This is a genomic window from Acinetobacter sp. YH01004, from assembly GCF_013420455.1.
In the GTDB taxonomy this organism is placed as follows: Bacteria; Pseudomonadota; Gammaproteobacteria; order Pseudomonadales; family Moraxellaceae; genus Acinetobacter; species Acinetobacter towneri.
The window spans coordinates 1-43,468 of sequence record NZ_VOXZ01000020.1 but is presented as its reverse complement, the minus strand read 5'-3'; the positions used below and the strand labels follow the sequence as shown (position 1 = coordinate 43,468).

35 protein-coding genes, 1 tRNA gene and 2 pseudogenes are annotated in these 43,468 nt (G+C 41.5%); 19 read left to right on the top strand and 19 right to left on the bottom strand.

Going from position 1 to position 43,468, the window contains the following annotated elements; translation table 11 throughout:
- From FTT71_RS12045 to FTT71_RS12020, 6 genes are all read left to right on the top strand, one after another.
- Nucleotides 1-250 (top strand): zinc ribbon domain-containing protein (locus FTT71_RS12045; RefSeq protein WP_180160999.1); only part of this gene is annotated, 250 nt, incomplete at its 5' end.
- 272 nt (nt 251-522) lie between these two features.
- Nucleotides 523-1,455: a cysteine synthase CysM gene (gene cysM / locus FTT71_RS12040; RefSeq protein WP_179988696.1), complete on the top strand. Its 933-nt coding sequence runs from the start codon at nt 523-525 to the stop codon at nt 1,453-1,455.
- 35 nt (nt 1,456-1,490) lie between these two features.
- A complete protein-coding gene (locus FTT71_RS12035; protein WP_004974933.1) occupies nt 1,491-2,366 on the top strand; it encodes a 3'-5' exonuclease in 876 nt (291 codons plus the stop codon).
- A 6-nt stretch (nt 2,367-2,372) separates the two neighbouring features.
- Nucleotides 2,373-3,764, top strand: a complete 1,392-nt coding sequence (gene rlmD / locus FTT71_RS12030) for a 23S rRNA (uracil(1939)-C(5))-methyltransferase RlmD (protein WP_131261992.1) — start codon at nt 2,373-2,375, stop codon at nt 3,762-3,764.
- Nucleotides 3,765-3,793: 29 nt separating this feature from the next.
- Entirely contained in the window at nt 3,794-6,100 is a 2,307-nt protein-coding gene (locus FTT71_RS12025; RefSeq protein ID WP_004974935.1) for a bifunctional (p)ppGpp synthetase/guanosine-3',5'-bis(diphosphate) 3'-pyrophosphohydrolase, read from the top strand.
- A 75-nt stretch (nt 6,101-6,175) separates the two neighbouring features.
- Nucleotides 6,176-6,829, top strand: coding sequence for a 4'-phosphopantetheinyl transferase superfamily protein (locus tag FTT71_RS12020; protein WP_104852526.1), 654 nt, complete (start codon nt 6,176-6,178; stop codon nt 6,827-6,829).
- 90 nt (nt 6,830-6,919) lie between these two features.
- Here the strand turns inward: FTT71_RS12020 and secF are convergent, their stop codons facing one another.
- The 5 genes from secF to FTT71_RS11995 form a co-directional block, all read right to left on the bottom strand.
- The gene (gene secF / locus FTT71_RS12015; protein WP_179990724.1) at nt 6,920-7,897 is read right to left on the bottom strand and encodes a protein translocase subunit SecF; all 978 of its coding nucleotides are present in this window, start codon (nt 7,895-7,897) and stop codon (nt 6,920-6,922) included.
- An 8-nt stretch (nt 7,898-7,905) separates the two neighbouring features.
- Nucleotides 7,906-9,801 (bottom strand): protein translocase subunit SecD, encoded by a 1,896-nt coding sequence (gene secD / locus FTT71_RS12010; RefSeq protein WP_180043929.1) that lies wholly within the window; start codon nt 9,799-9,801, stop codon nt 7,906-7,908.
- A gap of 52 nt (nt 9,802-9,853) precedes the next feature.
- The gene (gene yajC, locus FTT71_RS12005; protein ID WP_070152813.1) at nt 9,854-10,183 is read right to left on the bottom strand and encodes a preprotein translocase subunit YajC; all 330 of its coding nucleotides are present in this window, start codon (nt 10,181-10,183) and stop codon (nt 9,854-9,856) included.
- A 103-nt stretch (nt 10,184-10,286) separates the two neighbouring features.
- A complete protein-coding gene (tgt, locus tag FTT71_RS12000; protein WP_168541466.1) occupies nt 10,287-11,417 on the bottom strand; it encodes a tRNA guanosine(34) transglycosylase Tgt in 1,131 nt (376 codons plus the stop codon).
- A 150-nt stretch (nt 11,418-11,567) separates the two neighbouring features.
- Nucleotides 11,568-12,398, bottom strand: a complete 831-nt coding sequence (locus FTT71_RS11995) for a DUF4303 domain-containing protein (RefSeq protein ID WP_180043931.1) — start codon at nt 12,396-12,398, stop codon at nt 11,568-11,570.
- A gap of 183 nt (nt 12,399-12,581) precedes the next feature.
- Between FTT71_RS11995 and FTT71_RS11990 the strand changes: the two genes are divergently transcribed.
- Nucleotides 12,582-13,532 carry a sensor domain-containing diguanylate cyclase gene (locus FTT71_RS11990; protein WP_180043933.1) on the top strand — a complete coding sequence of 317 codons (951 nt, stop codon included), beginning with the start codon at nt 12,582-12,584 and terminating at the stop codon, nt 13,530-13,532.
- A 92-nt stretch (nt 13,533-13,624) separates the two neighbouring features.
- Here FTT71_RS11990 and FTT71_RS11985 read toward each other — a convergent pair whose 3' ends face one another.
- Genes FTT71_RS11985 through queA form a run of 3 tightly spaced genes read right to left on the bottom strand, consistent with a single transcriptional unit; the run spans nt 13,625 to nt 16,305 of the window.
- On the bottom strand, nt 13,625-14,191 hold the full coding sequence (locus tag FTT71_RS11985; protein ID WP_154320335.1) for a LemA family protein: 567 nt from the start codon (nt 14,189-14,191) through the stop codon (nt 13,625-13,627).
- A 22-nt stretch (nt 14,192-14,213) separates the two neighbouring features.
- Nucleotides 14,214-15,242, bottom strand: coding sequence for a hypothetical protein (locus tag FTT71_RS11980; RefSeq protein ID WP_179988694.1), 1,029 nt, complete (start codon nt 15,240-15,242; stop codon nt 14,214-14,216).
- Between the two features lie 25 nt (nt 15,243-15,267).
- Nucleotides 15,268-16,305, bottom strand: coding sequence for a tRNA preQ1(34) S-adenosylmethionine ribosyltransferase-isomerase QueA (gene queA, locus FTT71_RS11975; RefSeq protein WP_179990699.1), 1,038 nt, complete (start codon nt 16,303-16,305; stop codon nt 15,268-15,270).
- Between the two features lie 177 nt (nt 16,306-16,482).
- Here queA and FTT71_RS11970 point away from each other — a divergent pair.
- Nucleotides 16,483-16,569 (top strand) — tRNA-Leu (locus FTT71_RS11970).
- Nucleotides 16,570-16,862: 293 nt separating this feature from the next.
- On the opposite strand, the gene FTT71_RS11965 is transcribed toward FTT71_RS11970, so the two are convergent.
- A complete protein-coding gene (locus tag FTT71_RS11965; protein ID WP_004974956.1) occupies nt 16,863-19,094 on the bottom strand; it encodes an NADP-dependent isocitrate dehydrogenase in 2,232 nt (743 codons plus the stop codon).
- A gap of 810 nt (nt 19,095-19,904) precedes the next feature.
- Between FTT71_RS11965 and FTT71_RS11960 the strand changes: the two genes are divergently transcribed.
- The gene (locus FTT71_RS11960; protein WP_180160998.1) at nt 19,905-21,173 is read left to right on the top strand and encodes a sensor histidine kinase KdpD; all 1,269 of its coding nucleotides are present in this window, start codon (nt 19,905-19,907) and stop codon (nt 21,171-21,173) included.
- Nucleotides 21,174-21,269: 96 nt separating this feature from the next.
- Here the strand turns inward: FTT71_RS11960 and FTT71_RS11955 are convergent, their stop codons facing one another.
- Genes FTT71_RS11955 through FTT71_RS11945 form a run of 3 tightly spaced genes read right to left on the bottom strand, consistent with a single transcriptional unit; the run spans nt 21,270 to nt 26,038 of the window.
- Nucleotides 21,270-22,706 carry an efflux transporter outer membrane subunit gene (locus FTT71_RS11955; RefSeq protein WP_180160997.1) on the bottom strand — a complete coding sequence of 479 codons (1,437 nt, stop codon included), beginning with the start codon at nt 22,704-22,706 and terminating at the stop codon, nt 21,270-21,272.
- A gap of 22 nt (nt 22,707-22,728) precedes the next feature.
- Nucleotides 22,729-24,702 (bottom strand): MacB family efflux pump subunit, encoded by a 1,974-nt coding sequence (locus FTT71_RS11950; RefSeq protein WP_180080147.1) that lies wholly within the window; start codon nt 24,700-24,702, stop codon nt 22,729-22,731.
- Nucleotide 24,703: 1 nt separating this feature from the next.
- Complete coding sequence (locus FTT71_RS11945) at nt 24,704-26,038, bottom strand: efflux RND transporter periplasmic adaptor subunit (protein WP_179988690.1); 1,335 nt, start codon at nt 26,036-26,038, stop codon at nt 24,704-24,706.
- A 412-nt stretch (nt 26,039-26,450) separates the two neighbouring features.
- Here FTT71_RS11945 and FTT71_RS11940 point away from each other — a divergent pair, with 412 nt between their 5' ends.
- A complete protein-coding gene (locus FTT71_RS11940; RefSeq protein ID WP_004974971.1) occupies nt 26,451-26,900 on the top strand; it encodes a bacteriohemerythrin in 450 nt (149 codons plus the stop codon).
- A gap of 50 nt (nt 26,901-26,950) precedes the next feature.
- Here the strand turns inward: FTT71_RS11940 and holA are convergent, their stop codons facing one another.
- The 4 genes from holA to FTT71_RS11920 all read right to left on the bottom strand — a co-directional run bounded on the left by holA (nt 26,951) and on the right by FTT71_RS11920 (nt 31,821).
- Entirely contained in the window at nt 26,951-27,949 is a 999-nt protein-coding gene (gene holA / locus FTT71_RS11935) for a DNA polymerase III subunit delta (RefSeq protein WP_154320342.1), read from the bottom strand.
- A 21-nt stretch (nt 27,950-27,970) separates the two neighbouring features.
- Nucleotides 27,971-28,501, bottom strand: a complete 531-nt coding sequence (gene lptE, locus FTT71_RS11930; protein ID WP_180043942.1) for an LPS assembly lipoprotein LptE — start codon at nt 28,499-28,501, stop codon at nt 27,971-27,973.
- Between the two features lie 196 nt (nt 28,502-28,697).
- Nucleotides 28,698-31,319: a leucine--tRNA ligase gene (gene leuS, locus FTT71_RS11925; RefSeq protein WP_180009004.1), complete on the bottom strand. Its 2,622-nt coding sequence runs from the start codon at nt 31,317-31,319 to the stop codon at nt 28,698-28,700.
- Nucleotides 31,320-31,449: 130 nt separating this feature from the next.
- Complete coding sequence (locus FTT71_RS11920; RefSeq protein ID WP_373685905.1) at nt 31,450-31,821, bottom strand: DUF4124 domain-containing protein; 372 nt, start codon at nt 31,819-31,821, stop codon at nt 31,450-31,452.
- Between the two features lie 730 nt (nt 31,822-32,551).
- On the opposite strand from FTT71_RS11920, the gene FTT71_RS11915 reads away from it, so the two are divergent.
- From FTT71_RS11915 to ilvC, 3 genes are all read left to right on the top strand, one after another.
- Entirely contained in the window at nt 32,552-34,279 is a 1,728-nt protein-coding gene (locus tag FTT71_RS11915; protein WP_096902629.1) for an acetolactate synthase 3 large subunit, read from the top strand.
- Nucleotides 34,276-34,767 carry an acetolactate synthase small subunit gene (gene ilvN, locus FTT71_RS11910; RefSeq protein WP_004974986.1) on the top strand — a complete coding sequence of 164 codons (492 nt, stop codon included), beginning with the start codon at nt 34,276-34,278 and terminating at the stop codon, nt 34,765-34,767. The genes FTT71_RS11915 and ilvN overlap by 4 nt, the downstream gene beginning before the upstream one ends.
- Nucleotides 34,768-34,894: 127 nt before the next feature.
- On the top strand, nt 34,895-35,911 hold the full coding sequence (ilvC, locus tag FTT71_RS11905; protein WP_004974988.1) for a ketol-acid reductoisomerase: 1,017 nt from the start codon (nt 34,895-34,897) through the stop codon (nt 35,909-35,911).
- A gap of 147 nt (nt 35,912-36,058) precedes the next feature.
- Here ilvC and FTT71_RS11900 read toward each other — a convergent pair.
- Nucleotides 36,059-36,606: pseudogene (locus tag FTT71_RS11900) on the bottom strand (transposase); the annotation flags it as partial.
- Between the two features lie 400 nt (nt 36,607-37,006).
- Between FTT71_RS11900 and FTT71_RS11895 the strand changes: the two are divergent.
- From FTT71_RS11895 to FTT71_RS11875, 5 genes are all read left to right on the top strand, one after another.
- A complete protein-coding gene (locus FTT71_RS11895) occupies nt 37,007-37,897 on the top strand; it encodes a mitochondrial fission ELM1 family protein (protein ID WP_180051772.1) in 891 nt (296 codons plus the stop codon).
- Between the two features lie 116 nt (nt 37,898-38,013).
- Nucleotides 38,014-39,042, top strand: a complete 1,029-nt coding sequence (locus FTT71_RS11890) for a glycosyltransferase (protein WP_178318717.1) — start codon at nt 38,014-38,016, stop codon at nt 39,040-39,042.
- Entirely contained in the window at nt 39,042-39,794 is a 753-nt protein-coding gene (locus FTT71_RS11885; RefSeq protein WP_180160995.1) for a polysaccharide deacetylase family protein, read from the top strand. Before FTT71_RS11890 ends, FTT71_RS11885 begins: the two co-directional genes overlap by 1 nt.
- A complete protein-coding gene (locus tag FTT71_RS11880) occupies nt 39,791-40,561 on the top strand; it encodes a glycosyltransferase family 2 protein (RefSeq protein WP_180160994.1) in 771 nt (256 codons plus the stop codon). Before FTT71_RS11885 ends, FTT71_RS11880 begins: the two co-directional genes overlap by 4 nt.
- On the top strand, nt 40,558-41,589 hold the full coding sequence (locus FTT71_RS11875) for a glycosyltransferase (protein ID WP_180160993.1): 1,032 nt from the start codon (nt 40,558-40,560) through the stop codon (nt 41,587-41,589). Before FTT71_RS11880 ends, FTT71_RS11875 begins: the two co-directional genes overlap by 4 nt.
- 15 nt (nt 41,590-41,604) lie before the next feature.
- Here FTT71_RS11875 and FTT71_RS11870 read toward each other — a convergent pair whose 3' ends face one another.
- On the bottom strand, nt 41,605-42,489 hold the full coding sequence (locus FTT71_RS11870) for a hypothetical protein (protein WP_180160992.1): 885 nt from the start codon (nt 42,487-42,489) through the stop codon (nt 41,605-41,607).
- A gap of 78 nt (nt 42,490-42,567) precedes the next feature.
- On the opposite strand from FTT71_RS11870, the gene FTT71_RS11865 reads away from it, so the two are divergent.
- On the top strand, nt 42,568-43,329 hold the full coding sequence (locus FTT71_RS11865) for a glycosyltransferase family 25 protein (RefSeq protein WP_180160991.1): 762 nt from the start codon (nt 42,568-42,570) through the stop codon (nt 43,327-43,329).
- A gap of 21 nt (nt 43,330-43,350) precedes the next feature.
- Here FTT71_RS11865 and FTT71_RS11860 read toward each other — a convergent pair.
- Nucleotides 43,351-43,468, bottom strand: a pseudogene (locus FTT71_RS11860) (IS982 family transposase); the annotation flags it as partial.

The following is a 43,468-nucleotide window of genomic DNA, read 5'->3' as shown; positions in this document are numbered from 1 at the left end:
AACAATGCTCAAGTATAAATGCGAGAACGCAGGCGTATTGTTTGAAGAAGTCCAAGAAGCCTATACCACCCAAATCTGTTCGTGCTGCGGTGAGATCACCTCAAGTAGTCCCAAAGGTAGGACAGATCTTGGAATAAGAGAATGGGAGTGCATGAGCTGTGGTACAGTTCATGATCGAGATATAAACTCAGCTCTAAACATTCTTGCGCTTGGGCATAAGCGTCTAGCTGTAGGAATCACCCTCTTTTAAGGGGGGGAGGATGTCAATTCTCCTGACTGTGTTTTCATCTGTTTGGTGCGAGTGGTTCAGCTGCATCTCGCAATCAATCGGTGTGCATTTTTTTGCATCCATCCCGCAAAAGACAATCTGAAATTGTGTTCATCTTGCCTAGAATTGTGTAGGCAGTGAGTGATGCATAAATTGTCGGCAGAGTATTGCTGTTTTGATAAAAAGCCTGTGAAAAACGTGCAGGAAGGTGCAAATTTTCATACAATAAGCCCACCTTGATATTGGTGCAGACCATGCTTGATACCCAATCAGATTTCCAAAGTGATGAATTTTTGTTAGATCATTATGTGGGCAAAACCCCATTGGTGCGTTTGCAGCGTTTGGCAAGTCATACGCAGGCAACGGTTTTGGCAAAACTGGAAGGCAATAACCCTGCGGGTTCTGTTAAAGATCGTCCTGCCTACAACATGATTATGCAGGCAGAAAAACGCGGTGAAATTCAACCGGGCGATACTTTAATTGAGGCAACCAGTGGCAATACCGGCATTGCTTTGGCGATGGTTGCAGCTATGCGTGGCTATAAAATGCAGCTGATCATGCCTGACAATATGAGCCAAGAACGTAAAGATGCCATGCGTGCCTATGGTGCAGAATTGATTGAAGTGACTAAAGCACAAGGCATGGAAGGCGCGCGCGATTTGGCTTTGCAAATGCAACGCGAAGGCAAAGGCTTGGTGCTGAACCAATTTGGTAACCCAGATAATGTTGAAGCACATTACCTGACCACAGGGCCTGAAATTTGGCAGCAAACGGGCGGTAAAATTACCCACTTTGTCAGCTCTATGGGCACAACAGGCACCATTATGGGGGTGTCTAAATACTTAAAAGAACAAAATCCAGAGATTCAAATTATTGGTTTACAACCTTCAGATGGTTCAAGTATTGCAGGGATTCGCCGTTGGCCTGAAGCATATTTACCAACCATTTTTGACCGTAGTCGTGTTGATCGTATTATTGATATTCCGCAAATTGAAGCGGAAAAAACCATGCGTAAACTGGCGCAAAAAGAAGGCATCAGCGCAGGCACATCATCGGGCGGTGCGGTATGGGCAGCTTTAAAAATTGCCGAAGAAAATCCAGATGCAGTGATTGTTTGTATTGTTTGTGACCGTGGTGATCGTTATTTATCGACAGGTTTGTTCTCTGTTCAAGATACTGAATTGTGATATTCATTTTTCTATCACCCATTGAGTAAGATTTTATGCGTTTACCTGTGCTGATTTTCGATATAGAAACCGTTACCGATTTGAAGTCAGGCGCGCATTTATATCAACTCGATTTACCCGAAGCAGAGCTTGAACAAGCATTAATGAAGTTGCGTCGCCAAGAGGCAGGAACCGATTTTCAGCGTTTGCCTTTGCATGAAATTGTGTGTATTTCAGGCTTGTGGATTGATGAACACGGCATGAAGCTGTTTTCCTTTAGCCGTGAACATGACAGCGAAGCGACAATGCTGAAAAAGTTTTTGTCTATTTTTGATAAGCGTCATCCGACTTTGGTCAGTTGGAACGGTTCGCAGTTTGACTTGCCAGTGATTTTATTCCGCGCCATGTATCACGGGCTGTCTGCACCAAGTTTATTTGATCAGGGCGAGATTGATCAGCAAAAGCGCTATAACAATTATCAAAACCGTTACCATCAGCGTCATGTCGATTTAATGGATGTGATGGCAATGTTTAATGGTCGTCATTTTCAAAAGTTGGATGACATTGCGTATTTGCTAGGTTTTCCGGGTAAACGTGTAGATGCGGGCTATCATGTTCCTGCATTTATGCAAAGCGGCGAATGGTCAAGGCTGACGCGTTATTGTGAAGGCGATGTCTTAAATACTTGGTTGATTTATTTGCGTTGGCTGCTGCTCAAAGGGCAATTGCTGCTTGAAGAGCATACTTTATGGGTACAGCATACCATTCAATATTTGCATACTCAGCCGCAGCATGCAGACTTTTTAAGCGTGTGGCAGCACAGTTCGCAGCAAACTGAATTTACCCGTACAGATTTTCCTGAACAAAGTGTCACCACGCCTTCAAATGAATCCGTGATGCCTTTTCAATCTTCCCCATCTTCCGATATTTAGACTGATATGAAACATCGCAGTAAAAACCGTACCACGCAGCAGGCTGAATATTGCTTTCAGGTGGAATCGTTGTCACATGAAGGGCGCGGGATTGCACACTACACAGCTCAGTCGGGTCATCCAGCCGAGAAGCAGGGGAAAACAGTTTTTATAGAGGGCGCATTGCCTGGTGAAACAGTACGCGCCAAAATTACGCATAGTAACAAACGCTTAGAAGAAGCCGAGTGTCTAGAAGTGCTGGGTGAGCCTTCGACATTACGGGTTACGCCACAATGTCCACATTATCAGAGTTGCGGTGGTTGTAGCATGCAGCATATTCAGTTGGATGAGCAGATTCATCTCAAACAACAGGTGTTGCAGTCGCATCTGCAACATTTTGCGCAAATTCAGCCTGAAGAATGGTTAGCGCCTTTGCGTTCACAGCGTGAAGATTATCGCCGCAAAGCCCGTGTTGGGGTGCGTTATATTGCCAGTCAAGACAAATTGGTGGTCGGTTTTCGTGAGCGCAATAGCAATAAACTGACCTCAATTGACCGCTGTATGGTGTTGGATCAGGCATTTGGTTCGTTAACACGAATCAAGCAGCTACTCCAAAGTCTAACAGGCAAGGCCCATATTGGTCATATAGAATTGGCGATGGGAGATCAAGAGATTGCTTTGGTGGTGCGGCATACAGAACAACTATCTGCAGCCGATATCAACCAGTTACAGCAGTTTGCGTTACAGAAACACTGGCAATTGTATTTGCAGCCTGAAGGTCCAGACAGTTTGCATCGGGTTGATGATCCGCATGCAGCAATGCGTTTGCATTATCGTTTAGATGATTTTGATGTGAGTTTTGGCTTTCATCCCCAAGACTTTACCCAAGTCAATTCTACAATTAATCCACAAATGGTTAAGCTGGCATGTGATTTGCTTAACTTAAAATCAGGTGATCGGGTGCTTGATCTGTTTTGTGGATTAGGCAACTTTTCATTGCCGCTTGCACGTTGTGTAGGTGCAACAGGAAAGGTGGTTGCTGTAGAGGGTTCAGAGCAAATGGTGCAGCGTGGTGCAGAGAATGCACAACGTAATGATTTAGACAATGTTAAGTTTTATTCACAAGATTTAACAAAAGATTTTTCGCATCATTCTTGGGCAAATCAAGGATTTGAGGCATTATTAATTGACCCTCCGCGTTCAGGCGCAGAGGAAGTGATGTATTATGTGCCCAAATTTGGCGCAGATAGAATCGTTTATGTGTCTTGTAATCCAGCCACACTCGCAAGGGATGCAGGTGTATTGGTCAAGCAGGGCTATCAATTGAAAAAAGCAGGCGTGATGGATATGTTTCCGCATACGGGGCATGTCGAATCCATTGCCTTGTTTGAGAAAGAAAAGCAAATAAACGATTTATAATATGAAGTACATAGAGGTAGGAGAAGGGTATGGTCACAGTACGTGAACAACTTCCTGGACGTTTAAATGAACTGTCTGAGGAAACGACTGTAGAACATGCCGAGCAAGCCCGACAGGATTTAGCAGAATGGCTAGACCGAGTACGCGGGATTTACGATGGGGCGGCACTTGAACAATTAGAACGCGTTGCCAATTACACCCTGAAAAAAGAGCTGGAAACAGACGTCAGTCATCCATCGCATACCTTATATACAGGTATTGAGATGGCGAATATTTTAGCGCACTTGCATGTCGATGAAGACACTTTGTCTGCAGCCATGCTCTATCGTAGCGTGCGTGAAAATGTCATGCAGTTAGATGAAGTGCGTGAAGAATTTGGTGAAGCAGTTTATGGCTTGATCAAAGGCACCTTGTCGATGGGTAAGTTGTCTGAACTGATTGAGAAAAATAAGCGTTTAGAAGACCATTTTAATAATAACCAGCGTGAACATTTAACAGGCATTTATAAAATGCTGATTTCCATGACGGAAGATGTGCGCGTGGTGCTAATTAAACTGGCAGAACGTACCTATTCATTACGTGAGTTGGCAACCGCTTCCAAAGAACGTCAGGAGCGTGTGGCGCGAGAAATTTTAACCATTTACTCGCCATTGGCACACCGTTTAGGCATTGCCCAACTGAAATGGGAACTCGAAGATTTAGCCTTCCGTTATTTGGCGCCAGACCGTTATAAAGAAATTGCGACGTTACTGAATGAAAAGCGTTTGGAGCGTGAAAACTACATTCAAAACGTAATTGAGCAATTGCGTACAGAGCTGGGCAATAATGGTATTCATGCCGAAATTAGCGGGCGGGTGAAACACATTTATTCGATTTATCGAAAAATGAAGAGTAAAAACCTCAGCTTCGATCAGCTCTATGACATTCGTGCTGTACGTGTTTTGGTGAAAACCATTCCAGAGTGTTACCACTCTTTGGGCATCGTACATCAATTGTGGCGGCATATTCCGCACCAGTTTGATGATTACATTACCAATCCAAAAGCCAATGGTTATCGCTCATTGCATACTGCCGTAATTGCAGAAAACAAGTCGCTTGAAGTGCAAATTCGTACCCTAGATATGCACGAAGAAGCCGAGCTTGGGGTATGTTCACACTTTAATTATAAAGAAGGTTCTAAAGCCACAGACCATTCGTTTAATCATCGTTTACATTCTTTGCGTTCTGTTTTGGAGCATTATCAGGAACGTAACGATGCCAGCGCACATAAAGAAGATGATGATTCTGAAAACTTTGAACAAATCCAAGAGTTTGAAGATTTTGAGAAAATTTATGTGTTCAGCCGTGATGGTGATATTAAAGAATTGCCACGTGGCTCAACGGTGCTGGACTTTGCTTATCATGTGCATACCGAAGTCGGCAATAAATGCTATGCCGCACGGGTCAATCAGCGCTATGTGCCGCTCACCTATACTTTAAAAACAGGCGAGCAGGTCGAGATTTTGACCAAAAAAGACCGTGAACCGAACCGTGATTGGTTGGTGAATTCTTTAGGTTATATTAAGACAGCACGTGCGCGCGATAAGCTGCGTCATTGGTTTAGACAGCAAGACCGCAGTAAAAATCTGGAAGTTGGGCGTGAAGTGCTCAATAAAGAATTGTCACGTTTGGCGATTCATCCAAAAAGTATTGATTTAAATGATTATTGCAATCACTTTAACGTCAAAACAGGTGAAGACATTCTGATTGGTTTGGTGAATGGTGATATTAGCCTGCATGCCTTAATTAATCAGGTCAATCGTCACATGCACTTAGATCAGGATGAACCTGAACTGGTGTTGAAGCCAACCTTGAACCCACGTGCCAGCCATACCTTATCGGCACATGGCATTTTGATTGATGGTTTGGATAACGTTGAACTGCATATCGCACAATGCTGTCAGCCTGTGCATGGTGAAGCGATTGCGGGGTATATTACCCTGAACCGTGGTGTGAGTATTCACAAAGTGGCGTGTTCGGACTATGTGCGTATGATTGGCAACGAACCTGAACGTGCGGTAGAAGCCGATTGGGAAATGCAGCCAACCCGTGGTCAAAGCGTGCAAATTGTGGTGGAAGCCTATGACCGCCGTGGTTTGCTCAAAGACTTAACCCAAGTGATTTTTGCCGATCAAATTAACATTCGTCAGGTGAATACTATTTCTGAAAGTGATGGTATCGCCAATATGAAATTGTTAATTGAGGTTAAAGGCTTGGCGCAACTTTCTCGTTTGTTGGCACGTTTAGAGCAGCAACCAGGGATTATCAGCGCACGTCGTTTGGTGCAAGGCAGCTAAGCGAGCACGCTTTAAAAAACCAGCATGTTTGCTGGTTTTTTTCTATCGTATTTCAGCCAAAATGGAGAAGGGCGGATGAATAAAACACCTAAAAAAATTTGTGTGAATGTTAGCCGCATTCAGCAGATTTTTAGTCCCGATCCAAGTGCTGTACGCAGTGAACAGATTCAACAGCAAAAACAGGCTATTTATCGGCATCGGAATCAATTGCTTTCTGGATACTTAGAACACGATATTCAAAACAGCGATATTGAGCGTAACCCACATGGCAAGCCATTTTTGACAGCATTCCCTCAATTGCAGTTTAACCATAGTCATAGCCGTCAGCATTATGCTTTGGTAAGCAGTTTTGAATTGCTCGATGTTGGCGTAGATGTCGAGGACTTAGACCGTAAGGTGCGTTTCGATGCCTTGGCACAACATGCGTTTCATCCCAATGAACTCCAATACTGGCAAGATTTGGAACACGACGCTGATTATTGGTTTCGTGTCTGGACAACTAAAGAAGCAGTGCTGAAAGCATCAGGTTTAGGGATTCGTTTAAGCCTGAATGAGTTGGATACTCGTATGCATCCCAATGCACAGGGCGGCATTTGTCATCATCCACAGATTGGGCATTTTGCCTATCAAAACTTTCGTTTATCAGATTGTATGTTGACCGTAGCATGGCGAGCAGCACCATCTTGCGCAGGCTTTCAATTTCCACAGATTCATATTATTCAGCATTAACATCGCAACGTCAGCGCAAATACCGCAATGCTAAGGCGCAAAAAAGCCTATCCGAAGATAGGCTTGAATGTTGGTGTTAGCAGAAATGCATTATGGAATTTCTTGCTCTTCATCTTCAAATTCAGGTTTGACTTGAACAATGAAGTCCTGACGGTTCAAACCGCGCCATAAGGCAAAGGCTGTACCAATGTAAATAGATGAATATGTTCCGACAAAGACACCCACAAACATCGCAATCGAGAACCATTTCAGACCATCACCACCCATGAGCATCATCGCGACTACAACCAATAATAGGGTCATAGAGGTGTGAATGGTACGACGTAAAGTTTCTGTCAGCGCAATGTTTACCACTTCAAGTGGTGTTGCACCACGGATTTTACGGAAGTTTTCACGAATACGGTCAGATACAACAATGTTATCGTTGAGTGAGAAGCCAATAATCGCCAATAACGCTGCCAATACAGTCAGGTCAAATGGCCATTGCATCATGGCAAAAATACCCAGTGTCACCACAATATCGTGGAACAATGACAGTACCGCACCCATTGCCAGTTTGAATTCAAAGCGAATGGTGACGTATACCAACATCAATAACAGCGCTAAAGCTACAGCGCCCGCAGAACGTACGTACAGCTCATTACCGACTTGACCACCAACCACATCTACCTTTGGCACAGTTGCCGTGTTATTTGGTAGTTGTACCGCAGCAGTAATTGCTTTGGTTAAGTCTTCTGCTTCAACATCTTCTTGCACAGGCATACGTACCATTAGGTCGCGGTCTGAACCAAGCGTTTGTACCACAGGGTCGTTAAAGCCTGCTTTGACCAATGCGTTAGAAACATCGGTGGCTTTTACTGGATTGCTATAGTTGAGTTCTGCCGCAATACCCCCAGTAAAGTCCAAACCTAAGTTTAAACCTTTGGTGGCAATGAAGAAGATACTGGCAACCGTTAATAGAATAGAAAGCAATGCCGCAGGCAAAGCAATCTTCATAAACGGAATCACGCGCTCATCATCAGGGCGGCCATATTTTTTTGAAGGCAGTTGAGTATTCTCAGTCATCAGTGATCTCCTTAAATGCTCAACTTTTTCAAGTTACGTTTTTTGCCGTAGATGATTTGTACAATTGCACGGGTCACTGTAATTGCAGTAAACATCGAGCAGACAATACCAATCATGAGCGTCACAGCAAAGCCTTTGATTGGACCTGTACCAATCGCAAACAGAATGAATGCCACCAAGAATGTGGTTAAGTTCGAGTCGAAAATAGTGTTATACGCTCGGTCATAACCCGCCACAATGGCTTGTTTGGGCGAGGCCCCCCACTTAATTTCTTCTCGTATTCGCTCACAAATCAAGACGTTGGCATCTACCGCCATACCAATGGTAATTACGATACCCGCAATACCCGGCAAGGTGAGTGATGCACCAATCCAAGACATGACGGTTAAAATCATGGCTAAGTTAAACACTAAAGCGAAGTTGGCAATCAGACCAAACAGACGGAAGAACACCACCATCCAGATTGCAACCAAAATGAAGCCAATCTGAGTCGACAATACGCCTTTATCAATGTTTTCTTGACCCAAGCTTGGACCAATCACACGTTCTTCGACAAAGTACATTGGCGCTGCCAAGGCACCTGCACGAAGCATTAAGGCCAATTCAGAGGCTTCTTGTGGGGAATCTAGACCTGTAATACGGAACTGCGAACCCAATACCGCCTGAATGGTTGCAGCATTAATGACGACAGATTCGGTATATGGGGTGCGTACTTCAGTTTGTGTGCCAGTTTCATCGGTCACATAGCTAATACGTTGTTTGTTTTCAATAAACAATACCGCCATACGTTTACCCACAGCGTTACGTGTCGCATCTGCCATGAGTTTACCGCCCGCAGCATCAAGGGTAATGTTAACTTCTGCACCGCCTGTATCTTGGCTAAAACCACTCGACGCATTTTGAACACGCTCACCCGTTAAAATACGGCTGCGGTTCAATAATAATTGGCGACCACTGTCCAAAGATTCAAAGGCAAACGCTTCTGTGCCAGGTGGCACTGTACCTGTGGTTTGACCTGTATATGGGTCAATGTATTGATCATTCAGATCAGACACCAAGCGGAATTCGAGGTTTGCAGTACGACCAAGGACACGTTTTGCCTCGGCAGTATCTTGAACACCTGGCAATTCCACCACAATACGGTTGCTGCCTTGAGTTTGCACCAAGGCTTCGGCTACACCTAGTTCGTTAATACGGTTACGCAGTGTGGTCAAGTTTTGATTGACTGCATAAGACTGAATTTCCTGTTTGCGTACATCGGTATACGTTAGGCGTAAGCTCGAACCTTCTGCTGTCGCTACCGCTTGTTGAGTGTACTCATTGCCGTTACGGCGCAAGAAATCCATTACCGCATCACGGTCTGCATTGTTGGCAAACTGCAAGCTAATGGTGTTGTTGTTCAGTGACAGACTATTGAACTTCAGCTTGTTGTCACGTAACTGACGACGTAAATCTGTAGCTGAGGTTTCCATACGCTGGCTGATGGCCTTGTCCATATCCACTTCTAACAGGAAGTGAACACCGCCACGTAAGTCCAGACCTAACTTCATTGGTTTTGCACCAATTTTTTGTAGCCATTCTGGGGTGGTGGGTGCAAGGTTAAGTGCCACAACGTAGTCATCGCCCAAACCACGGCGCAAAGCTTCTTTGGCTTTGAGCTGTGCTTCTGAGGTGTCTAAACGCAACAATGCAGCATTGTTGGTAAAGCTGTTGTCATGACTGGCAATATTTTCTGATTGTAAAATTTGCTCTGCTTTTTGTACGATGCTTTGATCAATTTGGGTACCAGCTTTGGCACCTGAAATTTGAACAGCAGGTTCATCTGGATACAAGCTAGGCAGGGCATATAATGTACTCACCACAAGAACTACGAGGATGAGTAGATATTTCCATGCTGGGTAACGCATTTATTTTCTTCTTAAAATGAAAAAGTCGTGCGTGAGCACGACCCTTTTTTGATTAAAGATTGTTTAATGTGCCTTCAGGAAGAACTGAAATGACACTCGCGCGTTGAACTTTAACTTCTACACCACGGCTTAATTCAACTACTGCAAAATCACCTTCAATTTTCGTGATTTTACCCATCAAACCGCCTGCAAACACCACTTCACTACCAACGCCCAAGCTTTCAATCAGTGCACGGTGTTCTTTGGCACGTTTTGATTGTGGACGCCAAATCAAGAAGTAAAAGATTGCAATAAAAACAGCAATCATTAAAAGGTTGGCTACAAGGCTTGGTTGTTGTGCAGCTTCACCTGCTGCGTGAGCAGTCGAAATAAAAAGGCTCATTTCATTTTCCTAAACTAAAAACTGGCGATCAGTGATCTGATAATAAATTGGGTTTGTTCTGCAATTTACCTTGTCTTTTTACTCAGCGCAAATACTGAAAAGACTAATCTTCAGGACAAGGTGGAACTTCTAGACCACGGCGGGTATAAAAGTCCTGTACAAAATCATCAAAAGTACCGTTATCCAAGGCATTACGGATGTCTTGGGTGAAACGTTGGTAATAACGTAAATTGTGGATGGTACCCAACATAGAGCCGAGCATTTCGCCACATTTTTCTAAATGGAACAAATAGGCACGGGTAAAGTTTTTACAGGTATAACAATCGCAATGTGGATCGAGCGGGCTTTGATCATGGCGATATTTGCTATTGCGAATACGTACCAAGCCATCGGTCACAAAGTAATGTCCATTACGTGCATTACGGGTTGGCATCACACAGTCGAACATATCTACACCACGACGAATGGCTTCAACAATATCTTCTGGTTTGCCCACGCCCATCAAATAACGTGGTTTATCTTCTGGCATTTTCGCTGGCAAATAATCCAGCACTTTGATCATTTCTTCTTTCGGTTCACCTACCGAAAGACCACCAATGGCATAACCATCAAAACCGATATCAAGCAAGCCATTTAGAGATTCATCACGTAAATCTTCATACATGCCGCCCTGAATAATACCGAACAGGGCATTGCTGTTGTTGAGTTCATCGTGGTGATGGGTTTTACAGCGTTTGGCCCAACGTAAAGACAATTGCAGTGATTTTTGTGCTTCTTCATGTGTTGCAGGGTAAGGCGTACATTCATCAAAAATCATGACGATGTCTGAATTCAAGGTTTTCTGAATTTCCATTGAAATTTCAGGGGATAAAAATACCTTTGAGCCATCAATGGGGGAACGGAAGGTTACGCCTTCTTCTTTAATTTTACGCATAGCGCCTAGGCTGAATACCTGAAAACCGCCTGAGTCAGTTAAAATAGGCTTATCCCATTTAATAAACTCGTGTAGACCGCCGTGTTCCTGAATCACTTCCAGTCCTGGACGTAAATATAAATGGAAGGTGTTACCTAAAATAATTTGCGCCTGAATTTCTTCAATATCACGTGGCAACATGCCTTTGACCGTACCATAGGTCCCTACAGGCATAAACACAGGGGTTTCTACAACACCATGTGCAAGGGTTAAGCGGCCACGACGGGCACGTCCCGACTGACCTAATTTTTCAAACTTCATATAAGTTCCAAATCAAGGCGAAAAAACAGTTCGCTGATTGTTAGCGCTAAAAGTGCACTATTTTCCTAGATTCTGCAGGGAATTGCCAGTTGAGATACGTTTTCATTGTTAAAAATTACGTGCAAAAAAATTCAGTCACTTTATTGGAGACTACGTGGCGTAAAATTGCTGAATCCGTTGGGTAATTTCTTCTTTATGCAAGGCAAACTCACCTTGTTCATGGCTGTCCATCGCTGCAACATGCTGAATCAGGCGCTGAACATACAGATTGCTGTCAATAAAACTTGGCTCTAGCGTGAGCAAGTAGGCTTCATGTGCAATGCTTAAATAATCATAAGGCTCAATTTCTAAAAGCTGTGCCAAATCGGTAAGTAAATCTTTATCGACCTGTTGCAGTTTGAGTTTGTTGTGCTGTGTATTGGTGGTTTGCACAGTATGCTGCACATGATGAGCAAGTAAAAATTCATCCAGTAATGCGCTGGGTGCATTTAGAAATTGTGCAGAATAAATTTCAAAATCATGCTGTTTTGGAATATGAATCAAAAATACAATCTGACTCAAATCTAGGCCATAAGCATTGGAGAGTGCTTGTTTGGCTTGTTGGAAAATATCCAATAACAGTTCTAGATGGTTGTATTGTGGGGTGTCGGGGCTATTGAGTAGGGGGTTGCCATATATATACCGCTGTTTGAAATAATCTGCAAAAATATTTTTAAATTGATGCAACCCCTGAGCACTATGCGTTTGGGTGCGATAACGCCATTTTTCCACGTTCCATTTGTCTGCTTCAGATAAGTACTCAGCAGAATCTTCCTGTTTACTAAACAGACTGCGTGTGCTTGAAACTGCCAGATAATCGATGCCTAGATATTCATTTAAAACTAATGCGCAGGCATAGAGTTGATCGGGTTCATACTGCTCATAGAGTTGAAAAAACTCTTGAATTAGGCTGTCTTTTAAATTTTGGAGATGATTTAGCATGGTGATATCGCGACTTTTTTTATTGTAGGAATGCTCATTTTTATTGAACAGTAGTTGTTTGTATTTTGTTCAGGTTTTGATTGTCTCAAAGCTGAAAAAAATGTCAAGAATGCTCAATAATTTGTAGTCAAAGTGCAGCTAAGTTGTTAAATTGCCCTTAGAGCCAATTCATAGAGGTGGGCTATGAGTGAATTAAACAGTGCACTAAAAGAAGACCAATTCTATAAAACACTTTTGGAAACCACGAATGCAATTCCGTGGCAGATTAACTGGAAAACCAAAGCTTTTAGCTATATTGGCCCACAAATTGAGTCTTTACTGGGTTGGACGCAAGACAGCTGGAAAACTGCACAAGATTGGATTGATCGGATGCATCCTGAAGATCGGGACAAGACCGTGAATATGTGTGTGAGTCTGTCCGATCAAGGCACAGACCACGAAGCGGATTATCGTGCCTTAACCGCTACAGGAGATTATGTCTGGATTCGTGATGTGGTGCATGTGATTCGTGAAAATAACGAAACTGTGGCGATTATTGGGTTTATGTTTGATATTTCTGCGCGTAAACAAATGGAGTTGGAACTCGAAGCGTTGAGTCGCAAAAATCTGGCTTTGAGCTTACAAGACCCGCTGACCTTGGTTGCCAATCGAAAGGCGCTCAGTGAGCGTATAGAAAACGAATTTAAACGTGCTGTGCGTCATCAACATGCATTGTCTCTCTTGTTTATCGACATCGACCATTTCAAGCCTTATAACGACAATTATGGACATTTACAGGGTGATCATTGTTTGATTAGTGTGGCGCAGTTGCTTAAACAACACTTTGCGCGTGCATCTGACTTTGTGGCTCGCTTTGGTGGTGAAGAGTTTGTGGTGCTATTGCCTGAAACACCATTGGCAGATGCTGTACAACTTGCTGAAAACTTTAGGCAGGCAGTATATGCGCTGGAAATTCCACATACCAAGACAGGGGAGATTACCCAAGTCACTGTGAGTATTGGCGTAAATAGCTATCATCAAAATCAGCAATATCACAATGTGGTCGACTTTCTGCATTCAGCCGATGAGTTGTTGTATCTAGCAAAAAACAAGGGACGCAATCAGGTGCAGTATTTGACACAGTCTTTTGTTTAGTTGAAATCTAAAAAAACAGCAAGCTTCGTGCTTGCTGTTTTTATTCATGCGTTGAAAAATAATTTTAAATGAGCGGTTTAGAATTAAATGGCTTAAAAGTTTGGACGATAATCAAAACTTTGTGCTGCACCGTTGTCCCGAAAGGCGCGCACAGGTTTTTTCGCTGTGGTTGCAGTGTTAATCATGTTGTTAGGAAAGACCTGAATATAGTTATTAAATAACTCGACATTGCGGTTATAAATAGTAATCGCAGCACCGACATTTTCGTTCTGCTCATCAATTTCATGCATCATTTTTAAATACAGTTGGTCGGCTTTGAGTTCAGGGTAATTTTCGACCACCACATTTAAGCTGCGCATCAATTCTTTGCTCAAGGCTTCAACACGTTGTAATTGGCTGACATCGGCATTGTTGATGTTTAGGTTCATAATATTTTGGCGCAGTTCAGTCACTTTTTCTAAAGTGCCTTTTTCCATACCTGCATATTGTTCGACCACTGGCGCAAGTTCTTCAAGCGTTTTTAACTTCTGTCGTTCAAAACTGGTCACATCTGCCCAAGCGCGGATGGTGGCGTTGTGGTGGCGTACGATGTTGTTACGAATCATGATGCCCAGCATCACCAAGACGATGACAACCAAAAGAAAAATTGCGATACCCATGTTTTGCCCCAAGACGATTTTCTTAGTCCAGAAAATCAATCAAATCTGTCTGTAATTGTTCTAAATAAGGTAATTTAAAAGTGCGTAAGTGTCCACGCAATGCGGAAATATCTTGAATATTTTTTGCTTTACTGGAAATTTCAAACAAGTTGCGATTACCTAAAAAACAGAGCGTGTTCCGCTCAGGGTGAAATAACAAATCACCTTGCTGATGCTGAAAAAAATCATCCAGTTTTAACACCATTGCAGGGCTGAGCGTACGCGCCAGTTGAATTGCATCACTGCCAAAAAAGTTGAGTTTTTGATTCAGGCGAATGTCACTGGTATGCCACGGCACATGATAAGGCGCACCAAAGGTTTTATTGTTTGAGGTAACGGCTAAACCTTGTAGCTGCACATCAAAGACAAATACGCCCGATAAATGCCGCACCACTTCACGCACTTTATAGTCATTGCCATTTTGATCTTTAATGCGGGTTTCACTGACATAGCGATATTCAAAGACCAAAACCTGATGTTGCTTGCCTTGTTGATCTTGCCAAACAGTACTGGCGTAACGGCGAATTTCATTGGACAGATTCCCTAAATTAAACAAGGGAAACAGACTTTTTAAATGAGCAATCAAATAAACGGGTTGTAGGGTTCGGGCAAGATGTTGCGGTGGTTGCTGCCATGCCAGTTGATAGCGCTGTGCAATGCTTTCTTGTTCTAAAAAAGTGATGACTTCTTCAATGGGGTCGTCTTGTTCATAGGTAATAAATGCCCAGAAGATACAGCCTAACCCAATCAGCAAGCAGAATTGCAGCCAAATATTACTCGGTTGAATCAAGAGCAATAAACAGAACAACACACCTATAATGCCAAGCAGGACAGGCAAAACATTTTCAAACTTGAGGGTGATGTCATCTTGCCAAGGGTGTAAGCCATCTAAAATATCTTGATGGCTTTGTGCTTTTTTTCCAATATCCCATAACCGCGCGATATTACGAAATACCCGTTGATTCTTCTTGCGTCGAATATGAATGGAGTGTTGCACGGAATCGAGCGGCATGGCGGTTTCTTTTACAGTTTGAAAATTAAGTCTGAGCTTGATCAATCAGCATGGCATCGCCATAGCTAAAGAAACGATAGCGTTCCGCCACAGCATGTTGATACGCCTGCATGACATTTTCACGGCTTGAAAGCGCAGATACCAACATTAATAAGGTGGATTCAGGCAAGTGGAAATTGGTGATTAGACGATCCACCACTTTAAACTGATAACCTGGGTAAATAAAAATTTGCGTATCACCCGACCACGCTGCAAGTTTGCCTGCATGGGCTTGGGCAGCACTTTCCACGGCACGGGTGGCAGTTGTGCCCACTGAAATAACTTTGTTGCCTCGTGCTTTGGTTTCACGAATCAGCGCTACGGCAGCTTCAGAAACTTCACACCATTCACTGTGCATGATGTGATTGGCAATATCATCGGTACGTACAGGCAGGAATGTACCTGCGCCCACGTGCAAGGTCACAAAGGTTTTTTGAATGCCTTTATCTGCTAGCTGTTGCAGTAAGGCTTCATCAAAGTGCAAGCTGGCAGTGGGTGCGGCAACACTAGCAAGTTTTGTTGGGTCGTTAAATACGGTTTGATAACGCTCGGTATCAATCGCTTCTGCTTCGCGGTTAAAGTAGGGTGGAATCGGCAACTGACCGTAGGCATCCAATACGTCTAAAATAGGCTGCGAAAACTCGACAATAAATAAGTTTTCATGGCGACCTTGTACGGTCACTTTTACAGCATCAGGCCCAATAAACAGTTCTGCACCTGCTTTTGGTGAGTTGCTGGCTTTAATATGGCAATGGGCAATAAATTGATCTTGCAGACGTTCTACCAAGACTTCCACTGCACCGCCTGTGGCACGTTTACCTTTAAGACGCGCTTTCATGACTTTGGTATCGTTAAGTACCAGTAAATCGCCCGCTTCGAGTAAATTCAGTAAGTCGGTAAATTGATGGTCATGATACTGACCTTGAGCATCAAGATGCAGCAGACGAGAGGCGCTACGACTTGCTAGTGGGTAACGAGCAATGAGTTCATCGGGGAGATTAAAATTAAAGTCAGAAAGCTGCATGATAAAAACAAGTTAGAACACTGGGAAAACTGCGCCTAGTATATGCTTTTTTAGGTTTTATGGATGAAATTGGTCGATTATAAATCAAAAAAATGACAGCTGATTTAATTTTAAACAATTGCAAAAAACTTGCGTTGACAAGCTGTCAAAAAAGTTTATTATACCCATCAACACCTACCCGAGGTGGTGAAATTGGTAGACGCGGCGGACTCAAAATCCGCTGTCAGAGATGACGTGTCGGTTCGAGTCCGACCCTCGGGACCATATAAAGGAAAAGCCCTCAAGCATATTAAGACTTGGGGGCTTTTTTTATTGTCTGAACTTTATCCAATGATTTGAATATCCTTAAGTTTTTATATGAAGATTGTCGTTTGCTTCAATTTAACTTTTGGGACTCATGGATAAGAATGGGTATACAGAATAAGAAATAAAGATATATGTGAAGATATAGCTCACCTATTCAGTCTTTATCAATTTACTGCCAACAAAAAACCAGTGCTTTCACACTGGTTTTTTGTAGAACAGGCACTGAATCGTATCAGTGCGATGTCATCGCATTAAATAGTTTCAAGTGCAGCATTGAATGTTGCGCTTGGACGCATTACTGCATTCACTTTAGCTTGATCTACTGCGTAGTAACCACCGATATCAACCGATTTACCTTGTACTTCCGCAAGTTCAGCAACAATTTTGTCTTCGTTTGCAGCTAAAGCTTGTGCAAGTGGTGCAAACTTCGCTTTCAACTCAGCATCTTCGTCTTGAGCAGCAAGTGCTTCTGCCCAGAATTTTGCCAAGTAGAAGTGGCTGCCACGGTTGTCCAGTTCGCCAGTACGACGTGATGGAGACTTGTCGTTATCAAGTAATTTGCTGGTCGCTTGATCAAGAGTTGATGCAAGTAATTTCGCACGAGTATTATCTTCTTTAATACCCATTTCTTCTAAAGAAGCAGCAAGCGCAAGGAACTCACCTAATGAATCCCAACGTAAGTGGTTTTCTTCAACAAGTTGTTGTACGTGTTTAGGCGCAGAACCACCCGCACCAGTTTCGTACATACCACCACCCGCCATTAGCGGAACGATAGATAACATTTTCGCAGAAGTACCAAGCTCCATAATTGGGAACAAGTCAGTGAGGTAGTCACGTAAGATGTTACCTGTTACAGAAATGGTGTCTAAACCACGCGCAACACGCTCAAGCGTATAACGCATCGCACGAACTTGTGACATGATTTGAATATCTAAACCAGTCGTGTCGTGATCTTTTAAGTATTTTTGAACTTTCTTGATCACTTCGTTTTCGTGTGGACGGTACGGGTCTAACCAGAAAATTGCTGGCATACCAGAGTTACGTGCACGTGTTACTGCAAGTTTAACCCAGTCGCGAATAGGTGCATCTTTCACCTGACACATACGCCAGATGTCGCCTTCTTCTACGTTTTGAGTCATCAACACTTCACCCGTGTCAATGTCGGTGATGTTTGCAACACCTGCAGCAGGAACTTCAAAAGTCTTGTCGTGTGAGCCGTATTCTTCAGCTTTTTGCGCCATCAAACCTACGTTTGGCACAGTACCCATCGTACGTGGGTCGAAGTTACCATTCCACTTACAGAAATTGATCATTTCTTGGTAAATACGCGCGAAAGTAGATTCAGGCATTACTGCTTTACAGTCGTAAGGTTTACCGTCAGCACCCCACATTTTACCGCCACCACGAATCATTGCAGGCATAGAAGCATCTACAATTACGTCGTTTGGAGAGTGGAAGTTGGTGATGCCTTTTGCAGAATCCACCATTGCAAGTGCAGGGCGGTGTTCTTGGCATGCGTGTAAATCTTCGATGATTTCTTCACGTAAAGAAGTTGGTAAGGTTTCGATCTTTTCATAAAGACCTGCCATACCGTTGTTGACGTTAATGCCAAGTTCTTCAAACAATTTACCGTGTTTTTCAAACGCTTCTTTATAGTAAATTTTCACACAGTGACCGAATACAATCGGGTGTGAAACTTTCATCATGGTCGCTTTTACGTGTAAAGAGAACAAAATGCCTGCTTCTTTACAATCATCCAATTCTTTTTCATAGAAGTCGCAAAGCGCTTTCTTGCTCATGAACATAGAATCGATGATTTCGCCATCAAGTAACGCTACTTTTTCTTTCAATACAATGGTTTCACCAGAATGAGTGATGAGTTCCATTTTTACGTTACGTGCGCGGTCAAGCGTCATTGATTTTTCGCCATGGTAGAAGTCACCTTCATCCATGTGTGAAACGTGAGTTTGTGACCATTGCTTCCATTCACCCATAGAGTGAGGGTGTTTTTTTGCATAGTTTTTCACTGCAGCAGGTGCACGACGGTCAGAGTTACCTTCACGTAATACAGGGTTTACTGCTGAACCTAAGCATTTACCAAAACGAGCGAGTAAAGCTTTCTCTTCTTCAGTATCCGCATTTTCAGGATAGTCAGGAATTGCATAGCCTTTTGCTTGTAATTCCTTGATACATGCAATTAACTGAGCAACTGAAGCACTGATGTTCGGAAGTTTGATGATATTGGTATCTGGATCTTGCGTGAGACGTCCAAGCTCTGCGAGGTTGTCGGCTACCTTCTGTTCTTCGCTTAGGTATTCCGAGAATTCAGAGAGTACGCGTGCTGCGACAGAGATATCACTCTTGACAATCTCGATGCCAGCAGGCTTAGTAAAGGTCTCAATGATCGGCAGTAGAGAGTAGGTCGCCAACAATGGCGCCTCATCGGTCAGTGTATAAATGATTTTTGACTTTCCACCAGCCATATATAGCCCCTTGCTTTGATTGAGTTTTTTAGGAGCGAGATAATGACTCAGCCCCTGCGAACCGATTTGCCTAATTTAACCTTGAGAGTATCGACTCTCTATGCATTTCAGTCAACGTAATTACAGTGATGACGCCATTTCGCTACGAAATGATGTGTCGCATTTGTGCGAATCAAGACACGGTTTAATGTAAAAACGAGCCTATTTAAACCTAAAAATCGCCTTGAGTATTTAGTGTTGAAATACTAATCAAATCGTATGATGAAGATATGACATCAAAAATATATGTATATTTTATTATAAATTAACCAGTTGAGGGTTCGACTTAAGTCGTATGTTTGATAAATAATCGATGAAAATGATACGTAGATATATTTAGTTTATTTATTTTGTAAATTTATCAATATTTTACATTATTTTTTTACAGTATGAGGTAATGTAAATTCTTGTATAGAAGTTTAGATTTTCTTTAAAAACGGCTGCAAATCTACAGATAAAAAGCCTGATTGATATTTTAAAAGTTTAGATCTATTTTTATGGTCTAAATTTTACAAAAATCGGCGTATTTTTTTGCTGCTTTGAAGCAGTTCGATTCCTCTGAAAGCGTGGTTCATCATGATCTCAACTCTTATTCATACATAGATGAAAAAAAAGCATGAAAGAAGAGGCAGCGATTTGTTGCACAGTTTTTAAATTGGTTTGAAAGCTTATGTTTTGTGTTAAAGTTTGTAGGTTAACTCTGAATTCTATGGACGAATTTTGAAGAGAAAATAATTCATAACGTGTCAAACTTTAATTAACGAGGCAAAAATGAAAATACAGTTGCTTGAAATTGGTCCCGAAACGGAGCAACTCAGTGCTTGCACACTCTCGTTATTATTGGGCATACATACGCCAACTAACCAAATTGATGGTTTTTTGAAGTTTGCCCGTCAAATGTTGCAAGTCGATCATGCCATTTTGACTTTTAAAAATGAGCCATATATCTGGTATTCCACCAATCAAGTTTTTAAAGCTTTTCATGCCAATCCAACCGCACAGTTAGACGTTTTCTTTCAAGGTCAGCAACTGATTGAACCTCAACATCCTCAATATGCGAATTTTGTGCAGCATATTGCAAGTTTGGGGATAGAAGCGGCTCGTTTAATTGCACTGGATTTACTCAAAACCGATGGCGAGTCGATTGGGCAGTTGTTGTTATTTGATCATCGTGAAGAAGCGTTTAGTTTAGGTGCTTTGCCGACAGTGGCGGAGTTTGCTGCAGGTTTGGTGCGTTATATTGAATTAAAAGTTGATTATGCAAGCTTAAAAGAACTGTATGAACAGCAGTCTGCATTGAATTTTAGTAAAACCAAATTTTTCCAAATTATTGCGCATGATTTGCGCGCGCCATTTCATGGCTTATTGGGGTTTTCGGAAGTTTTAGCGCAAGAGCGCGAAACTTTGGATGATTCTAGTATTCAAAATATTGCCGACTATTTATTCGACACAGCACAATCGACCTATAACTTGCTAGAAAGTTTATTGAATTGGGCGATGGCAGAGGGTGGACGCTTTGTGTATCACCCAATTAATTTTGAGTTAAAGCAATCGACCAAAATTGTTTGCGATGTGTTGAAAAGTTTGGCAATCAAGAAAAATATTGAACTGATTGATCAAGTTGAAGAAGGCATTAAAGTTTATGCCGACATCAATATGATTACCTCGGTGATTCAAAATTTGGTGTCGAATGCGCTGAAATTTACCTTTACCGATGGCACAGGCAAAGTCATTTTACGTGCAGAGCAAACAGAAACCAGTGTGGATATTTATATTCAAGATACGGGTTTGGGCATGACTGCACAACAACTCGAAACGCTGTTCGAGCCTAAACTTACTGTTAGTTTTAAAGGCACTGCAGGTGAAAAGGGTATTGGTTTAGGTTTGGTGTTGTGTAAGCGTTTTGTCGATTTGAACCACGGGCAAATTGTGGTGGAATCGAAAGAAGGTGTGGGAACGACTTTTAAAGTCAGTTTGCCAATTGCGACCAGTAGCCATCAAGTATTAAGTAAAGAAGCGTTATTATCTGAGAAAACTTAATTTCAAAGTTTATATACAAAGCAAGCAAAAGCCTGTGGATGTTTAAAATCATCCACAGGCTTTTTTTATCGTGATCAATTTAGATCAACTCTTGCATTATTGAATGTTTTGAATCGGACTACCACCCAACGCTTGCAATAAAGTCACATAGGCGTTGTATTGGTTTTGCTTGGTCTGCAATAAACTTAAACGTGCATTGCGGGTGGTTTCTTGTGCATCTAGCAGGTTTTTTAAGGCAATCGCACCATGCCGATAACGCACCTCAGTTAAGCGTTCAGTTTTCTCTGCCAGTGCTAAATTGCGGCTTTGCAGCGCGACTTGTTGATTCAGCGCGGTTCGTGCTGACAGTGCATTTTCGACATCGGCAAAGGCTTTATATAAAGTTTGTCGATATTGCACAATGGCTTTTTCATATTCCAAAGCATTCACTTTTAGATCGCGCTGCATATCATTCCATTGCAAAAATGGCAGGGTTAAACCTGCACCTAAAGTGGCAATTGGGTTTTTTAGGGCATCGCTTAAAGAGGTATGCGCGCCTGTACCGACACCTGTACTGAGTGTGCCTGTAAGACTGATGGATGGGTAATAACTGGCTCGATTGGCATCTTTATTGGCCAAGGCTTTACGTAAACGTAATTCGGCTGCACGTAAGTCGGGACGACGTGACAGCAGTTCTGCAGGTAAGCCAGCAGTAATATTCGGTAAACGAACAGCGGCTAAACTCTGTGGTTCATTGATATTCAACATTTGCACAGGTTGATGCAGTAAAACTGCCAAGGCGGTGCGTGTTTCAACTTTTTGCTGTGCAATTTGGCTCAAGGTTGATTTTTGACTTTGCAGGGCTTGTTCGGCTTGGTTTAAATCCAATCCTGAAACTGCACCCGCGCGATATTGCGCACTGACCAATTGATACGTTTTTTGCGTACTGGCAAGGTTTTGTTGTGCGACAACATAGCGTTCATTTAAATAACCCAATTGCCAATATAAATTGGCAGTGGTTGCAATCAGGCTTTGTGTGGTGGCTTGTAAGTCTTGTTCGGTGGCTAAGGCTTCCCAACGTGCAGCTTCAGTCTGATTGGCAAGTTTACCGAATAAGTCCAATTCATAGCTCAGTCCGGGATAATTCAGCGAAATCCCACGCGCTGTATCACCATTGCCCTCTAAACTAAATTGATGCCCTGTAGAAATACCTGCATTGCCAATCCGGACACCTTGCTGACTTTGGCTTTGTTTTGCTTGTAATCTGGCTTGTTGTAAATTCAGTCCTGCAACCGCGAGGTCACTGTTACGCGCCAAGACTTGTTCAACCAATTGATTTAAAGCAGCATCGTGAAAGAGTGTCCACCAACGGTCTGTATTTAGTTGTGCAAGGACTTGCTGGCTTTTTTGCTGCTGCTCAAACTGTTGAGGAATATTTACAGCAGGTGCCTGATAAGGTGTTTTGACTACGGCTGCACAACCCACTAAGCTGCTGCCAAGAAAAAGCGCAGTGACGAGTTGGCTGAATTGTCGTGACTTCTGGTTAAATCGCATCATCATTCCTTACTCTAATTCCTTATTCTCTAGATAGCGCATCGACAGGGTTCAGTTGGGCAGCATTACGTGCAGGAATAAAACCGAACACAATTCCAATCAGGCTTGAACAGACAAAAGCGGCTACAATCGAGGTGGTGGAGTACGCCATTTGAAAGGTTCCACCTGCCACATGATTAATCAATTGCCCAATTCCGAGTGCGAGCAAGACGCCAAGTACACCGCCTAAAATACACACTAAAATGGCTTCAATTAAAAATTGCTGCAAAATATCGCTTTGTCGTGCGCCGACTGCCATGCGTACCCCAATTTCTTGGGTGCGTTCTGTGACAGAGACCAACATGATGTTCATTACGCCAATTCCACCGACCACCAGTGAAATCACTGCAATAGCAGAAACCAGTAAGGTCATGGTGGCGGTAGTTTGTTGGATGGTTTCACGGATACTGTCGGCATTTTGAGTAAATACATCCTGCGCACCATGACGCTGTACCAACAGACTTAGGATGGCATTTTCTGCTGCAGCACTTGGATATTCATCTTTGACTCGTACAATAATGCTGCGCACATGGCTTTGGCCAAGCATGCGGCTCATTACCGTAGAGTAGGGCAAATACACATTTAAGCTGTCGGCATTGCCCATCATGCTTTTTTGTTCTTCGACCACGCCAATAATACGGCTGGGTACGCTGCCCAATAAAATTACTTGCCCGACAGGGTTGCTGCCATCACTAAAAAATGTATTTTTGGTGTTGTGATCAATCACCACATCTTGCGCTTGTTCCAGCACGCTGTGTTTGTCAAAAGGCTGACCCGACTGGAAGTTCATGCCGCGCACATAGAAAAAGTCTTCGCTCACACCATTGACTGTGGCAGAAGCCTCGGTGTCTTTAAAACGTACTGTGACGTTGCTATTGACCGATGGGCTGACCCCATCCACATAAGGTTGTTCTGCCAAAGCATCGGCATCGGCAGGAATTAGGGTTTTAAGCTGAGATGAGCGCGAGGTATCACCAAAACCACGCCCCTGAAACACGGTAATGGTGTTGGTACCTAAACTGCTGATGTTCTCTAAAATTTGTTTCTGTGAACCATTGCCAAGTGCCACAACAGATACAACCGAAGCGATCCCGATAATAATCCCGAGCATGGTTAAAAAGGTGCGCATGCGATGCGCATTCATCGCCAGTAGCGCCATGCGGAAGGCTTCACCTAAACGATCAAATACAGAACGCCAAGCTGAAGTTCTTTTTTGTGGTGAATGTTGCAAAGTTTGTTGGGTAATATCATCTTGATCGGCAGGTGTGTTGGGCTGATCAGAAATAATAAGCCCGTCACTGATTTCAATAATCCGTGTGGCATTTTTAGCGACATTATGGTCATGTGTGACCAAGATGATGGTGTGACCTTTGGTATTTAGCTCACGCAAAATCCGCATCACTTCAATACCGCTATTCTTGTCGAGTGCACCTGTGGGTTCATCGGCAAGAATCACATCGCCACCATTCATCAAGGCACGTGCAATGGATACACGTTGTTGTTGTCCACCTGAAAGCTGACTTGGGCGGTTTTGGGTTTTATCGGCTAGACCTAAGTCACTGAGCAGCGCAGTCGCGCGTGCTTGTCGTTCTTCAACATCGGCACCTGCATAAATTGCAGGCACTTCGACGTTGCCCGCAGCGCTTAAATCACCCAATAAGTGATAGCGCTGGAAAATAAAACCAAAATATTCACGACGTAGTTGTGCCAATTCATCGGCTTCAAGTTGTCGGGTTTCACGTCCTTTGACTTTATAGCTGCCAGTGGTGGGTTGATCCAGACAGCCCAAAATATTCATGAGAGTGGATTTCCCCGAACCCGACTGACCTACAATGGCAACCAATTCACCTGGGTAGATCTTCAGGTCAATGCCTTTGAGAATCTGCACTGTAGATTCACCCGCAGGGAATTCACGGGTCAGATTGGTGACCTCTAACAGAGGTTGTGACTGACTCATCTTACATTCTCACTGATGGGCCAACACGACCACCACGCTTCGCCGCATCGTTTGAGGTATCGGAGCCATCGGCAATAATGACTTGATCGCCCAGTTTTAAGCCACGAATGACTTGTACTGTTGCACGGTTATTTAAGCCAAGCAATACCGATTGAGGTCGAGCTGAGCCATCGGCTTGCAGTACACGTACCATGCCTAAAGAGGCTTTACCTTGATCAATCAAGGCTTTTTCATTGGCAGTCAATTCCAAACGGGCAGGGCGTTTGGCAGAACTGGCATCGGTATTGTCGCGCTCAGCACGTGCGTTGCTGTCAGAATTATTGCTGTTGCCACGACTGCGTGAACGGTTTGCACCTTGCACCGCAGCAGCAGGAATGGTCAGCACATTGCGCGCTTCTGCCAAAACAATGGACACTTGTGCGGTCATATTGATGCGTAGCTTGCCGTCTTCATTTGGTACGTCAAATAAAGCGTTGTAGTACACGGCAGAACTTGAAGATGATGAGGTGTTGTTATTGCTTTCGGTATTGATGGATTTGGGTGCAGGTTCTACCTGACGTAAAGTAGCATAATGTTTTTTCTCACTGTTGCCCAAGGTGGTGAAATAGACCGTTTGTCCCTCTTCGACCTTCATTACATCCGCTTCAGAAATTTCTGCTTTTACAGTCATGGTGTCAAGTTTGGCTAATTTAACAATCGTGGGCGCACTTTGATTGGCGTTCACGGTTTGACCTTCTTCGGTCACAATTGCAACGACAGTGCCATCCATTGGGGCAAGAATACGGGTATAACCTAAATTTTCTTTAGACGTGTCTAAAGTTAGGCGTGACTGTTCAATTTGAGCATTAATGGCAGCAATTTCTGCTTGTGCAGTTTTATAGTTGGCTAAGGCAGTTTCAAGTTCGGCACGTGAGGTCGCATCTTGCGCATACATGGCTTGTTGACGCTGATATTCTGCTGCGACTTTGGCGAGATTGGCTTGTCGAACCGCCAATTGTGCCTGTTGGTTTTTAATACTGGCCTGCGCTGTTTTAAACTCATTTTCCTGTCGTACGGAGTCAATTTGGGCAATCAACTGTCCTTGTTTGACTTGATCGCCTAACTGAACATACATTTTTTTGACTTGACCTGAAACTTGCGCACCAACACTGACCATTTTGGTGGCTTCAAGTACGCCTGTTGCCAACACCGCACTTTCAATATCTCCACGGCTCACTTCGGCAGTAATGTATTGCGGTTGTTGTTCTTTGGGTTTTAAAAAATACCAAGCGGCAAATGCCAGCATCAGCGCAATGATAATTCCCGCAATAAGTTTGGTCGATTTTATTTTTGGCATGAGTCAAAAAACAGAAAAAGAAATTAAAAGGATTATAGAAGTGAAATAAGGATAAATCGTGAATTTTTTGAAGAAACTGCAAATGAGAATTATTTATTAGTGGTTTGAGCTAGATTTAATACAGTCTGAGTACGGTATTACATCCATAAAAAAAGTGAAAATAGCATCTGTTAACGAGGTGGGGTAGTTTGTTTCATCTCTATGATAATTTTATGAATTTTTATGATAAATGCTGAAAAATACAACTATGGTCTAAGTTGCTTAAAAACCTTATTTTCTATATGGATTTAAGAATTAAAAGCAGCTAGTATTAAATTCCATAAAATAATTATGGATTTAATCATTAGGATAATACGGCATCGGGACGATGCAATAAAACATGACTTTAAGCAAAAAATCTGAGGGGTAAATCATGGAGTGGAGTGAGAAATTTAATATCGGAATTGATGTGATTGACAATCAACATCGACAAATTCTGGACTATATTAATGCGCTGGAAAAAATTCGGGCGACAGGTGCGCGGGAGCAAATCAAAGAAGTCTTGGATGACTTGATTGACTATACGCAATCGCATTTTAGCTTTGAAGAAAACTTGTTGTCACAGGTCAATTATCAATACTTACCATCACATCGTGGTATTCACGAACTCTTTGTGAAGCGTTTGAATGATTGCCGTCAGCGTTTTGCCAATGGCGAATCGGTAGAACATGATTTGTATCGTTTGTTGTCTAAATGGTTGATTAACCATATTCAGCATGATGATCAGGATTATGTCGATGCGGTACGCGACAATATGCTGCATTATTTGCGTTCACAGGAACAGAAGAAAGGCAAAAGTTGGTTTGCACGTTTCTTTAGCTAATCCTCTGAAAAGCAGATGATTTTAAAAATTATTTGATGAAGTCTGCTTAATTAAGCCGAGTGAGAAGCAAACAGCGTTTTACCACAGAGTTCTGTAATGGCTTGTAGCACCAAATGTTCAGGGTTTTCCTTGGACATCCCTTTGATGGCGGCATCAATACGCAATAATAGGGCGGGCCATTGCAAGAAACTATTTGGATTTAAACGTCGCAAAGCTTGCTGATAAACACTGACTTTGTTTTTCCAGATACCCAGTTGCAAAGCATTTTGTGGTTGTTCAAATAATTGCATCAGCAGGCGCATTTCTTTGCTGATGCTCCACAAAATTAAACTCATGGCTTCACCCGAAGCCATGAGGTATTGAAAAATTTTCATAGCTTGCGCTAGATTTCCCGTCAGTAAAGCATCATTTAAATCATAAGTGCTATAACGGGATTGATCTTGTAAACAGGCATGTAAATGTTCAATCTGAATCTGCTGAATTTCAGGAAAGGTGTCACTGACCCGCATTAAGCTATTTTTGGCAGCCAAAAGGTTGTGTTCATGATGTTGTTCCAACCATTGCCACGCATCATGTCCCAATTGGATGCCAAGCTTTTCTGCTTCCAAACCTAAAATCTGCTGCCGATCTTTAGGATAATTCGCCGTGAGTGCAACATTGACCCCATTGGCATCAATCAACTGAAAAAAACTGGATTTCAGGCTATTGCTGTCCTGTTTTGGCATCACTACCAACAGCAAGTTTTGTTCATTGTGCTGAATATAACTTTTCAGTTGTTTTAGTGTGCTGGCATCGGGCTTGATATTGCCGTGTACTTCAACCGCCAATTGACTCGAAAACAGTGACAGACTGTTTAAGGCATTGAATACATTTTTCCAATCGCTAACGCTATTTAAATCATAACGCTGACGTTCAATATCCTGTTTTTGCCAACTGGCACGAAAAGCATCCAGCAAGTTTTGTTCGAGTAAGGGTTCTTGACCATGCAAAATCCATACGCCACGTGCTTCATCGACACGTTTGAGGGCTTGTAGATAGTCAAGTTTCATAAAAAATTCGCACTCGAAAACTTATTTAGGGTTTGAATACACAGGTGGGTTGACCAAAGGTAAACGATTAGATGAAATTTGACGCACAATTTGCTGTGCTACATCATCAATAATGACTTCTTTTAAGAATTTTTGTTCCTGATCATCGGTATTCACAGTTGCGACATCGTATTGATAACTGCGCGTTGCCATGACGGTACGAGGTTCGGTGATCGGGTTGCCTTGCGCATCTTCAATACGGAAAGTCACACTCAAACGCAATAAGGTTTCTACCAGTTTGCCATTCAATTCCAAGCGACGTGGCGTATAGTCAAGTACACGCAGTACATAGGCATTAGGGTCATTGCTGAGTTGTACGCCCGCTGTACCCATGTGAATGGAAAGTTTTTCTTCTAATTCTTCAGCATTGCTTGGTAAAGCCAGACTCATTTTTGAATAAGCCACAGGTGCAATGCTTGGATTGGTGCCTTTAAGATGAAAACCGCAGCCGACTAAGCTAGCACTGAGTCCACAAGTTAAAACAATGACTGCTAGACGTTGGCTAAAGTGCATGTGCTGTCCTCTGTAATATTCTTGAAAGTTTAAAAGCGGAAGTTGAGAATATCTTGATTGTAGGTGCAAAGCTCGTTGACTGACAACGGGCTTTGTTTGGAAATTGTTTTAATTCCTTTTTTGTAGGAGGGTTTAGGGGGATTGTTTTATAAAATCCCTCCAAACCTCCCTTTAAAAAAGGGAGGTTTAAAAGCACTTAAACCACCAAATTCACTAGCTTATTCGGTACCACAATTTCTTTCTTGGTTGGCCCAGTCAAGAATGGTTGTACTTCTGGTAAGGCTTTGGCAAGTGCAAGAATGTCTTCTTTAGATGCATCTACCGCTACATCAAGCTTGCCGCGTAATTTACCATTTACCTGCACCACAATCGTTTGAGTATTGCGGGTTAATGCAGACTCATCGACCACAGGGAATAGGGTGGAGGTTAATTCAATTCCGAACTCTGCCAACAAGGTTTGGCTCAAGTGTGGTGCAAATGGCGCAAGCAAGGTCAATAACGTCACAATTGCTTCGCGTTCAACCGCAAGGTCTTGTTCATTCTGTGCTTCAAACTTGTTGCAAGCATTCAAGAGTTCCATCAATGCTGCAATTGCAGTGTTGAACGCATGACGACGCTCAATATCATCGCCCACTTTTTGAATGGTTTCATGGGTTTTGCGACGTAAGTCTTGTGCTGCTGTAGCAAGTTTGCTGCTGTCAATTGCAGTTGCATTGCTGCCTTTTTCAAGGAAACCTGCCGCCAAACGCCAAACACGTTTTAAGAAGCGGTTCGCACCTTCAACGCCTGCATCTGACCATTCTAAAGACTGATCTGGTGGTGCAGCGAACATCATAAATACACGTGCAGTATCTGCGCCGTATTGGTCAATAATGGCTTGTGGGTCGATACCGTTATTTTTCGATTTCGACATTTTTTCCTGACCACCAACAATCACCGCTTGACCATCGCCTATGTATTTAGCCGAAAGAACGCGACCTTTTTCGTCTTTTTCAAGCTCGATATCGGCAGGGTTAAACCAAGTTTTCTTGCCGCTTTCTGCTTCGCGGTAGAAGGTGTCAGCCAAGACCATGCCTTGAGTCAGCAAGTTGGTAAATGGCTCATTGCCTTGTACCACGCCTTCATCACGCATAAGTTTGTGGAAGAAACGCGCGTACAATAAGTGCAAGATGGCGTGTTCTACACCACCAATATATTGATTAACTGGTAACCAAGTTTGCGCAGCTTCTGGTTTGACCATACCGCCAGTAAAGTCTGGAGATGCATAGCGTGCGTAATACCAAGATGACTCTACAAAAGTATCTAAGGTATCGGTTTCACGACGTGCTTCGCCACCACAGCAAGGGCAAGTGGTTTGATAGAATTCAGGCATTTTATTTAACGGGTTGCCTGAGCCATCTGGCACAACATCAGTAGGTAAAATGACAGGAAGCTGATCTTCTGGAACTGGAACTTGTCCACATTTTTCACAGTTGATCATTGGAATTGGACAACCCCAGTAACGTTGGCGTGAAACACCCCAGTCACGTAAACGGAATTGTACTTTTACGTTGGCTAAACCTTGTGGCTCTAATTTCGCTAAAAGTGCATCAAAAGCCGCTTGGAAATCTAAACCATCAAATTCGCCTGAGTTGACCAGTTTACCTTCTTTAGAACCGTACCACTCTTGCCATTGGGTTGTGTCAAAGTCCGCATCGTCTGCACCTTTGGCATCAATCACCTGAATAATTGGCAATTGGAATTTATTGGCAAACTCAAAATCACGCTCATCGTGTGAAGGTACAGCCATCACCGCGCCAGAACCGTAAGACATCAACACATAGTTGGCAATCCACACAGGTAATTCTTTACCTGTTACTGGATGCTTCACAAATAAGCCAGTCGCCATGCCTTTTTTCTCGGCAGTGGCAAGGTCAGCTTCTGCCACAGAACCCATGCGGCATTCTTCAATAAAGGCTTTTAATTGTGCATTATTTTCTGCTGCTTTTAACGCCATTGGATGTTCTGCAGCAACAGCCACATAAGTTGCACCCATTAACGTGTCAGCACGCGTTGTAAATACAGTCAGACCATCTGCATAAATTTCAGGATTTGCCGATGGGAATGTGATTTCCATCCCTTGCGAACGCCCAATCCAGTTGCGTTGCATGGTCAAGACTTGCTGTGGCCAGCCATCTTTTAAAGTTTCTAAATCGTCGAGTAACTCTTGGGCGTAATCGGTAATACGGAAGTAGTACATTGGAATATCACGTTTTTCTACCAATGCACCTGAACGCCAGCCACGACCATTTTCGACCTGTTCGTTGGCTAAAACAGTCTGATCGACAGGATCCCAGTTTACTGTCGAGAGTTTGCGATAAATTAACCCTTTTTTATACAGTTGCACGAATAACCATTGTTCCCAGTGATAATACTCTGGGGTACAGGTGGCAAATTCACGATCCCAATCTACCGCCAAACCCAATTTTTTCAATTGGTCACGCATGTAGGCGATATTTTCAAAGGTCCATTTAGCAGGTGCAACCTGATGGGCAATAGCTGCGTTTTCAGCAGGTAAACCAAAAGCATCCCAACCCATAGGTTGTAAGACTGTTTCACCTTTTAAACGGTGAAAACGGCTAATTACATCACCAATGGTGTAGTTACGCACGTGACCCATGTGCAGTTTGCCGCTTGGGTAAGGGAACATCGAGAGGATATAACGATGTGGACCTTCGACTGTGTCGGCAACTTTAAAGGCTTTACGAGATTCCCAGTCGCTTTGGACTTGGGGTTCAATCGCACTGGCTTGATATTCAGGGTCAATGTGAGTAGTCATAAGGTTAAATCAGGAATAAACGGTTAAAAAAAGTGTGTCACACAGCATAGCGCAAAATGCAGCTAAATTGAATTTTGCGCGTTGGATTGTGCAGGAAAATTTAAGCGAGTCGCACTTTGTGGCTTAAAACTTAAAAAACTTGTGGGTTGGCACGTTCTTGTTGTGCCTGATTTAAAGCTGCATTGGCTTCACGTTGTTGCTGATCCATAGCTGGATTTCCTGCAGGATGATTTGCGGTTGGTGTCGCTTGTTGGTTTGTTGCATTTGCAGCAGTAGGTGCAGGGTTGTCAGCAGGATTTGCAGGAGTGGCAACAGTCGGTGCTGAGTTTCTCCAGCCATAGGTATCGACTTTACCTTTTTTCTTGGCAGTTTTTGGCGGCGGTGTCGTGGTGTAATGGGTTGAGCCATTTACATCGACCCACTTGTAATATTGTTTTGCAGAAACGGCACTGGTGGCAAAAATTAAAATCAAGCTTGCAGAAAGACAACTCAAGCGGATCATTGGCGTTTTCATGTTTGGAAGTCCTGAGCAAAAAAGAGTGTAATGGCAGAAAATCAATTACAATAATCATGTTGGCTAAATTTTAGCAATAATTCCCCGTGAAGCTAGGGTTTGTTGACAATTTTTCGATGATTTTTACCGGCAATAGTGCCTATTTAAAATTGGAGCATTGGCTTGCCTATTTGCGAGTTAAAATAAGCTGAAATGCGTTGGCGAATCATAACCAAGCGATTTATATATTTTTTAATTCATTCTTTATTTTTATGTATGTGATATGAAAAAATTATAAAAAATTCAGCAAATGTCTGAAATTATTTGTTTTATATGGAAATATTAGACTTTGGATTAAATTGTGATGGATGACACAAAGCGCAAAAAATACCCAGTTTATAAATAAAGCAAAAAAAGCCGATTTTTAAACTTGACTTTAGTCGGGTAAACTACAAAAATGCACACTTTAGTTTTATGTGCCTTAGATCGATCACCCTTCGAATAAGTGTCATGTCATGCAATGGGCAACTTCTCTAGCCGAGAAGCTGAACAAAGCTTATAAAATGTGTTTACCCCAACACGTTTTAGATCTCATATTGCTTATACGGTAATCAGATCAGAAATTTTTCCTATTGCCATGAAAACTATGAAATATGTGTGCTATAACAGTGCAGGAATTAATGAACAAAACACTGCAGGTGTCTCCCATTTTGCAGTGACAAGACTAGGGTGAATCACGTTGGAACTTTTATCTGGTGGTGAAATGCTCGTTCGCGCATTGGCGGACGAAGGCGTTGAGCATGTTTTTGGATACCCAGGCGGCGCAGTACTTCATATTTACGATGCGTTCTTTCAACAAGACAAAATTAATCATTACCTTGTGCGCCATGAGCAAGCTGCTGGTCATATGGCAGATGCCTACTCGCGCGTAACAGGTAAAACTGGTGTGGTGCTGGTGACTTCAGGTCCTGGTGCAACCAACACGGTAACTCCAATTGCAACGGCTTATATGGACTCAATCCCAATGGTGATTTTGTCAGGTCAGGTTGCAACACACTTAATTGGTGAAGATGCCTTCCAAGAAACCGATATGGTGGGTATTTCACGTCCGATTGTAAAACACAGTTTCCAAGTGCGTCATGCAAGCGAAATTCCTTCAGTGATTAAGAAGGCATTCTATATTGCATCTTCAGGTCGTCCTGGTCCTGTGGTGGTTGATATTCCTAAGGATGCAACCAACCCAGCAGAAAAATTTGCTTACGAATACCCAGAAAAAGTGAAGATGCGTTCGTATCAACCGCCGCATCGTGGTCACTCAGGTCAAATTCGCAAAGCAATTGATGAGCTATTAAATGCCAAACGTCCTGTGATTTATTCAGGCGGTGGTGTTGTTCAGGGTAATGCTTCTGAGCAATTGACTGAGCTTGCACACATCTTGGGTTTCCCTGTAACCAATACATTGATGGGCTTGGGCGCGTTCCCAGGTAATGATCCACAATTTATTGGTATGTTGGGCATGCATGGTACTTATGAAGCCAACATGACCATGCATAATGCTGATGTGATTTTATGTATTGGTGCGCGTTTTGATGACCGTGTAACCAATAACCCTGCAAAATTCTGTCCAAATGCCAAAGTCATTCATATTGACATTGACCCTGCGACCATTTCAAAAACTATCATGGCGCACATTCCAATTGTAGGTGCGGTTGAACCTGTACTTCAGGAAATGTTGGTTCAATTGAAGCAATTAAATGTGTCCAAGCCAAACCCTGAAGCGATTGCTGCATGGTGGAATCAGATCAATGAATGGCGTAAAGTTCATGGTTTGAAATATGACAAACCAACCGATGGCACGATGAAGCCGCAACAAGTAGTTGAAGCTTTAGACAAAGTGACCAATGGTGATGCGATCATTACTTCTGACGTAGGTCAGCACCAAATGTTTGGCGCGAACTACTATAAGTACAAGCGTCCACGTCAATGGTTGAACTCTGGTGGTCTAGGTACTATGGGTGTAGGTTTACCGTATGCTATGGCGGCTAAACTGGCTTATCCAGATCAACAGGTTGTATGTATCACGGGTGAAGCATCGATTCAGATGTGTATCCAAGAGCTTTCTACCTGTAAGCAATATGGTTTAAACGTTAAGATCTTATGCTTGAATAACCAAGCTTTAGGTATGGTTAAACAATGGCAAGATATGAATTATGAAGGTCGTCACTCAAGTTCTTATGTTGACTCATTGCCTGACTTCCCTAAATTGATGGAAGCTTATGGTCACGTTGGTATTCAAATTAACCATGCCGATGAGCTTGAGTCTAAGCTTGCAGAAGCGATGGCGATTAATGACAAATGCGTATTCATTAACGTAATGGTTGACCGTACAGAGCACGTTTATCCGATGCAAATTGCGGGTCAATCCATGAAAGATATGTGGTTAGGTAAAGGGGAGCGCACAGAATGAGACACATTATTTCCGTTCTCGTTGAAAACGAATCAGGTGCGCTTTCTCGTTTAGTGGGTTTATTCTCTCAACGTGGTTATAACATTGAGACTTTAAACGTTGCGCCAACCGAAGACCCAACACTTTCACGTTTAACGCTTACAACTTATGGTGATGATCATAAAATTGAGCAAATCACCAAACAACTGAATAAATTGGTTGAAGTGGTTAAAGTGGTCGACCTGTCAGAAGGCCCGCATATTGAACGCGAATTGATGCTGATTAAAGTCAAAGCATCGGGTGCTGCACGTGCTGAAATCAAACGTACTGCAGACATCTTCCGCGGACAAATTGTGGATGTCACACCAACGACTTATACGGTGCAGCTTGCGGGTACAACTGAAAAACTAGATGGTTTTATTGACGCGATTGCTGAAAACACCATTTTAGAAGTTGTGCGTTCAGGTGTGTCAGGTATCGCACGCGGCGAAAAAGTTTTAACCATTTAACTAAATTTCATAGTTAATTTTACTCATCGAATTCATTCCATCTCAAAGGATGGAGAGCTTACTCAAGTACTGAATAGACAAGTACTTGAGTAAGATAGGAATCCTAAGCATTTTAGCGGAGACAGCAATGCAAATTTTTTACGATAAAGACTGCGACTTATCTATCATCCAGTCTAAGAAAGTAGCAATCATTGGTTATGGTTCACAAGGTCACGCACACGCGCTTAACCTTAAAGATTCTGGCGTAGACGTAACTGTAGGTTTACGTGCTGGTTCTGCTTCTTGGAAAAAAGCTGAAAATTCGGGTCTTAAAGTTTCTGAAGTTCCTGCTGCTGTTGCTCAAGCTGACTTAGTTATGATTTTGACTCCAGATGAGTTCCAATCACAACTTTATCGTGACGTGATTGAGCCAAACATCAAGCAAGGCGCAACTTTAGCATTTGCTCACGGCTTCTCTGTACTTTATAACCAAGTTGTTCCACGTGCAGACTTAGATGTAATCATGGTTGCACCTAAAGCACCTGGTCACACTGTACGTTCTGAATTCCAACGTGGTTCAGGTGTTCCTGATCTTATCGCGATTCATCAAGATGCTTCTGGTAATGCACGTAACGTTGCACTTTCTTACGCTTCAGGTGTAGGTGGTGGTCGTACAGGTATCATCGAAACTTCTTTCCGTGAAGAAACTGAAACTGACTTATTTGGTGAGCAAGCAGTTCTTTGTGGTGGTGCTGTTGAATTGGTTAAAATGGGCTTCGAAACTCTTGTTGAAGCTGGTTATGCACCAGAAATGGCTTACTTCGAATGCTTACACGAGCTTAAATTGATCGTTGACTTGATGTTCGAAGGCGGTATCGCTGACATGAACTATTCAGTATCTAACAACGCTGAATATGGCGAGTATGTAACGGGTACTGAAGTGATTAACGAACAATCACGTGAAGCAATGCGCAATGCACTTAAACGTATTCAATCTGGTGAATATGCGAAAATGTTCATCCAAGAAGGTGCGTTGAACTACCCATCAATGACTGCTCGTCGTCGTCAAAACGCGGCTCACGGTATTGAAGTAACGGGTAACAAGTTACGTGCGATGATGCCTTGGATCCAAGCAAACAAAATCGTAGACAAAGAGAAAAACTAAGTTTTAGTTTAATCTTTAAAAAACCCTTATTGTATATAAGGGTTTTTTTATGAGTGAAGTAAAGGATGTTACGTGCCTTGCGCTTCGCTCAGAACTGTGTTTTCACTCCTTGCGCTGTAAGCGTCCGCTGAACCCCATGCCTATTTTTTAATTTGAGTTGGATTTCCAGCGATGTGGCGTAATTCTTCTATTTGGGTCGCTTTATGCGTCGGCAGCCTTTTCAGCACATCACTTAAATAGGCATACGGATCCAAGCCATTCAGCTTTGCTGACTGGATTAAAGTCATGATATTCGCCGCTCGCTGGCCGCTGCGCAGCGAGCCAGCAAACAGCCAGTTCTTGCGCCCTAAGGCCCAAGGTCGCATTTGATTCTCTACCCAATTATTGCAAATCGGTAGATTGCCATCATCCAAATAGCGAATTAAAGCTGGCCAACGCTTCAGAGTGTAATTGATGACCTTGGCGGTGGGAGAACTCGATGGCACCGTCAGATGATGTTGGTTGAGCCATTCATATAGTTGTTGCATCACCGGTTGGCTATGCTGTTGTCGGTATTCGCGGCGGTCTTCCGCTGTACCATCGGTCTTTTTCCTGAGTTCTGCTTCTATGGCATACAGTTTCTGAATCAGCACTAATGCCTGTTCAGCGACCTGACTTTTCCCGGTCACATGCAGTTCATGGAATTTACTGTTAGCGGCAATGTAAAAATGACCCCCCAACAGCATTTGAAAATTGACCCCCTTGGTTAATATAGTGGTCTTTTTGGACTGCTCAACATGTTAACTTTGGAGCAAGCAGTGACAATCCAAATACTTCATCAACAAGGTCAATCTATTAAGGCAATTTGAACCGTACCGGGTTTGTCGGAGACTCAATATTCTGAGAGACTATTCCGATGAAAAAACCAAACTATACTCCCGAAATTAGAGAAAGAGCGGTTCAATTACTCATTGAATCTGAAAAGGCGGATTCAAGCCCTGTGACAGTTCAATGAAGTTTATATTTCGAGTCATTGAGGATATGTAGCTTTGCTTACTTTAAATGCTTTGATCTAGTAAAATGATGCTATTCGTGCTTTAGATCTGGTGGGTGAATATGCATATTTTATATGTGAGCGATGGTAAGGCAGGTCATCGCTCTCAAGCATTGGGTCTTTTTAAGGCAATGCAAAAGCAAACAAATATTGATCTGACTTTTGAAGAAATTTCAATTGATCATTTACCACTGTTGAGTTTATTGACCGCATATAAAAAACAAAAACATGCGGCTGTATCGCAGCAACCAGATTACATTTTTGGGGTAGGCAGTCATACGCAATTACGTGTTTTCTTGATGGGTAAAGTTTTTCCATGTGCAAAAACTGTCATTTTAATGAAACCCAATTTTCCATTATCTTGGTTTGATCATGTGGTTATTCCTGAACATGATGGTGTGCCAGAGCAGGCAAATGTGATTGTTACACAAGGTGCGCTGAATCCAATTGAAAATGAGCAGCGACACATTCCAAACCGTATTTTGATCGCATTAGGTGGTTCATCTAAACGGCATCTTTGGAATGCAGATAAGGTGTTGTCTGCGATTGGGCAGATCGTGCAGCAGAATATGCAGTGTGACATTATTTTGACGAGTTCTAGGCGTACACCTGCTGATTTTTTAGCGACATTGGCTCAGCAAAGTTTTGCTTCACGACTACAAATTTTTCCAGTTGAAGAAACGCCGCAGGGTTGGATTTTTGAAGAGATGCAAAAAGCGGAAGCGGTATGGGTGACTGAAGATAGTGTGTCTATGATATACGAGGCCCTCACCGCAGGTTGTAAAGTAGGGCTTATTCAGATAGATCGAGTGAAAGAGGATCGTATCACCCGTTCGGTACAGCATTTGCTTGATCAAAAACTTGTATCGAATGCTAGACAAATTGCTGAATTATATTCTACGACTGCTTTTAAAGAAGCAGAGCGTGTGGCGAATAGGATGCTAGTTAAATGAGTTGTAGTTGTTTAAATTGTTATGATGGACTAGCTTATATCCTATTATTCTTTTTTAACAACGATTAAAATATACCAATCTATAAATGGAACATTCATTTGTTTCTTGAGTGATTTATGAAAATATTACATATTGCGAATTTTGGATTCAACAAACAAGGTGCTCATTTTTATTGTACAGACCGTAAGATTTCTGCGGGTTTGATTGAAAATGGTCATTTTGTATATGACTTTAGTTTTCGTGATATGGCTAGAATGGGAACTATTTTTAAAACAAAAAAATTAGGGGCAAATTGGGCAAATAAAGAAGTTCTTAAAATAGTTTCTAATTTAGAACCAGATCTAGTTTTGATTGGACATAGCGATTTAATGAGTCCAACGGTGTTAAAAGAGATAAAGCAACAATTCCCAAAGACAAAAATTGCATTTTGGTATGTTGATCCTTTGTATTTGGAGCAAAAACTTGGTTTTGTTCGTGAATTTTCTCCATATTTAGATGCTATTTTTTGTACGACTGGTGGAGAATATCTTCAAAAATTGAAACAGCCAAATTTAAAAGTAGCTTATTTTCCTAACGTCGGGCATTCAAATGTTGAAATACTAAAACAATTTGAATCTACAAATATTGATAAAGAATTTATATTCTGTGGTGTTGTTTATAAAGAACCAGAACGTGAAAAATTTTTGAAAGACTTGGCAAATACTCTCCAAGCACATTCATTGAAATACCAATATTATGGTTGTTTTGAGCAAGCTGGCGTGTATGGAAAAGGTTATTATAAAGTGCTTTCAGAAGCGCGTATGGGGTTAAATTATTCACGTAAAAACGATGTAACTTTATACAGTTCAGATCGTATTGTGCAGTTAACGGGTAATGGCCTGTTGACTTTTAGCCCTCGTATCCCTGATTTTGAAAAACTGTATAGTGAACAAGAAATTGTCTATTTTAACGACCAAAATGATTTAGCTGAAAAAATTAAGTACTATGCAGATCATCCTGATGAGGCAAGAAAAATTGCAGAATTGGGTTGGAGCAAAACGCGTCATAGTTTTAATGCTAAACGTATTACTCAATTTATGCTTGAAGTTACTTTTGATCAGCCGTTATCTGAAGCATATGAGTGGGCATATGAGGTGTATATCTAATGTGGTTTGTTTATGTGGTACTTGGTTTAATTGTTTTTGCTGCAATACTTTACTTATTGGGTAATTATACCTTTTGGTTACCATTACGCAGTGCAAAATTGCCACGTATTGTGATGTTGCATCAAGTAACTCCCCATGCAGAAGCTTCAGGTATGAATATGCCACCGGCTAAATTTGAACAGTTGTTGCAGTATTTGGTAAAAAAACAGGCTGTTTTTTGTTTCGTTTCCGAACTTGACCAGTATGAGGGGCAGAGTAATGTTTTTGCCCTGTCATTTGATGATGGCTTTCAGGATAACTACCAATATGCATTTCCTTTACTCAAAAAATATAATGCGAAGGCAACAATTTATTTAGCAACACAAATTGAAGGTATTGAGAAGTTAGATACAGCACAAATTCAAGAAATGTCAGCTTCTGGCTTAATTGAGTTTGGTGCACATACTCAGCATCATGTAAATTTGCTGAAATTATCTGATGAGGAAGCATTTGCAGAAATGCAGGCATCAAAAAAAGATGTAGAAGCTTTAGTAGGGAAATGTCCAAGCTTTGCTTATCCATTTGGGCGTTTTAATGAGAAACATCAACAAATGGCAAAAAAAATTGGTTTTAAAAATGCCGTATCTACACGTAAAAAAGTAGAAGCTTATACAGAAACTAATCAATTTAATATTCCACGTGTCAGTACGCATGGCGCAATGAATGCTTTACAAATGCGTATTGCTTTAGCCAAAGGACGTTATAAATTATGATTCCGTGTAGTGTTTATATCGTAACCTTAAATTGTGCTGAATGGCTTGAAAGTACACTGGAAAGTGTAAAAGACTTTTCTGAGGTCATTATTTTAGACTCAGGCAGTACAGATCATACTTATGCTATTGCAGAATCATTTCCCAATACGCGAATTTCTCACCAAGATTGGCAGGGCTATGCTGGTCAAAAAAGCTTAGCTTTGGCGCAATGTAAAAATGATTGGGTTTTAAATTTAGATGGTGATGAAGTTTTATCTTCTGAATTAAAAGCTGAAATTGAGCAAACGATACAAAGTAATCAATTGGATGCTTTAATTACACCAATTAACGATGTGTTTTTAGGTGTTCCCAATAGTAAACATACAAAAAAGCATGCCAAGGTACGTTTTTTTCGTAAATCTAAAGGGCGATATGACTTAGAAAATAAAGTGCATGAAAATGTGATTGTAGATGGTCAGAGTGTTCGTGCAGAAGGTGATATTTACCATTATGGTGAATCAAGTATTTTTGTTAAAGTTGAAAAAAATAATCAATATTCTGAATTAAAAGCACAAGAAAAATACCAAAAAGGCAAAGTGCCGAGTTTATTAAAGTTGATTTTAGTTATGCCTCTTACTTTTCTAAAGTCTTATTTTATTAGACGTAGCTGCTTAAATGGGTGGAGAGGCTTTGTAAACAGCATGGTAAATGCTTTTTATGCATTTTTAAAGGAAGCTAAATTATTTGAGCAACATCAAAAAATGAAAAATAAACAGGATAATCTATGAAGATTGTTCAAGTTTTGGCAACAAGTGGTGGTGTTGGTGGTTTAGAACAACACACTTTTAACTTGGTTAATGAATTATCTCAGCAACATGAAGTACATATTATTGCACACCCTTGCTACGCGGATAAATTTAATGCGCATGTATGTTTTCATGCTGTAGATTTTTCTCGTAGTCGTTGGAATATATTTTTACTTTGCCAGCTAAAATCTATTATTAATAAAATTCAGCCAGATATTGTACATGCACAAGCAGGAAAAGCTGCTGAATTGGTCTCTAAAATAAGAACATGGCTAAAACCTGTTAAATTTGTAACAACAGTCCATGGTACGAAAAAGAACAAATCAATTTATACTTTTGCAGATGCCGTTATTGCAGTAAGTCAGGCTTTAACGCAAGAAATTCCTAGTGAAAAAGCATATGTGGTTTATAATGGGGTATATACACAACCAAATTTATCTGACGAGCAAAAACAACAACTAAAATCTGAAATTTATACTCAATATTCTTTATTAAATTCTTCTAAAAAAATAGTAATGTGTATTGGACGTTTAGAGCCTGTAAAAAATATAAGTTTACTGCTTGACGCAATGTCTAATATAGATGCACATCTTTTTATTGTTGGTAATGGGTCATTACGTTCAGATTTAGAGCAACAAACAGCAGCACAAAAAATGCTAGATCGTGTTGCTTTTTTAGGTTTTAGGACAGATGCTCGTGATTTAATCCAAATCGCTGATGTTGTTGTATTGTCCTCGGATCGTGAAGGATTTCCATTAGTGATGGTTGAAGCTTTACAAGCAAATAAAACGATGGCATCTACTCGTGTAAATGGTGTTATTGAATGGTTGCCAGAGCCATATCTTGCAAATATAGGACAAGCGAAAGAGTTACAACAAGCAATAGAAAATGCTTTAACTGTACAAGCACAAGCGGACTTTTCTCCTTTATTTATGAAAGCAAAGCAAGAGTTAACTGTTACAGCCATGGCACAGCAAACGCTCAATATTTATGAGCATTTGCTAAAATAGTTGTTTTGGTCTTATTTACTTTTTAACTGATAAGCGTATTGCATCTAAAACTACAAAATTATGTTCAACATTTATTGTATGGCAACCATCATCGTTATTATTCCATGTGGGTAAAACAACTTCTAAAAGTTGCTCTTTATATGAGGTTGGGCTAAGTTCAAGAATTTCTTTGAATTCAATATTACCACCATAACGTTTTAATGAATCTTGACTAGGACGTACAAGCTTGTTTTTATAAATAAAAGGCTTCCCAGCCATTCTGAGTTGCTGATGACCTTTGCAGACTGGATTTTGTGGGTGTTCTTGCCAGTTAGGATTTAAAATATTTTCAGTAAAGAAAATATCTAAACGGTCACCAAATTTTTTGCAGTTTCTACGTGTGGACGTCAATAAATACCACATCCCGTCATGATGAAGAGGAGTGGTATCTACAGCATCAATATTTTCAAATAAGTTTGAATGTTTTTCCCATTTGAGAGGGAAATCAGTACATTTCCATAGTTCAATAGTTTTATTAGCACTGGTTTCAGGAATCATGTACCAGTTATTTTCTACCTTAAATACACAAGGATAAGATAGGTGATAGTCCAATTTTAAAATAGTTTGTGGCTTTGAGTAGCTTCCATCTTTAAAAACTTCTAAGACTGATAAAAAGCCCACGGGATGAACATCATCTACTTCTTCAAAAAATATAAAGTGTTGATTATTCTCTTGTGCATAAAAACAATCAGCAAAAGTGAATTTTTGAGGTGAATGAATTTCAAAAAGATCTTTTAGCTGTTTTTGATTGTTAAAGGATTCGTCTAACCAACCAAAACGCATATACCAGTGCGAATTAAATTTTTTTGCTTGTTGGTTTTGTTGAAATTTATACCATTTCTTTAAAATTGTACGCATCATAAAAATTGGATATATAAGACTATCTATCTAATTCTACATTAGATATTATGTTCAGCAATACAGTATTGGCTTATATGTATGAAAGTTTTTGTTATTAGTATCGAAGAAGAAAACTCTCTAAGACTAAATACATTTTTATGTCAGTCTTTTTTTCAGAATGGAAATTTAGAATATACAAAAGTTGGGGTGAAGGGGGGAGAACTTTCCGCAAAAGAATATTTTGAATTAGCTGTTAAAGGGCGTGATAAGCCATTAACACCAGGTGAGTTAGGCTGTACCTTATCACATTTGGCAGCATTAAAGAGGTTCTTGGAAACGAGTGATGAGTTTGCATTAATTTTAGAAGATGATGCTATTTTGAAAAATGATCTTTCATATCAAATGCTGAGTGACGGATTAAGCAAGATAGATTTGCCTAAAAATTTGCTATTAAGTATTGGTGGTATTCAAATGAAAGAATGCCGTAAAGTTAGAGGGAAATTTTGCGAATTTAGTCTATTAAATAAAAAAGTTTTAAAGGTGGTTCCTGATTTTTATCATCGAGTAAATTATACAGTATCTTATATCGTAGATCGAAAAATGGCGAAAACTTTATTGGAATATCATAAGCCAGTTAGACGTGCAGATGATTGGAGTTATCTATATGATTTTGACACTTCTTCTAACATTTTAATGACTTATCTTGTTGATCACCCAGTTGTTGAGAAAGGAGAGGGTAATAAAAGTTTAAGTTTGATTGAGAATGAAAGAGTTGATAATACATCAATACTGAAAAGTAAATATGGCTCAGGGATACGAAAGAATTTAGCTAAATTAATAAATAGTAAATATAACTTGTAAACTTTTATTAATTAACCCCAGTTACGGATAAGCCAAAGATTTAATCACATGAATTTTAGGCTTATTCTTTTGGCAAAGTTGATACGCACATAGTGAAGAAAATACGCCTGCTAAAAAACCAGCAATCGAACGATGTTTA

Excerpts from the sequence above, each read along its gene's own strand:
- FTT71_RS11865 (WP_180160991.1), top strand. The coding sequence starts at position 42,568 with ATGAAAGTTTTTGTTATTAGTATCGAAGAAGAAAACTCTCTAAGACTA.
- yajC (WP_070152813.1), bottom strand. The coding sequence starts at position 10,183 with ATGAGCCTTTTTATTTCGACTGCTCACGCAGCAGGTGAAGCTGCACAA.
- FTT71_RS11875 (WP_180160993.1), top strand. The coding sequence starts at position 40,558 with ATGAAGATTGTTCAAGTTTTGGCAACAAGTGGTGGTGTTGGTGGTTTA.
- FTT71_RS11920 (WP_373685905.1), bottom strand. The coding sequence starts at position 31,821 with ATGATCCGCTTGAGTTGTCTTTCTGCAAGCTTGATTTTAATTTTTGCC.
- ilvN (WP_004974986.1), top strand. The coding sequence starts at position 34,276 with ATGAGACACATTATTTCCGTTCTCGTTGAAAACGAATCAGGTGCGCTT.
- FTT71_RS11880 (WP_180160994.1), top strand. The coding sequence starts at position 39,791 with ATGATTCCGTGTAGTGTTTATATCGTAACCTTAAATTGTGCTGAATGG.
- FTT71_RS11965 (WP_004974956.1), bottom strand. The coding sequence starts at position 19,094 with ATGGCTGGTGGAAAGTCAAAAATCATTTATACACTGACCGATGAGGCG.
- ilvC (WP_004974988.1), top strand. The coding sequence starts at position 34,895 with ATGCAAATTTTTTACGATAAAGACTGCGACTTATCTATCATCCAGTCT.
- FTT71_RS12035 (WP_004974933.1), top strand. The coding sequence starts at position 1,491 with ATGCGTTTACCTGTGCTGATTTTCGATATAGAAACCGTTACCGATTTG.
- FTT71_RS12025 (WP_004974935.1), top strand. The coding sequence starts at position 3,794 with ATGGTCACAGTACGTGAACAACTTCCTGGACGTTTAAATGAACTGTCT.
- FTT71_RS11995 (WP_180043931.1), bottom strand. The coding sequence starts at position 12,398 with ATGCTAAATCATCTCCAAAATTTAAAAGACAGCCTAATTCAAGAGTTT.
- FTT71_RS11870 (WP_180160992.1), bottom strand. The coding sequence starts at position 42,489 with ATGATGCGTACAATTTTAAAGAAATGGTATAAATTTCAACAAAACCAA.
- secD (WP_180043929.1), bottom strand. The coding sequence starts at position 9,801 with ATGCGTTACCCAGCATGGAAATATCTACTCATCCTCGTAGTTCTTGTG.
- tgt (WP_168541466.1), bottom strand. The coding sequence starts at position 11,417 with ATGAAGTTTGAAAAATTAGGTCAGTCGGGACGTGCCCGTCGTGGCCGC.
- leuS (WP_180009004.1), bottom strand. The coding sequence starts at position 31,319 with ATGACTACTCACATTGACCCTGAATATCAAGCCAGTGCGATTGAACCC.
- cysM (WP_179988696.1), top strand. The coding sequence starts at position 523 with ATGCTTGATACCCAATCAGATTTCCAAAGTGATGAATTTTTGTTAGAT.
- FTT71_RS11895 (WP_180051772.1), top strand. The coding sequence starts at position 37,007 with ATGCATATTTTATATGTGAGCGATGGTAAGGCAGGTCATCGCTCTCAA.
- FTT71_RS11890 (WP_178318717.1), top strand. The coding sequence starts at position 38,014 with ATGAAAATATTACATATTGCGAATTTTGGATTCAACAAACAAGGTGCT.
- rlmD (WP_131261992.1), top strand. The coding sequence starts at position 2,373 with ATGAAACATCGCAGTAAAAACCGTACCACGCAGCAGGCTGAATATTGC.
- FTT71_RS11950 (WP_180080147.1), bottom strand. The coding sequence starts at position 24,702 with ATGAGTCAGTCACAACCTCTGTTAGAGGTCACCAATCTGACCCGTGAA.
- FTT71_RS11985 (WP_154320335.1), bottom strand. The coding sequence starts at position 14,191 with ATGGGTATCGCAATTTTTCTTTTGGTTGTCATCGTCTTGGTGATGCTG.
- queA (WP_179990699.1), bottom strand. The coding sequence starts at position 16,305 with ATGCAGCTTTCTGACTTTAATTTTAATCTCCCCGATGAACTCATTGCT.
- FTT71_RS11945 (WP_179988690.1), bottom strand. The coding sequence starts at position 26,038 with ATGCCAAAAATAAAATCGACCAAACTTATTGCGGGAATTATCATTGCG.
- FTT71_RS12020 (WP_104852526.1), top strand. The coding sequence starts at position 6,176 with ATGAATAAAACACCTAAAAAAATTTGTGTGAATGTTAGCCGCATTCAG.
- holA (WP_154320342.1), bottom strand. The coding sequence starts at position 27,949 with ATGAAACTTGACTATCTACAAGCCCTCAAACGTGTCGATGAAGCACGT.
- FTT71_RS11980 (WP_179988694.1), bottom strand. The coding sequence starts at position 15,242 with ATGCCGCTCGATTCCGTGCAACACTCCATTCATATTCGACGCAAGAAG.
- FTT71_RS11960 (WP_180160998.1), top strand. The coding sequence starts at position 19,905 with ATGAAAATACAGTTGCTTGAAATTGGTCCCGAAACGGAGCAACTCAGT.
- FTT71_RS11955 (WP_180160997.1), bottom strand. The coding sequence starts at position 22,706 with ATGCGATTTAACCAGAAGTCACGACAATTCAGCCAACTCGTCACTGCG.
- lptE (WP_180043942.1), bottom strand. The coding sequence starts at position 28,501 with ATGCACTTTAGCCAACGTCTAGCAGTCATTGTTTTAACTTGTGGACTC.
- FTT71_RS11940 (WP_004974971.1), top strand. The coding sequence starts at position 26,451 with ATGGAGTGGAGTGAGAAATTTAATATCGGAATTGATGTGATTGACAAT.
- FTT71_RS11990 (WP_180043933.1), top strand. The coding sequence starts at position 12,582 with ATGAGTGAATTAAACAGTGCACTAAAAGAAGACCAATTCTATAAAACA.
- FTT71_RS11885 (WP_180160995.1), top strand. The coding sequence starts at position 39,042 with ATGTGGTTTGTTTATGTGGTACTTGGTTTAATTGTTTTTGCTGCAATA.